At 41.5% G+C, this 57,671-nt stretch carries 64 protein-coding genes (1 of these 64 running past the window's edge); 12 read left to right on the top strand and 52 right to left on the bottom strand.

Annotated features, from left to right (window positions below; genetic code table 11):
* From EVJ32_RS10965 to EVJ32_RS10795, 36 genes are all read right to left on the bottom strand, one after another.
* Positions 1-244 carry the 5' end (the start) of a 3'-5' exonuclease gene (locus tag EVJ32_RS10965; RefSeq protein WP_161568802.1) on the bottom strand. 470 nt of this gene lie to the left of the window's left edge, so only the first 244 of its 714 coding nucleotides appear in the window; the start codon lies at positions 242-244; the stop codon falls past the left edge of the window.
* Between the two features lie 39 nt (positions 245-283).
* Positions 284-547: a hypothetical protein gene (locus EVJ32_RS10960; RefSeq protein WP_131458395.1), complete on the bottom strand. Its 264-nt coding sequence runs from the start codon at positions 545-547 to the stop codon at positions 284-286.
* A 21-nt stretch (positions 548-568) separates the two neighbouring features.
* Positions 569-736: a hypothetical protein gene (locus EVJ32_RS16220; RefSeq protein WP_161568801.1), complete on the bottom strand. Its 168-nt coding sequence runs from the start codon at positions 734-736 to the stop codon at positions 569-571.
* A 72-nt stretch (positions 737-808) separates the two neighbouring features.
* Positions 809-2,014: a hypothetical protein gene (locus EVJ32_RS10955; RefSeq protein ID WP_131458393.1), complete on the bottom strand. Its 1,206-nt coding sequence runs from the start codon at positions 2,012-2,014 to the stop codon at positions 809-811.
* A gap of 14 nt (positions 2,015-2,028) precedes the next feature.
* Entirely contained in the window at positions 2,029-2,286 is a 258-nt protein-coding gene (locus tag EVJ32_RS10950; protein WP_131458391.1) for a hypothetical protein, read from the bottom strand.
* Between the two features lie 154 nt (positions 2,287-2,440).
* Positions 2,441-2,860, bottom strand: coding sequence for a hypothetical protein (locus EVJ32_RS10945; RefSeq protein ID WP_131458390.1), 420 nt, complete (start codon positions 2,858-2,860; stop codon positions 2,441-2,443).
* 19 nt (positions 2,861-2,879) lie between these two features.
* Positions 2,880-3,182: a hypothetical protein gene (locus tag EVJ32_RS10940; protein WP_131458389.1), complete on the bottom strand. Its 303-nt coding sequence runs from the start codon at positions 3,180-3,182 to the stop codon at positions 2,880-2,882.
* A 248-nt stretch (positions 3,183-3,430) separates the two neighbouring features.
* Positions 3,431-3,901 (bottom strand): hypothetical protein, encoded by a 471-nt coding sequence (locus EVJ32_RS10935; protein ID WP_131458387.1) that lies wholly within the window; start codon positions 3,899-3,901, stop codon positions 3,431-3,433.
* Positions 3,902-3,980: 79 nt separating this feature from the next.
* Positions 3,981-4,217: a hypothetical protein gene (locus tag EVJ32_RS10930; protein WP_131458385.1), complete on the bottom strand. Its 237-nt coding sequence runs from the start codon at positions 4,215-4,217 to the stop codon at positions 3,981-3,983.
* A gap of 43 nt (positions 4,218-4,260) precedes the next feature.
* Complete coding sequence (locus tag EVJ32_RS10925) at positions 4,261-4,692, bottom strand: hypothetical protein (RefSeq protein WP_131458383.1); 432 nt, start codon at positions 4,690-4,692, stop codon at positions 4,261-4,263.
* 37 nt (positions 4,693-4,729) lie between these two features.
* Positions 4,730-5,113 (bottom strand): hypothetical protein, encoded by a 384-nt coding sequence (locus EVJ32_RS10920; protein ID WP_131458381.1) that lies wholly within the window; start codon positions 5,111-5,113, stop codon positions 4,730-4,732.
* A gap of 47 nt (positions 5,114-5,160) precedes the next feature.
* Entirely contained in the window at positions 5,161-5,787 is a 627-nt protein-coding gene (locus tag EVJ32_RS10915) for a hypothetical protein (protein ID WP_131458379.1), read from the bottom strand.
* Between the two features lie 84 nt (positions 5,788-5,871).
* Entirely contained in the window at positions 5,872-6,225 is a 354-nt protein-coding gene (locus EVJ32_RS10910; RefSeq protein ID WP_131458377.1) for a hypothetical protein, read from the bottom strand.
* A 28-nt stretch (positions 6,226-6,253) separates the two neighbouring features.
* Positions 6,254-6,520: a hypothetical protein gene (locus EVJ32_RS10905; protein ID WP_131458375.1), complete on the bottom strand. Its 267-nt coding sequence runs from the start codon at positions 6,518-6,520 to the stop codon at positions 6,254-6,256.
* A gap of 16 nt (positions 6,521-6,536) precedes the next feature.
* On the bottom strand, positions 6,537-7,109 hold the full coding sequence (locus EVJ32_RS10900) for a hypothetical protein (protein WP_131458373.1): 573 nt from the start codon (positions 7,107-7,109) through the stop codon (positions 6,537-6,539).
* A 37-nt stretch (positions 7,110-7,146) separates the two neighbouring features.
* Positions 7,147-7,644 carry a hypothetical protein gene (locus EVJ32_RS10895; protein WP_131458371.1) on the bottom strand — a complete coding sequence of 166 codons (498 nt, stop codon included), beginning with the start codon at positions 7,642-7,644 and terminating at the stop codon, positions 7,147-7,149.
* 750 nt (positions 7,645-8,394) lie between these two features.
* Positions 8,395-8,751: a DUF1140 family protein gene (locus EVJ32_RS10890; RefSeq protein WP_161568800.1), complete on the bottom strand. Its 357-nt coding sequence runs from the start codon at positions 8,749-8,751 to the stop codon at positions 8,395-8,397.
* A 462-nt stretch (positions 8,752-9,213) separates the two neighbouring features.
* The gene (locus EVJ32_RS10885; RefSeq protein ID WP_131458367.1) at positions 9,214-9,750 is read right to left on the bottom strand and encodes a hypothetical protein; all 537 of its coding nucleotides are present in this window, start codon (positions 9,748-9,750) and stop codon (positions 9,214-9,216) included.
* 887 nt (positions 9,751-10,637) lie between these two features.
* Positions 10,638-10,949 carry a hypothetical protein gene (locus EVJ32_RS10880; protein ID WP_131458365.1) on the bottom strand — a complete coding sequence of 104 codons (312 nt, stop codon included), beginning with the start codon at positions 10,947-10,949 and terminating at the stop codon, positions 10,638-10,640.
* Between the two features lie 280 nt (positions 10,950-11,229).
* Positions 11,230-11,625 (bottom strand): DUF4320 family protein, encoded by a 396-nt coding sequence (locus EVJ32_RS10875; RefSeq protein WP_131458363.1) that lies wholly within the window; start codon positions 11,623-11,625, stop codon positions 11,230-11,232.
* 60 nt (positions 11,626-11,685) lie between these two features.
* On the bottom strand, positions 11,686-11,943 hold the full coding sequence (locus EVJ32_RS10870) for a hypothetical protein (protein ID WP_131458361.1): 258 nt from the start codon (positions 11,941-11,943) through the stop codon (positions 11,686-11,688).
* 25 nt (positions 11,944-11,968) lie between these two features.
* The gene (locus EVJ32_RS10865; RefSeq protein WP_131458359.1) at positions 11,969-12,865 is read right to left on the bottom strand and encodes a hypothetical protein; all 897 of its coding nucleotides are present in this window, start codon (positions 12,863-12,865) and stop codon (positions 11,969-11,971) included.
* 6 nt (positions 12,866-12,871) lie between these two features.
* Positions 12,872-13,129 carry a hypothetical protein gene (locus EVJ32_RS10860; RefSeq protein ID WP_131458357.1) on the bottom strand — a complete coding sequence of 86 codons (258 nt, stop codon included), beginning with the start codon at positions 13,127-13,129 and terminating at the stop codon, positions 12,872-12,874.
* A 31-nt stretch (positions 13,130-13,160) separates the two neighbouring features.
* Positions 13,161-14,102 (bottom strand): hypothetical protein, encoded by a 942-nt coding sequence (locus EVJ32_RS10855; RefSeq protein ID WP_131458356.1) that lies wholly within the window; start codon positions 14,100-14,102, stop codon positions 13,161-13,163.
* On the bottom strand, positions 14,099-15,511 hold the full coding sequence (locus EVJ32_RS10850) for an ATPase, T2SS/T4P/T4SS family (RefSeq protein WP_131458355.1): 1,413 nt from the start codon (positions 15,509-15,511) through the stop codon (positions 14,099-14,101). The genes EVJ32_RS10855 and EVJ32_RS10850 overlap by 4 nt, the downstream gene beginning before the upstream one ends.
* Positions 15,512-15,517: 6 nt before the next feature.
* Positions 15,518-16,387, bottom strand: coding sequence for a P-loop NTPase family protein (locus tag EVJ32_RS10845; protein WP_131458353.1), 870 nt, complete (start codon positions 16,385-16,387; stop codon positions 15,518-15,520).
* The gene (gene cpaB, locus EVJ32_RS10840; RefSeq protein WP_131458351.1) at positions 16,384-17,193 is read right to left on the bottom strand and encodes a Flp pilus assembly protein CpaB; all 810 of its coding nucleotides are present in this window, start codon (positions 17,191-17,193) and stop codon (positions 16,384-16,386) included. The genes EVJ32_RS10845 and cpaB overlap by 4 nt, the downstream gene beginning before the upstream one ends.
* 11 nt (positions 17,194-17,204) lie before the next feature.
* Positions 17,205-17,618 (bottom strand): DUF5411 family protein, encoded by a 414-nt coding sequence (locus tag EVJ32_RS10835; RefSeq protein ID WP_131458349.1) that lies wholly within the window; start codon positions 17,616-17,618, stop codon positions 17,205-17,207.
* 6 nt (positions 17,619-17,624) lie between these two features.
* A complete protein-coding gene (locus EVJ32_RS10830) occupies positions 17,625-20,141 on the bottom strand; it encodes a hypothetical protein (protein WP_131458347.1) in 2,517 nt (838 codons plus the stop codon).
* Between the two features lie 3 nt (positions 20,142-20,144).
* Positions 20,145-21,131, bottom strand: a complete 987-nt coding sequence (locus EVJ32_RS16300; protein WP_201740693.1) for a hypothetical protein — start codon at positions 21,129-21,131, stop codon at positions 20,145-20,147.
* Between the two features lie 34 nt (positions 21,132-21,165).
* On the bottom strand, positions 21,166-21,561 hold the full coding sequence (locus EVJ32_RS10820; protein WP_161568799.1) for a hypothetical protein: 396 nt from the start codon (positions 21,559-21,561) through the stop codon (positions 21,166-21,168).
* Positions 21,562-21,670: 109 nt separating this feature from the next.
* Entirely contained in the window at positions 21,671-22,903 is a 1,233-nt protein-coding gene (locus EVJ32_RS10815; protein ID WP_131458343.1) for a hypothetical protein, read from the bottom strand.
* The gene (locus tag EVJ32_RS10810) at positions 22,875-23,264 is read right to left on the bottom strand and encodes a hypothetical protein (protein ID WP_131458341.1); all 390 of its coding nucleotides are present in this window, start codon (positions 23,262-23,264) and stop codon (positions 22,875-22,877) included. Before EVJ32_RS10810 ends, EVJ32_RS10815 begins: the two co-directional genes overlap by 29 nt.
* Positions 23,265-23,359: 95 nt before the next feature.
* The gene (locus EVJ32_RS10805) at positions 23,360-23,884 is read right to left on the bottom strand and encodes a hypothetical protein (protein WP_131458339.1); all 525 of its coding nucleotides are present in this window, start codon (positions 23,882-23,884) and stop codon (positions 23,360-23,362) included.
* Between the two features lie 57 nt (positions 23,885-23,941).
* Entirely contained in the window at positions 23,942-24,187 is a 246-nt protein-coding gene (locus EVJ32_RS10800) for a hypothetical protein (RefSeq protein ID WP_131458336.1), read from the bottom strand.
* Positions 24,188-25,073: 886 nt separating this feature from the next.
* Entirely contained in the window at positions 25,074-25,919 is an 846-nt protein-coding gene (locus EVJ32_RS10795) for a hypothetical protein (RefSeq protein WP_131458334.1), read from the bottom strand.
* 184 nt (positions 25,920-26,103) lie between these two features.
* Between EVJ32_RS10795 and EVJ32_RS10790 the strand changes: the two genes are divergently transcribed.
* Positions 26,104-26,373, top strand: coding sequence for a hypothetical protein (locus tag EVJ32_RS10790; protein ID WP_131458332.1), 270 nt, complete (start codon positions 26,104-26,106; stop codon positions 26,371-26,373).
* Positions 26,374-26,960: 587 nt separating this feature from the next.
* On the opposite strand, the gene EVJ32_RS16410 is transcribed toward EVJ32_RS10790, so the two are convergent.
* The 13 genes from EVJ32_RS16410 to EVJ32_RS10725 form a co-directional block, all read right to left on the bottom strand.
* The gene (locus EVJ32_RS16410) at positions 26,961-27,698 is read right to left on the bottom strand and encodes a JAB domain-containing protein (RefSeq protein WP_236639508.1); all 738 of its coding nucleotides are present in this window, start codon (positions 27,696-27,698) and stop codon (positions 26,961-26,963) included.
* A 988-nt stretch (positions 27,699-28,686) separates the two neighbouring features.
* The gene (locus EVJ32_RS10780; RefSeq protein WP_131458330.1) at positions 28,687-29,139 is read right to left on the bottom strand and encodes a hypothetical protein; all 453 of its coding nucleotides are present in this window, start codon (positions 29,137-29,139) and stop codon (positions 28,687-28,689) included.
* A 99-nt stretch (positions 29,140-29,238) separates the two neighbouring features.
* Positions 29,239-29,943 (bottom strand): hypothetical protein, encoded by a 705-nt coding sequence (locus tag EVJ32_RS10775; protein ID WP_131458328.1) that lies wholly within the window; start codon positions 29,941-29,943, stop codon positions 29,239-29,241.
* 926 nt (positions 29,944-30,869) lie between these two features.
* On the bottom strand, positions 30,870-31,118 hold the full coding sequence (locus EVJ32_RS10770; protein ID WP_131458327.1) for a hypothetical protein: 249 nt from the start codon (positions 31,116-31,118) through the stop codon (positions 30,870-30,872).
* On the bottom strand, positions 31,118-31,468 hold the full coding sequence (locus EVJ32_RS10765; RefSeq protein ID WP_131458325.1) for a hypothetical protein: 351 nt from the start codon (positions 31,466-31,468) through the stop codon (positions 31,118-31,120). The genes EVJ32_RS10770 and EVJ32_RS10765 overlap by 1 nt, the downstream gene beginning before the upstream one ends.
* A gap of 570 nt (positions 31,469-32,038) precedes the next feature.
* Positions 32,039-32,281: a hypothetical protein gene (locus EVJ32_RS10760; protein ID WP_131458323.1), complete on the bottom strand. Its 243-nt coding sequence runs from the start codon at positions 32,279-32,281 to the stop codon at positions 32,039-32,041.
* Positions 32,282-32,662: 381 nt separating this feature from the next.
* The gene (locus tag EVJ32_RS10755) at positions 32,663-33,718 is read right to left on the bottom strand and encodes a hypothetical protein (protein WP_131458321.1); all 1,056 of its coding nucleotides are present in this window, start codon (positions 33,716-33,718) and stop codon (positions 32,663-32,665) included.
* A gap of 53 nt (positions 33,719-33,771) precedes the next feature.
* Positions 33,772-34,917 (bottom strand): DUF262 domain-containing protein, encoded by a 1,146-nt coding sequence (locus EVJ32_RS10750; protein ID WP_131458319.1) that lies wholly within the window; start codon positions 34,915-34,917, stop codon positions 33,772-33,774.
* Positions 34,918-35,140: 223 nt separating this feature from the next.
* Complete coding sequence (locus tag EVJ32_RS10745) at positions 35,141-36,919, bottom strand: ArdC family protein (RefSeq protein WP_131458317.1); 1,779 nt, start codon at positions 36,917-36,919, stop codon at positions 35,141-35,143.
* A 14-nt stretch (positions 36,920-36,933) separates the two neighbouring features.
* On the bottom strand, positions 36,934-37,122 hold the full coding sequence (locus EVJ32_RS10740; protein WP_131458315.1) for a hypothetical protein: 189 nt from the start codon (positions 37,120-37,122) through the stop codon (positions 36,934-36,936).
* On the bottom strand, positions 37,119-39,284 hold the full coding sequence (locus EVJ32_RS10735) for a type IA DNA topoisomerase (protein ID WP_131458313.1): 2,166 nt from the start codon (positions 39,282-39,284) through the stop codon (positions 37,119-37,121). Before EVJ32_RS10735 ends, EVJ32_RS10740 begins: the two co-directional genes overlap by 4 nt.
* A 14-nt stretch (positions 39,285-39,298) precedes the next feature.
* On the bottom strand, positions 39,299-41,767 hold the full coding sequence (locus EVJ32_RS10730) for a VirD4-like conjugal transfer protein, CD1115 family (RefSeq protein ID WP_131458311.1): 2,469 nt from the start codon (positions 41,765-41,767) through the stop codon (positions 39,299-39,301).
* Between the two features lie 12 nt (positions 41,768-41,779).
* A complete protein-coding gene (locus EVJ32_RS10725) occupies positions 41,780-43,927 on the bottom strand; it encodes a MobA/MobL family protein (protein WP_131458309.1) in 2,148 nt (715 codons plus the stop codon).
* 481 nt (positions 43,928-44,408) lie between these two features.
* Between EVJ32_RS10725 and EVJ32_RS10720 the strand changes: the two genes are divergently transcribed.
* Together EVJ32_RS10720 and EVJ32_RS10715 are read left to right on the top strand one after the other, a co-directional pair.
* The gene (locus tag EVJ32_RS10720; RefSeq protein ID WP_131458308.1) at positions 44,409-44,681 is read left to right on the top strand and encodes a hypothetical protein; all 273 of its coding nucleotides are present in this window, start codon (positions 44,409-44,411) and stop codon (positions 44,679-44,681) included.
* A gap of 1 nt (position 44,682) precedes the next feature.
* Complete coding sequence (locus EVJ32_RS10715) at positions 44,683-44,973, top strand: hypothetical protein (RefSeq protein WP_236639507.1); 291 nt, start codon at positions 44,683-44,685, stop codon at positions 44,971-44,973.
* Between the two features lie 21 nt (positions 44,974-44,994).
* On the opposite strand, the gene EVJ32_RS10710 is transcribed toward EVJ32_RS10715, so the two are convergent.
* Positions 44,995-45,732: a hypothetical protein gene (locus EVJ32_RS10710; protein WP_131458307.1), complete on the bottom strand. Its 738-nt coding sequence runs from the start codon at positions 45,730-45,732 to the stop codon at positions 44,995-44,997.
* A 469-nt stretch (positions 45,733-46,201) separates the two neighbouring features.
* Here EVJ32_RS10710 and EVJ32_RS10705 point away from each other — a divergent pair, with 469 nt between their 5' ends.
* The 9 genes from EVJ32_RS10705 (at position 46,202) to EVJ32_RS10665 (ending at position 55,985) form a co-directional block, all read left to right on the top strand.
* On the top strand, positions 46,202-47,359 hold the full coding sequence (locus EVJ32_RS10705; protein ID WP_131458305.1) for a ParM/StbA family protein: 1,158 nt from the start codon (positions 46,202-46,204) through the stop codon (positions 47,357-47,359).
* 72 nt (positions 47,360-47,431) lie between these two features.
* Positions 47,432-48,238, top strand: a complete 807-nt coding sequence (locus EVJ32_RS10700; RefSeq protein ID WP_131458303.1) for a hypothetical protein — start codon at positions 47,432-47,434, stop codon at positions 48,236-48,238.
* A 181-nt stretch (positions 48,239-48,419) separates the two neighbouring features.
* Complete coding sequence (locus EVJ32_RS10695; RefSeq protein WP_131458301.1) at positions 48,420-48,653, top strand: TrbC/VirB2 family protein; 234 nt, start codon at positions 48,420-48,422, stop codon at positions 48,651-48,653.
* A gap of 382 nt (positions 48,654-49,035) precedes the next feature.
* Positions 49,036-49,716, top strand: a complete 681-nt coding sequence (locus EVJ32_RS10690) for a hypothetical protein (protein ID WP_131458299.1) — start codon at positions 49,036-49,038, stop codon at positions 49,714-49,716.
* An 18-nt stretch (positions 49,717-49,734) separates the two neighbouring features.
* Complete coding sequence (locus EVJ32_RS10685) at positions 49,735-51,654, top strand: VirB4 family type IV secretion system protein (RefSeq protein WP_131458297.1); 1,920 nt, start codon at positions 49,735-49,737, stop codon at positions 51,652-51,654.
* A gap of 14 nt (positions 51,655-51,668) precedes the next feature.
* The gene (locus EVJ32_RS10680; RefSeq protein ID WP_131458295.1) at positions 51,669-52,703 is read left to right on the top strand and encodes a peptidoglycan DD-metalloendopeptidase family protein; all 1,035 of its coding nucleotides are present in this window, start codon (positions 51,669-51,671) and stop codon (positions 52,701-52,703) included.
* 11 nt (positions 52,704-52,714) lie between these two features.
* The gene (locus tag EVJ32_RS10675) at positions 52,715-53,263 is read left to right on the top strand and encodes a hypothetical protein (protein WP_131458293.1); all 549 of its coding nucleotides are present in this window, start codon (positions 52,715-52,717) and stop codon (positions 53,261-53,263) included.
* A 235-nt stretch (positions 53,264-53,498) separates the two neighbouring features.
* Positions 53,499-54,527, top strand: a complete 1,029-nt coding sequence (locus EVJ32_RS10670) for a conjugal transfer protein TrbL family protein (protein WP_131458291.1) — start codon at positions 53,499-53,501, stop codon at positions 54,525-54,527.
* 15 nt (positions 54,528-54,542) lie between these two features.
* Positions 54,543-55,985: a hypothetical protein gene (locus tag EVJ32_RS10665; protein WP_131458289.1), complete on the top strand. Its 1,443-nt coding sequence runs from the start codon at positions 54,543-54,545 to the stop codon at positions 55,983-55,985.
* 309 nt (positions 55,986-56,294) lie between these two features.
* Here EVJ32_RS10665 and EVJ32_RS10660 read toward each other — a convergent pair whose 3' ends face one another.
* Together EVJ32_RS10660 and EVJ32_RS10655 are read right to left on the bottom strand one after the other, a co-directional pair.
* Entirely contained in the window at positions 56,295-56,639 is a 345-nt protein-coding gene (locus EVJ32_RS10660; protein ID WP_131458287.1) for a hypothetical protein, read from the bottom strand.
* A 24-nt stretch (positions 56,640-56,663) separates the two neighbouring features.
* Positions 56,664-57,098 carry a hypothetical protein gene (locus tag EVJ32_RS10655; protein ID WP_131458285.1) on the bottom strand — a complete coding sequence of 145 codons (435 nt, stop codon included), beginning with the start codon at positions 57,096-57,098 and terminating at the stop codon, positions 56,664-56,666.
* Between the last annotated feature and the right edge of the window lie 573 nt (positions 57,099-57,671).

Here is a 57,671-nt window from a genome sequence, read left to right as displayed (position 1 = left end):
TGAAGTTTACCAAAGTTTCTAACGCTGATTTCTCTTCAAAACCATGTTTGATTCTATGCTCTATGTGTGAGAACTTTTTAATTGTTTTTTCATCTAATTCTTGATTTACAAATAAATTTAATGAACCAATATGATCGATGTATCTAAATTTGATAACACCGATTTGAAGAATCTTATCTTTTTCTTTATTTAATCCACTGGTTTCTAAATCTAGAAAAACCCTATTGTTTAATAGATCATTCAATTTTAACACCCCAAATCTCAGTGGTAACAGAATCTTTTTTTACAGACTAATCATTTCTCTGTTTCTCTCGAATAAGGACTCAATACTGTCAGGGTCTTCGATTTCCATGATTTTTTTATTTAATAAATGTATTTTATTTTCTAATGCTTTTATTCTAAACAATAATTCCCAACTAACGATCTTATTAGCGTCAGAATCATCTTTCATTCTTTCTAAGTAACTTTCTAATTCTTTTTTGTGTTGTTCCATTCCGATTACTGCATATTTCATGGTTTCAACGTTTTCTTCTGAGGTAATCCTCATCTTCATATCTCTCCCTTATCTTTATTCCTTATGAAAAGACCTTTCGATTTCTCTGAGATGATTTAGAATTTGTTCTCGTTCTTCATGCGTCATGGCGAGAACCTTCACCTCATCATACTGGGATTCACGTCGAGAAATTTCACTCATACCTTGAAGTATTGATTCGATCTTATCAATCATTTCATGCATGTCAGTTTAACTCCTTGTTGGTTGATTAGTATAATTATCTAGTGACTTTTTGAAATAATCCACGTTCATTAGTTAAAGTTTCTCCACCGAAATAGGATTTCCCCAATCGCATTCAAGTTCATCTAAGTTCTCGACTGAATTAACGTCATTTAAAATCTCCCAACGTGCCACATGATAATTACCTTCCTCATCTACAACAATACCCATGAAATGATCGCCATAATTCGAGTTGTGGTTTAGCGTGGCATCTTCTTTGACCTGATACGTTTTTCCATCAAATGTAAAGCTACTCATGGAAAGACCTCCTGTTTCTTCTTTGATTAACAACCGTTTCAATTCCTCCCAATCCTTAAAGTACAGATCGGTCTTGCTTTCAACCCTTTGGTCTTTTGGTCGATGTCCAGATTCAAAATGTCTGTCTAAAGAAACAAGAGTTATCTCCAAATCTTTATTTTCCATTCGAGTCATTGTGTTGTTTTGAAGATAGAAATAGATCGGATATTCTTCCTTATCTTTTGTTTTGGGCATTTGAAAACTTACCGTCGACCAGAGTGAATATTCCCCTTTATCAACCACTTGATATTTCATATCACAAAAATGAGTTTGTTCATTACAGTTAATACTTCCCCGATCTATCGTGAGGGTTTCTTGGCTATGAAAATTTGATGTGAAGATGATAATGAAAATGAATACACTGTACATGACTAATGAGTAATACGTCCTTATCAGTACAAAGCCCACTCTTTCAGATGGCAATACTGAATAATCTTGATTTTCAAATTGGCATCCGAAAAATCTTAGATACATATAGATAGTTTTAATAATCATCATCACTGCCACTAATAAAAACATCCACTTATAGTATTTAAGAACGCTTATGTCAGCTAAAAAACTCATACAACACAAAATCACCATAAGGAAAATAGCAATAATGTTCAACCAATATTCACGCCTTAACCACTTATAGGAATACTGCGTTATCTTGCTTTTAACATCGGCTCTATCTTTTAACTGGTTGTGTTCAAGTGCTATTTTTACTACTGCAATTATAAAGAGAACTATCGGAATAACATAAATAAAAATTGGTTCAAGCGCTTTAGTCAAACCATAAAAATGATAATCAATATATCCTTTTGGGAATCCTACTGAATCGTAATATATTTCTGTTGATACAGTGACGAAATAGTATGATAGTCCAGTAAGGATTAACACTATCCCTGCATTATTTGAATACAACAAAAATTTCTGAGATAAAGTGTTTTTGTCACCTTCTGCCAACTTGTACCCTCCGTTTATTGAAACTTATAATATGTTCCATTTTCATATTTAATTAACATGCTGCCATCATCCATCGCCGTGACCTCAATCACTTTATCGAGTTCATAATTGGCACGTTCCTTCAAAGACAAATGAGAAATAGCGTGGTCAATATAGCCGTGAACAAATCTCTGATACTGTTCCTCGGTTAGATGGGTTGCAAATGCAGGTCTCTTCCCTTTTTGTTCAGGTATCGTAAACTCACCATTGCTCGTAATCACTTTCTTATCCATTTAATCTTCCTCCTCATTAATTTGAATTCTTAAATCATACATTAATTATAAACTAATATTGAATTAAAAGATATAAATATTACATTAAAAGATGAACGTAAAACAAATTTAAAAGTAGGTTTCCCTACTTAGATTTTAGATTATTGATTAGAATTCAGACTACCTTTTCATGATGGGACAGCCACTCAGAGAGGTGGTTTTGACTTAGGACTTTAATAACTGAATCTATATGTGTATTTAAATGTTCCTCGATCTCTTTCCGTAATTTAAAGCCTAGCTTACGGTAGGAAGAGGAAGGATTGATGTAGCAACGTTCTCCAATCTCCTTGGAATCATCTCCAAGAACAGTCACGAGACTGACCGTCACCTTGCTATTGACCGTTTTACTACTGTCACAATGAGAGACCATTTGAACGACAGTACGGAACGTCGCTCGGATTGAATTGTTAGATGTGCTGTCCCTCTCGATCTCCATCAATATTTTAGGTTCTTTGTTATACCCGACCATGCGTTCCATATAAAACAATTCTTCGGGGAAATTCATAATCTTCATATATTTATATTGCTTAATCATCTTCTCAATCCAATCTATTCTATAATTTCAACCATTGCGTGACTTGCGTAAAGAATGAGGTGGATGCTTGAGCATCCCCCACACTCTTTGAAGCGTTGTCCCTAACGTTATGAATCAGTTCCTCATTGCACGAGTAATCCATCGACATACACATGTCCTGATACTCATTGATGGCGTTCACCTCTGTCACATAATTGACGTTAGACTGAGCTATCGCCACGTTCTGTTCGCCATATATGTGTGGGAATAGTACCCATCCCACAAACGACAAAGGAAGGGCGATCATGACTAAAACAGTGATGTTGGTCATCGTTTTCTTCATGAGACACCCTTCCTTTCTTATTTATTTTCGTTGTCTATAAATTTCGACTTTCGATGCTCACTACCTTCTTTATCGGCTCATTTTTGTGTTTTTATCTGTTTTTTCATTGATGGATAATCTTATCAAAAAGACTATATTTACGATCACCATTGTAATGATAACCAAAGTTGCTTTTACCCCGAAATACTCAATCCCATAGAGGACAGCAAGCAATGTAATGCTTCCAATCATTATGGCGTCTGCAATTTTCACTTAGACTCATAATCTTTCATCTCCTTCATCCCTTTCATCAATCCAGCTTTTAATCCGCCATCTTTCCCTAATCGGATACTTGTCTTTTTAAGACTGCGTGCTGCTTCTTTATCATCATCACTAGACTCTGGATCATCAATAATCTTTTGAAAGAATTCAAGTTCTTCTTGATGATGGTCACGCATCGCTTCTTTTTTTAATTTTCGTTTGTACATTACGTTACCAAGGATCATAGATATTGTGGCTGAGAGCACAACCAGGTAACTGTCTTGAAAAATTCCGACAATGACCAATCCGAATCCACCAAAGGAACATATCTTTATATCTCGTATATATCTTTCGAGTTCGATATAACTGAAAATATGGATGTCTAATTTTTCTGTGTAATACATATATAAATTGCGTATGGATTCATACATGAAATACAAAGCCACGGTCATCATAAAAGCTATTGTAGGTATACTCATTATCATCTTCACTCCCTCTACTCGTTCCCGTCTACAATCTATTCTATCTCTGTGTTGATGAAGTGCGGTTCGAAATTATTCAAGATCTAGTTCCGAATGCGAATCTAAAACCAAAAACCATTACACCGATTCCACCAATAAAAAGGAACACATTTGCAATTTTAAAATCACCTTGACTAAGAGTAAGTACATCTATCTCACTCAATATAAGTATGAATCCCATGAGGATGCTCAATTTAAGAAAGAACATCATTCCTTTTAAATTCTTTTTATCGGATGATTCGGGCTGTGAAAGAGATGTATCTACTTTTCCCATTGTTTTTTTCTCCTTTTTTTCTCTCGGTCGAATTTACCGCAAATCACTTTTTCACTTTTTCGTCCGAGTAAATTTCGATTAAATTTTTAGCGAATTCTTTTTTTGAATCGCTTGTGTTCGGATCTTCTATCATCGCTTCCCAAACCTTAATCTGCGTCTCCATATGGTCATCGACAGAAAGCATGTCTTTTATAAAGGTGTGTGTAGTCCAATTTATAATTAAAGCTATGATTATCCCGAAAAATAGTGTGCAGTAAGTTTCAAAAGAAAAGCCACGTTCATTTCCAAACCATAAAGAAATACTCGCCATCACAAGACCGACTGTACTTATTTTGACAACCTCAAAACCACGTTCCTTGATTCTATGCCTTGCTAGAGTGTGAACAAGATTAACTTTCCCTACGAATGAATGATAGACAATCCATGTTGAATGAACAGCTAATAAAGCAATACTTGTTATGGCAAATACGTTCATAATTTACGTCCTCCGTTTTTTCTTTATACGAAGCTATTTATTCTTCATATTTGCGTTCATGTTTTTTCATCTCTTCTGCCAATTTCCGTACCTGTTTACGCAAGTGATTATCATATTGGAAGATAACCCAATCAGACAGAATTGGCATCCCTACAATGAGCAACATCGTGAGTATAAGTTCCGTCTCGGATTTTATAGGTTCCCATTCACCCATGAATAAATTCCACGCTTGAAAATAACCGAATGCCATTACGAGGATTGTAATTACATAGATGAAGGTGATTTGTTTAACCTTCCACGATCTTGTCCAGTAGTCCCAATAAAGTTTTTTGGTGAAGTCCATAAACATGAGCCATCCACCGATGGCTGTGATAACGAGAAAATATCCCTTAAAGGTCTCAAGAATACTTTGTAATTGCATTTGGTTTCTCCTTTTTTTCATCATAAATCTAAACCAAAGTCGTTTTTTCAATCAATAGTTATATTAGGTAAATCAATCACATAGACTTCATTTTCGAAAATGCTGTCTCGGCTTAAATCAAATTTTGTAGGTAAAGAGTAATATTGCTCTTTTACACCATTCATTTTTTTCGGTTCTTCTAAGAAGTTCAACGTCCACCCAAAACCATCAGCAAAACGTTTACTGACTTCTTGCGTGTCATTTTCATGTACGTAAAGAGTTCGAACCGCACGTTTCACTGGTATATTATCCATTGCATCTAACAACAGCCAATTCGGTTTGTTTCTGACTTCATCGAACACTTTAATTTCTAGTCGTGTGTCACCATCTGTTTTTACAAAATACTCAATTTCCCTTGCATGGATCGCTAACGTCTGTTCTTCCGTATCAAGAGAGATTGTATTGTCCCGACTAATGGATGTACCAAACCGAATGTCATTCACAACTATTGAAGAGGAATCAATTTCCTTCCAACCCGAATCCTTAAATGCCCCATCAGCATCCCTTACGATAATTCCGTAAATGGATGAAACAAGCATATACCCTAAGAAAAGCCCAGCAATGACTAATATCCCTCCGAAAACATAAGGGAAATATGATTTAGGATTTTCTTGTTTTTCAATTGAACGCTTCATCGAATCACTCCATTCTTATAAAGTCAGTGTGGCCTGAACGTCGAAAATGTTTGAGCCACACTGATTTAAGTTGAATCATCTTGTTCAGTTTTGATAAGCAACGATGATATATTCTCCATCATTGTTTTGAAGTTCATCAATTTTCCGATGTACCGTTTTTGTATAATCTTCGTATTCTCCAACCATGAGTAGCGTTGCTTCCTCTTTGCTCACGATCTGTTTAAAGTGATGTTTCAACACTCGATCAAATTCTGCATCATAATCACCTTGTTTGTGAGCATAGAGTTCTACCATGTCCGATCCGTCAAACGTTCTAAACTCAATCACTGTGTTCTCCACGTTAGAACGTTGATTCACCAAGAATAAAATCCCCTTAGCAAAATCTTCCGATTTTTCGTGCCCTTGAAGTTGATAGCTAAAAATTTTAGTCGTTTCCATTTTTTAAATCCCCTTTTGAGTTATTTGGTTATTTTGAATAGAGCGATAAATAAATTTTGCGAATCTCTTCTTTCTCGATCACAACCACATTTTGTTCGTCAATTATACAGACGGCAAAAGGACTGTACACCACCACTCTCCCATCATCCTTCACGTCCACACGGATCACATCCACAACACCGTCCAAGCCATCTATAACGGCTTGAACAGTCTCTATGACTAACGTTCTATTTATCAACTGACGAAAGGCTACAAACGTCTTTAAATCAGTTTCATGATATATGATATGTTCCAAATGTTGCCCACCCCAATCATTGTTTTGAAAACAACTCTTCTTTCCATGTCCTTTTCAACGTCTTGTACGATGGATTATAAAATGCATTGTTTCTTGGATTGACTTTCTCAAACAAAAGATTACCACCATAATTTTCTGCATAATGTTCACTAAGAGGAATGAAATCCTCTTCCTTCAAATACAATGATAAAGTTGCACGTCTTTCTGCTGCGGAATTATCAGAAGTTCGTTCATCTATTTTTTCTTCCGACACTCTGACTGTAAAATATGATTCGTTATCAGTGAAATACATATTATGAACATTGTCATAGGTAGTTCTGAAAATACCTTCGTCCGTTTCTATCAAGTAATCGGGTGTGTCTTTCATTCGATCTTCAAATCGTATTGATTGTATTAAAACCGACTCACTTTCTATTACTTGCCATCTGTTAACTGAATCTAATTTCTCTCCAATATTATTAACAGCCACTTCTTTAGTTGGTAGAATTTTTGCCAACAAAAAAGGGGACAGGAGAATTACAACCAACACTAATGTTAGTGACACATACTTAATTGTAATTCTCCATTTGCCAACCTTATTATTCTCCATTGAAATCCCCTTTCATAAGCATTAGATTACCAATCCCTTATTCAATGACTTGTGGCGAATCCCAACCTTTCGATAGGTCAATATAGTTATCAGGTAGTTTCGTAATAGTCGGTTCAACATTATCTAACGTAAGTGTCGAACTGAATGCTTCCGCATAATTTTTGCTCACCAATTTTAAGTCGTTTTCATTGACGTAGACAACTAACACAGCCCGTTCTCGTTCACCATCTTTCTCTTTAAAAATGGTCATGTTCATGCGTGATTCATCTTCTGTTTTTGCAAGGTAATGAACGTTTTCCATATCCAATACAATAGTACCTTCGTTTGTATCGAACATGATTTGTTTCCCTCTAAATTGTTTGGTCGAAAAATGAACGTTCTCGATAGCAACACTTTCTTGGTGTTCAACATCCCAATTCAACATCGCTTTCTCCAACATTTTTTCGCCTGATCTATCTACAAAAGTTAAGATTAAAAGTAGCACTCCTGTCATTACAACTGCGAACAATAATATAGATTTTCTTTCTTCACTCATGATTTAATCACCCTTTGAGTCCTTTTTATTGTTAAGCATCATACATACAATCCCGATAGCAGCCGATACAATCAGGACTGCAACAATTAAAATAAAAGCAAAAGAATTGAATATCCACCAAAGTTGAAAAGCTTTTATAAATAATGCCCCACTAAACGGGGCATTATTTATCATTAATTCATCTCGCCTTCGAATGATTCATGCAACCAATTCAATGCCATGAATCCAAGTATACTCAGCACGATCATTGTGAATCCAAACACCCAAACACCTGACATATGCTCCACATTTTTAACAAGGATTGAACTTACAAGTGAGATGACAAGCAGTAACACTTGAACCAACATGATAGTGGCTGATTTTCTGAACATTTTAAATTTCTCCCGTCTTTGCTGACAGAACAACCGATGATACGCTATACTTATAGTGTCGAGTTATAAGAGCGTGTGGCTATCCGCCATGCGTTTTTTTGTTGCCATTTTTAATCCATTGACCGTTTATATCCAATCACTAACACTTGCCCGATAATGATATAAAGCAAAAGCGAGGGAAGCAATATCCTATCGCCTGCTCCCCAAGCGATCGAAAAGATAATCGTTGAAAATAGGAGTCCTTTATACAGGCTCACCTTATTACCTTTAGCCTGTTTCTCCTTGTTAAATCTCCGAACCATATATTCGATTAACAAGACGTTCACAACGAATATCAAACCCATATAACTACTAGCCATTTCTTTCCCCTTCCTCGGACTTACACCCGATTCATCAGTTCAGTTAAGGCAAACGGATATTTCTCGACGAATTTATAGCGATCTTGATGCAGGTTCGTCGTGAAATTCGTGAGGGAATTGATGTGTAGCAACTCTTCGAACAACCTCTCGTTCTCTTCGTAAAAAGTCTCGATGCTCGACGTCGCTTTCCAATGTTTCATGCTTCGAACTCCATTAGCCGTGAGTGCAGCATCCATTTTCGTCTGCGTCGCCTTCTCTCGTTTCTTCTCGTTCGATTCAATTTGCGACATGATTTTTTTCACGATTCCAGTCGCATATCGTCTAACCAATTCCTCCGTCGCACTCTCGGTCACTTGATGGTTCAATGTAGTGGTCATCATGCATGTTCCTTTCCCTGACAGGAAAGCCGTGAATTCTGTAATGTCGAGTTACAAAAGCGTGTGGCATCCCGTCATCCGTTTATTTAAACAAATAAGAAGTAGTACATGGTGGCGACAAACAAGGTTGGTACTAGAATCTTCACCACACTCATCACGAGCCTGAGAACCGTTTTAAAGACGAGACCGACAAGAACCAATAGAATGACAAGCGAGATGCTCGAACTCCACATACCAAGGATAATCGTTGATAAATCCATACCTTCACCTCCATCTGATTTTATGTAATGCCCTTGAACTCCTTTCCTAACTTACTCTTTTATTATAGCATGACTTTATACTAAAAACAATAAATAATACATCAAATAATGCAATAGTTACAACGGAAAACGCTTTGATTTCAGTACCGTTCTTTCAATGAACAGTCAGGATGACTTGAGTCATCCCGTCTGTTCGTTTTATTTAGGCTCTTGCTTCTTTTAGAGTGTCAAAGTTTTTCATACTGAGGACGTGTTGGGCATAAGCGTATTCGAACGCTTTCTTATTGATATAGGCATGGACTTCGAGCAAGTCTGTGATGTACCAACGTTGCTCCCCACGGACGTTCTCAATACGATTCAGGATGGTCGTATATGTCGGTTTGTTTCCCTCAGTCAATGTCTCGAACAAGCTATTGGCGTCCTTGATCTTCATCTCCGTCACGTTCGTCGGCGTGAACGAAAGACGGTAATGAATGTTTTCAGCTTCATGATAAGCCATGTAGACACCCGATTTGATTTGTTCTAATTCTTCGACCGTATTAAACACGGCTTCAATCTTTCCATAATGCTCATTCTCGAAATGAAAGACCATATGTTCATTCCGTTCTTCAACGACCACTTTTCCATATACGCCCGTTCGAACGGTCGCTTGGTCTGCCATCCCTTGAATCAACTCCAGTTGTTTTTTTCGAGTGGAATAACGTTTTCCTGTGATGTTTTGAAGTTCTGTGATTTTCATATTGGTCTGTCTCCTTTGATTTTCCCTCGGGCGAAATCGCCCCCTGAGGGTGAATTTTTGCCGTTTTGACACGTTCGACGAACAGCCATCGCAAGGGAAACGTCAAGGGTCTCAGCCAGTCTACTTTTTTTCGTTCAGGAGGGTTTTATGGACGAAAAAAATCGACTGCCCCTTGATGTTGACCGCCGTGACGTGTGCGAGTGACAGGGGAAGAAGCGAAGCCGATCCTTGCCCTGTCAGAGTCCGTCACGTTCGATAGGATGTATCGTCCGAGGGGAAAAACGGTAAACATTCGTGGTCTTCCGTTCCGACTTGGCGGAACGTTCCCTGCTTGCCTGAGCAAGCCCACGGTCTTGACCTTGACCTGACGCTCCGAGCGTCCCGTCAAATCGTGCAGGAACGTACAGCCCGACACGTCCCTCGGACGTGCAGCCAATGGCCGGTTCATCTCCGATGATCTCGCTATTGGCGACGGAGTGTCGTTATCGCGCGATTTAGGGGCGTTGCGGTGGGTTGTGGGGGCTTGGGTGGTCGATGCCCTTCCGAACACCTTACCCCCCGCCCCATGAGCCATAAAACGCTTTTAACATAAAAAAAGAGCAGGGATGCCCCTACTCTCGTTCGATACTATTCGTTTTGTCATACCACTTTTCAAATCGGTCGATACATCGGCGGAGTCCTACCCCACTTAATATCACGATCCCGATACAGAACGTGAAGAAAAATATCGTGACTCGGTTGTGAGCATTCGTGCCGACCATATAATTGTTCTGTAAATGATACATGATAATAAACACGGTAATACTTCCTGCCACATACAAATTGACAATATTACCTTTAAACCACTTCAAATTCATTCCCCCGAAACGAGACAGCAACATCCCTTTTCAATTCTTTGGTTCAATCGCCTTTAAAAACGTTTGCTTCACTAGCGTGTACACATCGTCATCCAACTCACTTAAATAGTTGATGAATGCGATCTGGACGACTTCTTTGAGCAAGTAACCATTTTTGATTTGACTGACCCGTTGCACTTCTTCATTGGAAATTCGGACGGTGAAGATGGTCAACGTCGTGGGAAGATACGGGTTGTCCCGATATGCTCCCATCAATTCGATGAATCTTCCTTTGGTCTTTAATTCGAACGATAAATCTTCTAACGTGACTTCCCTTAGTCGTGTCTCCAATCTGCGAATCATGTCGATGAATAACTCGTTGTAACTGTACTGTGACAATGATTCTTTAGCGTCTGTACCTAAATGCCTATCCATGATCCATTCGAGAAAGGGTGACTTTTGGTTGCTCAGAACGTCGAAGACACTATCGAACAACACTTTGTAAAATGGGTGTACCTTATAGGTTTTTGTAGGATAAGACATACATGGAAACTCCAATCTGTGGGGTACGTTCACCATATCTCCGTACGCCCTTTAATCAGATTGAGTGTATCATATCCATGTATTGAAGTAGTGACGTTTTTTATCGTTTCCATACCTGTGAAGTTCCTGTCTCTCTCTTTTGAACGGATAAAGTCATGGCTCCTGTGTTGAGAAAATTAAATGCTTTGAAGCGATATTCGCCGTTGACCGTCACTTGTATCTGACCTAAATGGTCAGCAAGTCCGTCGGGTCTTCCTTGGACGTCATAAGCGACACTATATCCATTCTGTTTTAATCCCGTCTCGTCTAACCGTGTCTCTGCATATTGTTTTAGTGAAGGGGTGACGCCCCCTCGCATCTCGGCTTCCCGAGTAATATCGGCTGCCACTACCGACGCTTGGTGCGATTGGACTCCATAAATCGCTAGATCGGGAATGAAAATGATAAATGGTATGAGCATGAGTAGAGCAAAAGCCGTTCCTACAATTCCCTTCATCTTAAATCCTCCTTTGATTTGATAAAAGGGCAGTCAGTTGAATGACTGCCCTTTTAAATCTTACTCCCATCCTGTCGGTACTTTAGAAGTTCCTGTCTTGAATTGGTTCATGACGTCCGTGAAGACGTCCTTACCGAACAAGATGACGATTGCTCCGACGAGGATTCCAAGGGCGACACCGATATAGACAAGCACGCCTTCTTCCGACGTTCCTTTAGCCGACGTTTCTTCTGAGTTAAAGTTACGGACACGTTCGATGACGTTCCCTTTGAGGATTTCTGCTTTAGCGTATAGTTTCTGCGAGTAGGTTGTTAACATGGTTAGTTGCTCCTTTGAATGTGTATTAGAATGTTGTGAAGTTTGAGAACTGCGTATACATGAGCACACCGACAAACGTGAGTATAACGACGATGTATGGAAGGATAATCGAGATGATGTAGTTATCAAGTACGTTTTCACGGTTCTCGATCTCTTCGTTATACGTCCCTTCCTTCAACTCACTCATGATTTCTAACTGATAGTTCAAGATGCTTGCTGAGTTTTTCGTATCAACTTTCATCATCTGTTCGAGTGCAATCATAAACTCTTTGGCTTCTCGGATTTGAACCCGATTCGCAAAGTTTATGAACGGTCGTGAATCAGCAGGATATAGTTCAATCTCCGTTATCAGGTTCTCGACATATGGGTGTAAGTGTTCTCCTGCATACGTGATACTTTCTTTGATTGCCGTTAATGGTGAGCGACTTTCTAACAGGATGGAGAGTGAAGAGAAATAGTCAGGTAGTTCCATCCGTAGTTGATTGAGATAGTTTTCTTTTCGCTTCTGCAATCGTTTCATCGGGATATTGAAGATCAGTACGGCGACGGGCAATGAGATGTATGTGATGACCGGTACATCAAATGCACTTCCGATACCATAAGCGTAAATGACAGCCATGAATGCCAATCCAAATCGAATGAGCATGAAGCGATTGAATGATTGCGGTGACTTGGCATCTTCTAGTTGGTATTCGATATAGGCTCGATACCGATTCCAAGATGTAAACCGTTCTAAGAACGGTAAGTCCCTGGCATTCTCTCGTTCCTCCTGTTCTTGTTTCAATACCGACTTCAAGACATATTTCTTACGCACCTGAATATCAGAGAGCGTAAGAATTGTCTTGTAAGCGAGGACACCGATAAGGACTAGAAGGACGACCGATATGACTTGAGTTAGTGTCACGTTCTCAATCATATCCATACTGCCTTACTCCCATCCTGTCGGTACTTTAGAAGTTCCTGTCTTGAATTGGTTCATGACGTCCGTGAAGACGTCCTTACCGAACAAGATGACGATTGCTCCGACGAGGATTCCAAGGGCGACACCGATATAGACAAGCACGCCTTCTTCCGACGTTCCTTTAGCCGACGTTTCTTCTGAGTTAAAGTTACGGACACGTTCGATGACGTTCCCTTTGAGGATTTCTGCTTTAGCGTATAGTTTCTGCGAGTAGGTTGCTAACATGGTTAGTTGCTCCTTTGAATGTGTTTGGTTTTTAAGAGTCGGTCGGGTCATAAATTTCAATCTTTGCCAACCGTGTGTAGATGAATAATACATAGATCAAGGCGATGAACATGATGATGTTTGATACGGCGTTGTTTTGTATGGCTAAGAAATTGTCATACGAAATCAGGATGAACATGAACGGGATTGAGAACATTAGTAGACATAACGTCCGCCATATTTTGAACTGAGAACGATACACCATTGCGAGACGCTGTTTGAAGACCTCCTTTTTCTTCATTTGGTTGGCGACCTCTCGAAGTCTGCTTGTATCAGAACTCCCACTGTCCTCAATGACTTGGATTTGGTCATGGAACAGTAGGACGATCTTTTGGGGATAAGCTTTGTTGAAATCGTGAAACGCTTGTTTCGGCGTCTTGCCCTCACTCAAAATGAGGTATGCCTTTTCTAACCTTGACTTCAACGGTTCTTCTAGGCTCGGCAAGATGGAGGAAATCGCCCCTTTCAAATTGCCGAACGTGCCGTATGCCGTCGTGAGAGACGACATATACACACTGAGATGATGGTCAGTCTCTTGGATATAATCACGCTTGATGGTGTGAAGTTTGATGATAGTTGCAACGACACCACCTAGCAACGATAACGGAATCAATGTGAGAAACGCTTTGAAGTAGACAAAGAATGCGATAATGCCGATCACCGTTCCAGTGATGAAATAAGTGACATACATTTGTTTGGTGTATGGTTTATGGTATTGCTCGGCTTGTTCCATAACATAGGATGGAACAAGATAGTTCAGGAACGGGTATCGGCTTCGGATTGTTTTTCGTTCGTCTTCGGAGTCATTCAAGACCTTAGAAAGACGTTTTCGTTTCGACGATGGTTCGAAGTCGATCACTTTCAGAATCAACACGTAGGCGACGATGCCGATGACGAACAACATGAGCACGTTCAGCACATCTTGAAGGGTCATACGTTCACCGCCTTGAGAGGGGCGAAAGCTTCGATGGCTGCCAAGTCCCTGTGATAACTCATTAGTTCCTGCCAAAGTTCGGGCGACATAGCCGATTGGATCTCGTGACGTTCTGTCATCTCGTTAAATCTGACGAGTGTATTTCCGTTCGCTTTACCGTTTTCGAATCCTCTATACTCGACGACTTCATGAATGCGTCGGACGTTCCCGAATCTTTTCAGATGAATCCCGATTCTGAAACCGTCTTCTGAGACGATTCGATTGCCATAGATATGGGCTTCTTGCATCTCACCTTCTTGACACAAATCAACGAATCGTGAGACCGAACCGAATGCCGATTTTGAGTGCAGCGTCGTATTGACGATATGACCTGTCCCGACGGCTTTCAGGATGAATAACGCTTCTCCACCACGAGATTCTTGAATCATGATGTAGTCAGGGTTTTGACGCATGGCGTTTTTCAAATGGTATTGATAACCGTACTCCGTCCCACTGTCTCCCTTCGCCCCACGGTTCTTCCACATCTTGATGGAGAATTTATCTTTAGGATAAATTTCATCAAGGTAAGATTCAGGGGTATCTTCAATCATGATGATGGTTGCGTTCGGTTTCGTGTAGCGTGTGAAGTATCGGAGCAATTCTGTTTTCCCTGTACCTGTTTCTCCACCAATCAAGTGTGATTGGGTGGCGAATGTCAGGCTCAACAGGTTATAAATGTTCTCGTCCATATATCCCGATTGAATCATGTAGTCTTTACTCAAACGTAGGTTCTTAGAGATTGTCCGCATCTGTAAATTCGGACTCGGACTTAAATCGAAACCGACGACGTTGATACGGATTTGAGGGAAAATCGCATCGAATGACGGGCTACCATATGAGAAGTTTTGGTCACTGGCGAATGCGAAACGGCTCAATAATTCGACATACGATTGTTCGTTGTCGAATTTCAAATCGACGTGATACTTTCCTTTTGTAACGTGATCAACCCAAATGTTGTCGTACCCGTTACATGAGATGTCGGTAATGTCAGGGTCGTTTCGGAGTTCTTCGAGCACGTCCAGTCCAACGATACGTTCGACGATGATATTTGTTACTTCGTCCAAAGTCAGGTCGTCTAAATATTCTTTGTGACGCTGTGTGAAGTCTGTCTTGGAAATGATCTTGGTGATTTGTTGTCGAAGTTTAGCACGTTTTGATTCGTTCCCGAACGCATCTCGAATCAATTCCTTGTATTCATCTGTCTTGAGGGTTGTTTTGACGTCCTCGATTACTCGGGTGTCTAACCCTTCACTTCGTCGGTTCGATGTTCTCGTCCCTGATTGAACGTTCAGGTACACGAGATTGTCGAGGTTGAGTCGGTTTTTGTTTCTCAGGTTCGGTTGCCGATATTTCGGTAATGTGTTCTTCACGAGTCATTACCCCCGTCCACTAAATACTTTTTGTAAGAGCGATGAATTCTGATTTTCTACCGTCACTTGGATTTGAATACCTAAATCTAATACGAGTCGTTCAAGTGATCGACGGATCAATTCTGAATCAGGCTGTAAAGCCAATTCTTCTTTTTGACGCTCTGGATCGAACGGGATGATGCAGTTTGTGTCGAGGAGACTCTTATACTCACTACCAGGCACTTCCTCACTCGCCATGTTTAGAACGTCATGCCATTTATCCCGTAACTCTTTGTTTTGTTCGAACAGGAATCGTTTCGCATCTTTTTGTTTCATCAGTTTCGTGATAGAAGGGGTCGTGACAGAAATGATGTGGTCACTATGTTTCATCATTTCAAATGTGAACATGTGATCGACGTCGTTAGCGAGTTTACATACGATGAAGTCGTACTCTTGTTCTAGCAGCGTCGAGGTGAACCGTTCCACATAATCAAGTACAAACTCTTCAACGTTCTCTCCCGAATAATCAATCAGGTCAGGAACATCGACGTCTTTAATATCCATCGGGAAGACGAGGAACGAGACTTCTTTTTCGATTCCTTGATAGATTGCCTTTTGCTTGCGATCACCATTCGCCACAATGTCTTCATGCGAGAGGATATAGTTTTTGACGGACGCGAATTCGCCTTGTGTGGTGCGTTCAAAGTAACTGTTAATGTCCTTGCCCTCCGTATGGATTTGAAGGGCTTTTGAAATGAGTGGATTGTTTGTATCGAGTTCGACGTACAAGACGCTGTAATTTTGCTGTGCAAGCAAGTTCGAGAAAGCCAACGATACCGTTCTCAAACCTTGTGATTCAGCATTGGCATAGAAAGAAATGATTTTTTTCTTTTTCATTGGGTCTCTTCTCCCCCCTCTTCTGTTTCTTCATACTCACCGTTGATGTAACGCATGATTTCTTCGTCTGACAATTCCTCGCCCTCAGCCGACGGGTTATACGAGTGGCTTGTGGCGACAGGAACTACATCCCCGACCAATTTTGCTTTGTTCAATGCCCCGTTCAGTTCACTTGGGACTGCAAAGATATAGATGGATGCGAGTGACGGTTCTGTGCTTGCCGTGTTTTGCTCATCGTTCTGTTCTTGCTTTCCTTCGTTTTGGAAGACGTTCGATGCTTGAGCATCCTTAACAGCCACGACACGCACATTCGCTCCTAAGCGACCGTACATGACTTTTCCTTCGTTGTTGTCCTTCTTAGAACGGAAGTAGAGGTCAACATTGGCATTCGGGATGATGCTGTTTCCTAGTGATGTTTCGAGGTCAACGAGTAATGGGAACGCCACCTCATTTTCTTTAAGGTTCAAAATCGCACTATCAGGAAGCTGTTCTTTGGCTAAGATTTTTTCATCGTAAAGCATCGAGTTTTTCGGAATTCCGAATCCACTGACCGTCCATTTCCCAATGACCTTGTTTGGGTCGGTGATGGCGTTTGGTGGGACGGCTCGACTCGGGACTTCTTTCATGATAATCATGTCTTCCGTGATTTCTGTTCTCGGCGGAATTTCAGCCTTGGTGTAAACAACGTTCACGGCGTCGATTTCTGCACTGATTTGAAATCTTGTATAGAAGACGATTCCACATACAAGCGAGATGACGAGAAAGGCAGCCACCAGTTGTTTTTGAATCCTTTTCTTCTTCTTCATGGTGTTTCTCCTTATCGGTTTAGTTTTTTAGCTTCGATGATGTACACGTTCCGACTACGGGAAATGGTTTCTTCTTTTTTCGTGAAGTTCGTACTTCCTTCAAGGCTTGTGTACGCATCGGTTGCAATGATTGGTTGGTCAGTCAGATAGTAAATGTTCAGGAAACGATCTCCGTCTCGGTAGTTCACTGATTGAGCATAGTTTCGGACAAGTGCTTCTTTGGCGATCTCGGGGTCAATGGTCACTTCCTCACTGACCCTGAGATGCCCCATGTTCACAGATTGATTCAGAGCGTTTCGTGTGCCGTTATCGAGTGCATTTTGATTGTCTGTGGCAACGAAAGCCGTCTCATTGTAGGCGACGTAAAAAACAATCACGAACATTGCGAAGAATGTTACTAAGCCACCCCATATCACTTTACTCATGTAGCATCACTTCTTTCTCGGAATACTGATTTGATTGAACATTGACTTTCCTTTTTGCAATGGGTTCATTTCAGCATATTTTTGAATTTCAGCAATCTTATCTCTCGTGAGGTAATAAGTTGAGTTATAGCTTGAATTTGGGTTGAATGGGTCATTCGTCCAATTGCTGTACCAAGTTTTCAATGAGTTGATTGTCGTCACGTTGTTTTTCATGTTCCAACCGATCCCTGTTGGGAATGGTTCGTCAGGAGACAAAGGACGTTGATAGAAGTCATCGTTACCGTTCAAATCATTGATTGGAGAACCCTCGACATTGACGCCACCCGACACGCAAGTTGTCATGTTGTTTATTCCTGCACCCGTCGCTACTGTATCGAATTCTATTGTTCCGTTCGGATAGTCGAACGGGATATAGAACTTCGTCCCCCCGTTGATTAGCACGTCAGAGAGATTTCGTCTCGGGTGTGTTGAGGTGTTTGAATCGAAGACGTTCCCACTGAATTTCTCAAGGTAGACGTTCGGTAGTTTGAATGTCGTCGTGTTCATTCGGTTGAGACTTGCTTCATATCCACCGACCGTAAAATCACCGAAGCCGATTCCAGTTCGATAAGGATATGGAAGGTGGTTCGATAACGTCGGGAAGTAGGATTTCACTTGCTTCGTTCCAGTTCCATTTGATAGAGGGTCATCGTTCTGATAGATAGAAGAAACCGTGTAATCGAATCCGTACCCTGCCTTTCGGGTCATATGATTGCTCGGGATAGACAGTGACGTGATGACACGTTCACCGTACATCGTTTCTCCTTCTTCACTGTTGTTAACAGTGCGAACAACCCCCGACATTTCTGATGCTTCACCTAGAGGTGAGCACATTAGAACAGATTCGTTTGAAGCGACATAAATCGGAGTTTCGATTACGTTATTATCAAATGTTTTTTCATCGACTCCACTATACGAATAGCGATTCGAGTTAATATCTGCGATCACTTCACCGTCACTTGGTAAAGTCCAGTCAATTGTTACTTTGCTAAATGAGTTTTCCGTTAGAGTCGTTGTTTTAAATGCAACGGTCTGTGTTCCAAATTTCAGTGTATAGCTTGTACCAATTGTGGAAAGTGCTGTTTCTTTAGCTACAAGATCGTTATATTCTTTTTGATAATGACCAATTTCGACCGTCAATGAGTTGATGCTACATTCAAGGTTAGCAATCCGTTGTAATACCGGTTCCATCTGATTGACGATCTGCTGTGCTTTTGCATTATCTTCATCTTTAACAGCTTGATTGTATTGCGTGTTCAAGCTACTGTAAGTCGATTTCTCTTGACTTAATTTAGTTTGTTGTGAAGATTTTAGAGACGTACGATATGAAATATCATCTTGAATGTCAGCTTTCGCTTCATTTCGATTCGACGCATACGATTTCCGATAGAATGTAACGTTTGTTTGAGTGACTTGATTTGCCTGTACTGTTTTCCCATCAATTTCTCTTGCTTCAAGATCGAATTCATATTCATATCTAGGTACAGGAGTTACAGGTGCTTTACACATTCCGTCAGGCTTACCAGGCTTGCTCGGAGGTGGAGGTGGTGCTTGTGTCGGTGTATATTTCAACCTTGCTTGTGTACCTGCTGTTCCAAAATAAACACTGTTCGCCCATCTTTTGGCGTTTCCGTCTTCGGGCGTCCTCATTCCTAGCCATATTGTTGTTTGAGTTTCTTCTTGGTCAATCATTTGGTAGAGACGGTCAACCGAGAAATACTTTTGACCAACTTGACTAGGCAATTGACGTGGGTAAGTTCTTCGAGTAACAGGATAGTCTAATGTTTTGACCATACTGGCTTGTCCGCCTGATCTCATACTCAGATTTCCTTTGCCCCATGCTCGATTACCAAATTCAAATGGTGTCTTCAATTGGGTGTAGACAATCCAGTTATCAACCTTTTTGACGATGAACAATGCCCACTCTGCGTTTTCGTAATCGTCGGGGAACAGTTCTTTTAACGGGAGATAGGCTGAGAATCCAACGTTGTCATATCGCATATTACAGGTCAGGTTGTTTCGGTTTACTGCGGAAGCAGCACATTCGTTCCACACGCCTGCCCCTTGGTTGTTGTACTCAAGGTCTTCCGTTGCAGACAAATTTCCGAATTGATCGGCACTAAAGACTTTTGTCGAGCCGATGTTGTTTTTACCTGCCACTTTACGAGCGACGATATACGTTCTGTTATTGGTTGAAGTATGGCGTTTGTGACCGAATAAGACCGCATATCCCGTGAAGTTGAAATACTGTAAGTTCCCTTTTCCAAAGTCCCTTGAAGTGATGCGATAACCGTCGTTGATATACTTTTCGTTGTAGACGTCATAGGAGAGCCGTAACCCTTTTTCCATGTCGTGATCGTTCGAACCGTAGTTTTTGTTCCATCCACTTCTTACTGATGAAGGAACGTCATATGGATTGGCATTGACGGAGTTACTACTTATCAAAACGAGAAGCAACATCGTTGTTGCGACAAGTTTTTTCATGTCTTAAAACTTCTTTCTGAACACAAAGTAGAGGACGCCTGCAATGACAGCACTACCGACGGCCAGTCCGCCGAATAAGAACCCGTTATTACTTTTCGTTTCTCCTGCCGTTAGATTCGGTGTCTTGATTTCAGACACGACGTTTTCTTTGGCGTCATCCGTTTTCTCGTCTGATTCTGATTTCTCAACGTCCTCTTTCTTGTCGTCTTTCTTTTCAGCAGTTTCATTCTCTTCTTTTTTGTCTGCTTCTTTTTTGTCATCCGACGCTTTTTCTTTCGTCTCGGCAGTTACTTTTTCGTCTGATTTTGAATCGTCTTTTTGGCTGTCGTTTTTGGTTGCGACACTACTTGTTTGCTTTTCTTCACTTTTTTGACCCGTTTGACTGGTTTGTGTACTCGGTTTTGTTTCTGAGGAAACTTTTTCGTCACTTTTGGGAGAGTCACTAGGCTTGCTTGGTTGAGTTGGTGCAGGCTTCGTTGGTGCAGGTGCAGGCTTCGTTGGTGCAGGTGCAGGCTTCGTTGGTGCAGGTGCAGGCTTCGTTGGTGCAGGTGCAGGCTTCGTTGGTGCAGGTGCAGGCTTCGTTGGTGCAGGTGCAGGCTTCGTCGGTGCAGGTGCAGGCTTCGTCGGTGCAGGTGCAGGCTTCGTCGGTGCAGGTGCAGGTTCTTGATAATCATTCACTGTATAGAATGTGAGATCCGCAAAAAGGTATTTTCCACTTGCGAGTACCAATTCAACCGTTTGTCCGTTAACAACTTTTCCTGTATACATTCCTTCTGCCACGAAATATTTGTCTGTCTTGTTGTAACCGCCTGTGACAAGTCCTTTGCATTCACCAGTTGCTTGAGCACGAGTCCCGCCCTGATGTTTGCTTGCGTAAATTGTCATCGTACACGTTGTACGGTCGCCGTCTGCTTTTGCAGTTAGTGGCGATGTAAGCAAACCGACCGAGAGAGCCAAGACCCCAAGGCTCGTTGTAATTTTTTTAATCATGTTTTAAAACCCCTTTTTCGTTTTTTTGTTCTTACTAGATTAAGGATTGGAGAATGAGAAGTGCCGTAAAGATGAACGGTGCTTCCGCATGGACTTGTTTGCCTTTCCAATTTCGTTTGACTGTTCTTATCCCGATCTCACCGATCAAGCTGACAAAGATGTACACGACGATTGCCGTGAGGAATAAAAACATGGTGTCCCAATATGAAATGATGTTCAAGAACATGAATACGTTCACGAGCATCTTCACATCCCCTGCCCCAAAGGAGAGTATCGGCAACTTACTAAACAGGATGAAGAATGCGAGCGTATAGATACCAATAAGTAATGTGTTGATGAACTGCCCTGTTCCGAACGCAATCGACAAGAGAAGAATCGCCATCGGGTAATGAAGGAAGTTTTTGGTGATGCGATATTTCAGGTCGTACACGACGTTCACCATCATATATAGAAGAAAAACAAAAGAGAATATATGTTCGGTAGTCATGACTACTCCTTTCGCTAAAAATTAACTTACCGTATTTGGTAAGTTGAATGCCCTATTTCATAATCCTACCAAGAAATGTTTTTCGCTTACTCGGTAATTCTACTAAATCCTTTGGTAAAAATCTACTGATTATTGATAGTAAATTAGTCTCAAATTGAGTTTTTAGCACACTGTTTATATCATATAGCAGTTTTGTCTCCTGTAACGCCTGAATTACCATCGGATATTCGATGTATGGCAGCGTAGCGATCGGACGCTTTAACTGTTCGTAAATCTGATTGAGTGTGCGAACATCTTTTTCTTTGAAGTCCTTCATTAGCACCAGTTCGTAATTGTTTCCAACTTGCTCTTTCAAATGTTTCATTGCCGTGTACTCAGGTGTCGGGACTTCAACGCCATACTCTTCATAATTCAGATTAGCATAGTCGAATTTGATTGGGTCAGGTTCGACCGCAACCAAGACAAGGCTTGCGAGTCGCATAAGTTTCTGAACTTCGGGGTCTCTCCATCTATCAGAAATATCTAAGATAACGATGTTACTTTCAGTAGCATGGGTCAACATAAGAAGTTGATGATATTCGAATTCACTCAGACTTGGTTTAAGTGAATCAATGACATGCCAATGTACACCGAACTTGGTGAACGGACGTTCCTTGAGATTGCCCATCTGTTCTTCTCGAACGAATCGACTCAAGTCGAAGTAAGAATCGGTTTCTTCATGGATTTGGAGATAGTCGTACATATACGGCTTAATCAAAGGATGCTCTACATATGAGACGGAAAGCCCTCGCTCTCCAACCATTCTAGCAAGGTTTGTCGCTAAGATCGTCGAGCCTGCCGATCGATTCAATGAACCGACGACGATGATCTTAAATGGAATGCTCTCATAGATACGCTCGATTTTTTCTCGCTCGATGATTTTCTCTTGATAGACGATACGTTCTTTCTTCATGCTTTCGTCCAGTTCATCTTGCAACTCGTCTTCGATGATTTCTTCTTCGACTCCGAAATGCTCGACTAGATAGGACTCTAATGCCTGCAAGTTCTGTTCGAACAAGAAGTAACGGACGCCCTTCTCACGGAGCATTTGAATATAGGTTTCGCTTCCCTCCATCGTCTCGTGCAAGATGTAAAGATCGGGGGTCGTGAATTCAAGGCTATCTTCCAACGTTTTCATTGAAGAACAGAGTGTCATTTCGAATTCAGGAAGATTTTTTATGGTTGTAAGTTTCCGATTCAAGAGACTGAATAACGCATCACTCTTGACTACTGCTGTGATTTTCACCTTTACCCTCTCCCTTCGGTTTCTGAGATTCTTCTTCAAGGAAAAGGTTAAAGACTTCCATGAACAATTCATCTTTCTTTTCTTTCGGAATCGAGTTCATGAACATTTCCAAATCAGAAAAGTGGTTTGGTACATCGCCATCGTTTTGAACGACCTGTTCTCTTGTGTTCAAAAATGAATCAACTAGAATCTTTTGCATTTCTCCAACATCACCACCCGTCAATTCCGCATTCGCTTTAGCGACATTCACGAGATGATGCTGCACGACTTTCATTTCATCTTGGATTCGTCGAAAGACCAATTTTTCAAAGACCCTCTCGGTCTTCCCCGAAACCAATTCTTGATAATTGATCGTTGCCATATCTGCACTCCTTACTCAAAATGAATACTGTTTTTCCCTTATATTCATTATACTACATATTTTAAAATTAAAACACTTTTTTGTTAATAATCACATCAGTGATTTACAGTAGCCTTTGATGAACCAAACAGCATAGGAGTCGATTTCCGTGATTGGACTTTCTCGAAGAAGCGTTCAAGGTAAGAGTCAGTGATTCGTGCAGGAACAGTGTCCATCCGTTCAGCCAAGATGTTTTCAATGACCCACATCTTACGAGTCACGAACGCATAGTCTTCGATGACACTTTCAAGCGTTTCTTCGATTGATTTCACCATAACCTCATTATTCTCGTCCTTTGCTTTTTGGCGGAGGGTCTTCACTTGGATCATGTTGTCGTATGCCATTGATCGATCCTTTCTCACCAGTTGTAACAATGCGAGTAGTTCATAAGTGCTCATCAACATCAATTCTTTTGTCGATTTCATGATATTGCTCAAATCAACGATTGGTTTGACAACGTTCTTTTTACGTTCGCTATTCTTCATGACTTCCGACGCTGCCAAATCCATTTGACAAAATTCACAATGTGCGACTGTCTCTTTTACCGTTACTTCCGTTCCACAATACATGCAAGTTTTCATAGTATGTACCTCCTGAATTTTTATATTGTGAGAGTGGTTTCCCACCCTCACCGCCGATTAGTTTGATTGAAATTGACCAAGTGCCTTAACTGCGTTATCAACGAGCCATTGATGGCTCGGTTGCTTCCCGTCAAACGGGAGAATCTTAATGACTGTTCGGTTTGCAGGGACAAACGCTCGGTACTTATCGTCTTTTACTGCGAAGTGTACAACTCCTGAACGTGTACTCACCATCGCATAAACGTCACCATCCAATAACTTAGTGATATGAGCGAATTTTGTTTGTTCATTTGTGTGTTTCATCTTGGTTTGTCTCCTTTTGTTTTCCCTCGGGCGAAATCGCCCCCTGAGGGTGAATTTTTGCCGTTTTGACACGTTCGACGAACAGCCATCGCAAGGGAAACGTCAAGGGTCTCAGCCAGTCTACTTTTTTTCGTAACGGTGTATCTGCGAAAAAAATCGACTGCCCCTTGATGTTGACCGCCGTGACGTGTGCGAGTGACAGGGGAAGAAGCGAAGCCGTTCCTTGCCCTGTCAGAGTCCGTCACGTTCGATAGGATGTATCGTCCGAGGGGAAAAACGGTAAACATTCGTGGTCTTCCGTTCCGACTTGACGGAACGTTCCCTGCTTGCTTTATGCAAGCCCACGGTCTTGACCTTGACCTGACGCTCCGTGAGGACTGTCAAAACGGACAGGAACGTACAGCCCGACACGTCCCTCGGACGTGCAGCCAATGGCCGGTTCATCTCCGATGATCGAGCCAGTGGCGACGGGGTGTCGTTATCGACCGTTTTAAGGACGAGGCGGTAGGGTCTCCAGTCGCTTGGCAGCCGTCCATCGGCTGCCTTAGCGAATGTCCCTATGAGCCAAAACCCGTTCTTATTATGCCTTATTCTTGAAAGTGGGGTGGGGATAAAAATGTGCAAGGTACTATCGTTAACCTTATCGGTCGAGATGTACTGACTTAAACAACGCACGTCTGCGTTTGTTTGAACGGATGTGTGTTCAATGCTTTTATCTTTCGAACGACTCAAGGCGGACGAAAGATTTCCTCTTTCAACCGATTCTCGATGAATCGGTCATTCACTCATTAGGTGAGGGTTCTGTTCAGAAACCTCACCATCCTTGCGTGTTCGGTTTGATAAATCAGGGATGACCGTTTGTTTGGTCATCCCTGCTTCGGTTCTATTAAAAAATATTTTCTGCCGTGATTTCGGTCACTGTCGGCTTCCCTTTGATTCTTTCGATTTCTTTCCGAACGTGTTTGCCGAACGTGAAGCAATGGATTTCGTGAAACTGTTCTGCCCGACACGTCGTGACTCGCGTTTTTTCAAGGAACGGTGACAAGAACTTGATGCTGTCTCCGAAGTCCTTATGTTCACTGACCACCAATACGTTCCCGTACAGCACACGGTCACCATAACTGACACGAACATCGCTATCCTGTGATTTAAAGAGCATTGTCGGCAATTCTTCAAAGTCGTTGTGCGAAACCTTTTCGCTTCTTTCGCTGAAGACACGGATCTGATTCGGTACATAATCAACCGATGATTCGAGACCTTTTCCGTATGGGATGATGACGTAATCTTCTATCTGAACTTCTTCACACGCCTTTTCATTTGCTTTGAAAATCAACTGCATTCCCTGTTCGGCTTTTTCAAGCGTCACGATCTCGGGATGCTCCTTCGAAGAGTGGAACAGCAGGGACAGTTTGTACTTCTTGTAACGTTCTACTCTCTCGACGAACCAATCGAACATGAATGTGTCGTTCGGGTCGTCTGCTTTCGGGTTATCCTTCTTGATTTCAAGTGCATAAGCTTCGGCTACATAATGCGGAATCCCTTCTAAATAGGCGACACAAGCCGTCCATTCCTCGAACGTTCGAACTTCTCCTTTACCGAACTGATTTTCGACGGCGACGAATTTATCATTCGACTCGTCATAGCTTAGGAATTTCCCAAATGGCAAGCCCGTCTTTTCGATTTCTCTCACTTCTTTCATTGAGACAACTTGTAAATCTGTGAATAGCAACATATGTAGTTCCTCCTGTTTTCCCTCGGGCGAAATCGCCCCCTGAGGGTGAATTTTTGCCGTTTTGACACGTCTGACGAGACACCCGTTGCAAGTGCAGCGTCAAGGGTCTCAGCCAGTCTACTTTTTTCGTTCAGGGTCTTCGGACGAAAAAATCGACTGCCCCTTGACGGGAACGCCGTGTCGAGTGCGAGTGACAGGGGAAGAAGCGAAGCCGATCCTTGCCCTGTCAGAGTCCGTCACGGTCAATGAGGTGTATCGTCCGAGGGGAAAAACGGTAAACATTCGTGGTCTTCCGTTCCGACTGGGCGGAACGTTCCCTGCTTGCTTTATGCAAGCCCACGGTCTTGCCATTGGTCTTGGTCTTACGCTCCGTGAGGACTGTCAAAACGGACAGGAACGTACAGCCCGACACGTCCCTCGGACGTGCAGCCAATGGCCTGTTCATCTCGGATGATCGAGCCAGTGGCGACGGGGTGTCGTTATCGACCGTTTTAAGGACGAGGCGGTAGGGTCTCCAGTCGCTTGGCAGCCGATTTATCGGATGCCTTAGCGAATGACCCTATGAGCCAAAAAAGGTTTTTTAGAACGATTTCCTGGTATCACAACCTCAAAATTGCTCGAACGTGCTCGAACCAAATTCAATTAACTTATCCAGACCTAGTTTGTATGATAGAGACAGAAACGTTTCGAATACAGATTTGAAAGGAGTTGTTGTTTTTTGGAAAAATGGATGCTTGGTATCGTATTGGCAGACTTGATGGTGAACATCATCGGTCTCTTCGTCTAATTAATTGAGCACAGAGAACAGACAGTCGTCGGTTCGTTTTCTTCTCTTTCAATCGGTATCGCAGAGCGATACCGGTTCTCTTTTTTTTCGTTTCCTCATAGGATAACGAAAAAAATCCTCTTTAACCCGATTCTCGATGAATCGGGGGTCAATCAGGGCGAGTGTTCATCACTCGCCTTCCATTCGTGAGCGATTCGACTTTTTCAGGAGGATCGAGGACAAAAGAAAAAGAGTGGTTACCCACTCTCCTTTGCTTAACAATATCCTTGCTGTTTCAAACTGATGTAATTCCCTTTCTCGTATCCCACGATTACATGGTCGAGTAACGGGATGCCGATTATCTCCCCGACCTCTTTCATTCGGGCGGTCACCGCAATATCATCGGGAGAAGGCTCGCATATGTTAGACGGGTGTTGATGGACTAAAGCAAATGAAGCACAGTTGTTTATGATAAGTCCCTTCATGACCTCTCTAGGATGAACGAGGCTTGATGAAAGCGTACCGACACTGACTTTTTCAATGCCGATGATTCGGCTTTTGGTGTTCAAGAGGACGGCGAGTAGCACTTCTCTATCAAGGTCACCGATTAAAGGTTGTGCAAATTTTGCTATATCATATGGCGAACGGATGTATTCAACCTCACTCTCGTTTTCAGTTTGGACGATAACTTGTCTGATGGTTTGAATCTCACGAATCATCTTCCGTCCTCTCACTGGAGTTTTCTTCTGTTCTTTCAATTCGTCAAATCCTAACGGGTCACTTTCTTTATAACCTATTCCCGTATGCTCGATGACCTCAATCCATGCCATTCCTTCAAACTCGTCAAACGTGACACCACCTAGATATGAGTCGTAATCGTCATATGCTTCAAGTAAGATGGATTTTTTCCCTCGTTGTGTACGGTTTTCATCATAAACCGTACAATACCACGAATCCGTTCTCACCCGATATTCTTGTCTTTCGATTTTTGTAGGCGTTTTTGCTTTTGTCATATGTAGTTCCTCCTGTTTTTCCCCTCGGGCGAAATCGCCCCCTGAGGGTGAATTTTTGCCGTTTTGACACGTTCGACGAACAGCCATCGCAAGGGAAACGTCAAGGGTCTCAGCCAGTCTACTTTTTTTCGTTCAAAAGGGTTTTATGGACGAAAAAATCGACTGCCCCTTGATGTTGACCGCCGTGACGTGTGCGAGTGACAGGGGAAGAAGCGAAGCCGATCCTTGCCCTGTCAGAGTCCGTCACGGTCGATAGGGTGTATCGTCCGAGGGGAAAAACGGAAAAATGGAACTTCGTTCCGACTCGGCGGAACGTTCCCTGCTTGCCTTGGCAAGCCTACGGTCTTGACCTTGACCTGACGCTCCGAGCGTCCCGTCAAATCGTGCAGGAACGTACAGCCCGACACGTCCCTCGGACGTGCAGCCAATGGCCGGTTCATCTCCGATGATCTCGCTATTGGCGACGGGGTGTCGTTATCGCTCGATTTAGGGGCGTTGCGGTGGGTTGTGGGGGCTTGGGTGGTCGATGCCCTTCCGAACACCTTAGCCCCCGCCCCATGAGCCATAAACAGGTTTATTTAATCAGTTTTGGAAGACCTGACAACAAATACTCGCATTGTAACAAAAAAAGACGCCCTCTTAGAGAGAGGACGTCGGTGGCTTACATGAAAAAAATCGGTTTGGATGAATTGATTGGTGGTAAATTCACCCTTCTGATTAAGCAATTTGTCAAAACGGCAATAATCAGAGGAATCCTAAGAAGGAAATCTTGTATTTAATTATAGCATTGACGTTTGTGTACTACAATGTTCCTTCCGTTTTTTTATTGCTTCTAAGCAAGAAAAAAACTTCCTTCTTTCAACCGATTCTCGATGAATCGGTCAAATTAAATCATCAAAATGTGGTCATGAAATGAACACATTCCTCCATGCGTAGGGTCGAGGTCACGATCCACACGAGAAAAGGCACACGTTGGTGTGCCTTTCTCTCAATTCGCTTCGCTTTTTCTATGCCCCTCTTCGATGCTCTCATAGATTTCTAACGCCCGTGATGCTCGGATGCTCCCGACGATTTCACCGTCAATCACTTCATAGAGTCGAACGAAATTTGCCGTCTTCATGTAATACTCGAAATGGGATTTCTCGTCGTCTGTTCCTAAACAATAAAACTGGACTCCCGATTTCCTCGTCATGAGGATACCGTCGAATCGCTCGTTCATCAACATCTTCGGAACGTCATAGAGATAAAAATCGACACGATGCTTTATAACGTCCTCAATGATGATTGGATAAATGGATGGGAACATGCGATTCACGGTGTTCGTTATTTCTCGTTCGAGCCGTTCCCGTTTCCGTTCCATTTTTTCGACTTCCTCTTCGGTCTCGATTTGAAGGACACTCTCTTTAAAGAGTATTTCACGGTACGTTTTAATTTTTCGCAAAAGGCGTAACTTTCTTTTTTCGTCTAGGTTCATGATTATCTCGTCTCCTTAGTTATCCGTTCCCGTCCGTTGAGGGACGGGTCGGATAAGATTTGATTGTTAGTTAGATGGGGTGATAAGGAACACGTTGCGCGACTCTCTCGTGTTTTCGTTTGTTAGAATCGGGCTGTTCAGACGGTCAATCAATTCACGCATGGCTTGGTCATGTAATCCTAGCGTTTCCCCTTCCCCGTCGTGTGATACGATGACGAGTACACCGTATAGAATCACGTCTTGCCGATAGTCAATACGTGAACGACGCTCCCTCATGTCAATCAAACTAGGTAGCATTTCAGCAAGCTTGGGACGGAAAAGAAACTCGTCATCATGGTAAATGTCGATGTACTTCATGTCTTTCGGGCAGTAGCACGAGAAGGCATTTTTAATGTTTCCCGTGATTATTTCATACGACTCGTCCGATTCGTATGAGACGATTTGGGCTTTTCCATCTTCGGAAATGACAACGGCATACGATGCTTGACGATACGCTTTCAAGTTGTCCTCCGTGTCCTGTCCGTTTTGGGGGTCAAACTCATTGAGGTAGTTCGGACTCAAGCCCCCGTGTAGATATGCGACGCAACATGGGAACGTCTCGAATCGTTCATAAGACACTAACCCGTTATCATGTTTCTTGAATGCGACGAAACTGTTGTCGTCAGCCGTGACGAAATGTTTCGTTCCGTCGTCAATCAGGGTCACGTTTACCATAGCGTGTTGCCCTGCAATGAGTTGGATGTTGAGTGGTGTTTGAATGGTCTTGTTCATTATGTAGTTCCTCCTGTTTTTCCCTCGGGCGAAATCGCCCCCTGAGGGTGAATTTTTGCCGTTTTGACACGTTCGACGAACAGCCATCGCAAGGGAAACGTCAAGGGTCTCAGCCAGTCTACTTTTTTTCGTTCAGGAGGGTTTTATGGACGAAAAAAATCGACTGCCCCTTGATGTTGACCGCCGTGACGTGTGCGAGTGACAGGGGAAGAAGCGAAGCCGATCCTTGCCCTGTCAGAGTCCGTCACGTTCGATAGGATGTATCGTCCGAGGGGAAAAACGGTAAACATTCGTGGTCTTCCGTTCCGACTTGGCGGAACGTTCCCTGCTTGCCTGAGCAAGCCTACGGTCTTGACCTTGACCTGACGCTCCGAGCGTCCCGTCAAATCGTGCAGGAACGTACAGCCCGACACGTCCCTCGGACGTGCAGCCAATGGCCGGTTCATCTCCGATGATCTCGCTATTGGCGACGGGGTGTCGTTATCGCTCGATTTAGGGGCGTTGCGGTGGGTTGTGGGGGCTTGGGTGGTCGATGCCCTTCCGAACACCTTAGCCCCCGCCCCATGAGCCATAAACAGGGTTTCAATGCTCGAATATGACAACACAACACTATAAAAAAGACGGACTCATTTTCGCTCATTTTTACGTTTTCAACACTAATAAAATTCATTATTTTTTAATGAAACTTTTTGGTTAATCCATTTCCGATTCAAATACACCACCGAAAACTATTGGATCAACTATGCCTTTGAATCCCTGTCTTTCATCGGTATCGCAAAGCGATGGCGTTTTCTTTTTTCGTTTCCTCATAGGACAACGAAAAAATTCCTCTTTAACCCGATTCTCGATGAATCGGGGGTCAATCAGGGCGAGTGTCGATCACTCGCCCACCATTCGAAAAAAATACAGAGTGGACGTCCACTCTGTTACGCTTCTCTTTCCAATGTGAAATAGTCAATTTCACTCTCAATCGCCTTTCGACTATGGGTGATGATAGAGACTGTGACTTTATCTTCAAACTCCTGTAACGCACAGAAATCTTGAGCCAATCCTTGAAAGGCTTCAAACGCTTCCCCTACAATCTCAATCCATGACAGTTGGGCAGAGAACGAGCGATATACATCGACTCGAAACTCTTCCCACTGTACCTGATAGTGCTGTTCAAAGATTTTCATTATATTTCCGTCCCTTTCGGTGTCGTGGTGACTTTGACTTTGAATTCCTCCTGAAACTTCTCCCAAAAAGTTCCGTCGCAATGAAGGTCATACCCTCTCTCCTGCCATGATTCAATACCTTCTTCGCTATACATGTCGTCCTCATATGTCTCGGAATGGACGTACATGATGAACTCGTCGTCATGTACGTTTTCTTGCAAAACGGGCGTCCATTTATGCTTGTCCCATGACATTTGTTCAAGGACTTCTCTGACGTCGCACTCGTGCTCACATACCTCGGTTTCGTTGGTATCGAGAAAATGGACGATAAATGTGTACTCTTCGATTTCGAATGGCAATTGATGACTCATAGTGAATCACTCCTATGTAGATGATTTTCGGAACGCCCTTCATCGACCGTCCCGATTGACTCAACCAAAACGAGCGTCATGACGGACGACAAGAGTGAACGAAGTGAAAACGTAAAAAAAGCGACAGAGTGACGAGGGAAGGTGTCGGTTGAGAGGGAATGGCACAACGCCGTGTGCCACCCAACCAACCGACACCAATCGAGGAACGTCTTTTTTTACTGGCTCTTGTCGGAAGGAATAGCGAGTTACAGTTGAGGAAATCGGGACGGTCTTTCACGTTTTGAGAGGATCAATTGATTGATCCGTCCAAAACAAAAAGGTGATCCCATAAAGGATCACCTTTTGATTGGTGTTTAATCGTCACATTCCATGCAGTATGCACCATTCGTTTGACCGAACTTGTAGTGATGCCCGCAACGAGTACACACCTCATAGCTACTCACACATGACTTACATAAGTAGTTCCCATTTATGGTTTGAGGGTTGTGGTTGAACGTCGATACTCGGTTTGTGCAGTTCTCGCATTTTTCGAAATGGTCTGTATTTCTAGCCAATCTCTTCACCCCCTTTCTAGGTGGCTGCTGTCAATTCGTCGATTTTTTTGACGACGATTGGATTAAACTCTTTCGCCCATTCATATAACTCTTCGAGAACCACATGGGAGGGCTTCACACCGTTATAAACAGAAGTGACGGTCGTCACCTCGGGATGTTGTTTATAACCACTACTGATGACGTGAGCCGTCTCAGCGTTCATTTTGATTGTGGTCTCGACCAATCCATCAAGTTCATTTCGAATCTTGTTTTCCGGCATTTTCTTTTGGTCTCCTGTTCTGCGAGTAGAGGATGTTGAAGATTTCTTTTTGTTTCGAGTCGTTGATGAAACGATTGTCTTTTTTTGCGATTTCATGCAGAATGCTCTTGCCCTTATAACCTTGCTCCATTACAAGAGTCTCCTCCTATCTTCATAGTGAGGTGGATTGTTTTTTTATGAGAGAGTGCTGCCACTCTCACCACCCTCCATTCACCTTTCATTTCTTCGGCTTCCATGAAAGAAGCAGGGACGACGACGTTCTCGGCTCGCAACTCTCCATCTATGATGGTGAAGTTCGTCCCACTCACGCAAGACTGGACTCGTTCCCCATGTCTCATATATCGAATTGCCGTCTTGAAATCCACCATCATCCCTACTTTCTTATCGTTCTATGCTTAGTAAAGACCGATTTGATTTAGGTTGCTTTTCGGTCGTAGAAGTTTTTTCATTTATGTCTTGATTTACTGTCAAACCAGTTCGACTTGCATCTTTGTAAAACTGTGAACGAAACTCTTGTTCATCTTTTGAATAGCTTCCTGAAAGTAACTTAGACTTCATTTCTTTGTAAGAGTTTGATTTCAAATCATGACCGAGAGCCTTAAGATTGAATTCAATTTCATCTACATGACGCTCACGATACTCTGAAATTCCATCTCTTAACTCTTCGTGATAATCACCGAGAGCAAACTCTAAATTCTCTACTGGATTCTCAGGTGTAGTTACACCTTCCATTTCTTTTTGTAGTTTCGTTCGATTATCTAATTGCTTTAGGTCAATGCTTTCAGTATTGCGACCGTTTTTTTCATCGTATTCTCGTTGTTGTCGTGCAATCTCATTTCGTTTTCGTATCTCGATTTGTTTTCGCTTTTGTTCTTCAAGTGCCTGACGATCTCGTTCAATGTCTTCCTGACTCTTTTCAAACGGCTCATGCCGAAGCAATCCCGTCAATTCTTGTCGAACTTGAGCAGAAAATTTATCGGATTCCTCAAAAACATTGTACATGTCGTTTTCGGCTCTATGAATCATCATTTGAACTCCATGTTGTTCAATCGGGAAACGATGTTTTTCAAATGTCTCTTCGAGTGTTATAAGGTCTTGATTGATTTCAGTTCGTAGTTTGAATGCAGATAAAGCTTGAGATTGAAACTCCTTATTCTTCATGTACTCATTTACTACATCCATATTTCCGGCACTGTATATCGTCAAGTCGTGTTTAATTTCAGAAGCAAGTGTATTTGTTTTTTCTTTAATACCGTATTCAAGTGTATTTAAGAAGTTTGTTCGCATCGACATATACTCATAGGCAATTCTAGGGTCATCTTCTAAAGTTTTGTGAACTTTTTCAAGATGATGATCTGCATAAGATGCCTTTAATGAAATTTGATGGAGATGTTCTGTAATCTCTTGGATTGCTTTCTCTTCAATTGGGCTTTTCATATAATTTCACATCCATTCTTTTTTTAAAAGTCTGACAGTAGGTAAACCTACTGTCAGAACGGTACATCTTTTTTGTTATGGAACGTGTTCTCGTATTCATCTTGAGCCAACGCATCGGCTTGCTCGTTGAATGTGATGGTACGGCAGTATGCTTTGAGATGACGAGCCATCTCATTCATACGACCATCTGCCTTGAATCGGTCTGTGCTTCCTTTCCCTGTGTAGATGAAGTAGTTTGTCGAGAGCGACATTTCAGAAGGCGTCTCTTCGTCTTTCTTCTTCAACTCTTCTTTGAAAATCGGCAACCAGTTTTTGAAGTCAGGGACTGAAATTTGATTCTCGACTGCCACGCGAGCCGTTGTGAGCATCATCGGGAAGTGAACTTTCTTCATTAAGACCTTTTCCTTCTCGTCGAACACACGGTCAAGGTATTGGATGGCTTCCTCGATTTTTAGGAATAGTTCGAATTTGTTCTCTTCGTCTTCTTTGAAAGTGAGTGAGTAATCAGCGATGACTCGTTCACTGACATTTTTATAGTCATAATCGTCAAGCATCATCATCGCTTGCAGAATGGCACTGATATGTTTTTCACCGTTGACTTGTGCTTTGGAGAATGCGGCGAACTCTGTGATGACACGATGTTCACTCATTTCTTGCAATCGTTTAGCCCATTCGACGCCCATCTTGGCTTTAGCTTGTTGTTGCTTGGTAAGTTGTGTGCCGTTGTTCATTCGGAAGAACAAGTCCTCAATTTCTTCATCAGTAACAAACTCACCTTTGATTGTGTAGAGCGTTAATGTTTTTGAAACGATTGCATCTTGGACTTCTTCATCCAAGTCTCCAAAGAATTTACCTGCGATTTCAAACTTAGTACCTTCGATGTAAATTTCGTCGAGCGATTCGATAGTCGCATAATCACCATTGATATAGTCAAGTAAAGTGGTAAGACGTTGCTTCCCATCGAGCACATAACGCACAGGGATAATCTCGTCAGTTTCTTCGTGACGTTCGTTATAGACGACCGTGTAAATCGGAGGGATCGGGAAATTCGAAGCTACCGAATGCACCAAGTAGGATTGTTGTTCTCGATTCCATTGACCCCCTGCCCGTTGAATCGGATAGTCATAACGAAGTTTTCCGTTTTCTGTCATCTTTCCGAGTTGCTTTACTGCCCAACCATTGTTTGAAATTTCAATCATGTGAATCTCTCCTTTGAATTTGAAGTGGGTATGTACAAATCATTTCCGTCACAACGAGTAAGTTCGACACCGTTCCCCGAACTACCTTACAATGTAATTGTACCATAAAAGAAATAAAATGTACACAAATAAATGATATAAATACATTAAAAAATGTAATAAATTCATTTATTTAAGTCTTTTAGACTTCCCCACCCGACTTAAATTCCTAAAATAAAGAGATTTAACGGACAATCTCACGTTCGATTTCGGTGTTTGTTTTGACTCTTGATTTTTGATTAGCCTTTTCTTGTTCCATCATTTTGGATTCTTGCAAGGCTTTTCGAATTTGGCGACCTGACACGAGACCCGATTTCTCTTTTGCGAAGTTCTCCAGATCGTCGATACTCTTCACGTTCGGATTTCGAAGGACTGCCCAACCGACTTTCGTACTTCCCTCCGTCGAGAATGAAACGGCACGATTCGAATGATGACCGACATAAGCCGACACCTGACTCGCCACGTTCTTTCGAATCTCGACTAGCGTGAACTCTAGTTCACGTTGACGAGAATTATCTTTCATTCCTTTAGTGGTGACCATTTCCTCTTGCAGGGCTTGTGCCATGCTTGCCTTCATCTGAAATTCTTTCGCATCCTGCTTTGTCGTGAAGTCTTTAGAGATGATAGGTGAATCACTTCGTTTCGGTTGGAGCGTTTTCTTTTCCACCTCGGTACTGGCTTTATAGAGGTCTTGTCCTGCGTTCAATTGAACGACATAGACGCCTTCTCTTACCTGCTGTACAGAATAATGCGTGTCGATCCGAGCATAGTTGGTGTAATTCTTGACTTCATCAATCTCTTTCTCGACATTGAGGACAGAAAACTTCCCTTCCTTTCCGATCTCGGTCAACGGTTCGTTCATGTTTCGGTTCGTTCGAACATACCAACTATCGTTCTTTTCGCTGTACTGCAACGTTCCACTGGCGATGATACCGTGTTCCTTATGAATCAGTTGCAAGGTCGTCTTCCCTGCGTTTTCTTGTTCGAACACTTCTTTCTTAAGCCCGACTTCCTCTACGAGATACGTTTTCGTATTTTCGTATGTTTTGTCTTGATCGACAGCAAACTCTTGAATCTTGTCTTGTTGAAGGGCATTGATTTCTTCGATAATTTCATTCGATACATCCTGAATTTCTTTAATGGCAGCACGAATCTTGTCGGGCTGCCCCCCGAACTGAGCAATATATCCGTTCGAAGCATCACCTGTATCGAGTCCATAGTAGTGACTGACCACGAAAGCTACTGACTCCGCCTGAACCTCTTTATGTCCTTTATCAACATCTTTGAATTCAGATTCGAGGTTATGGAGTCTTGCATGGGCATATTCATGAATCAACGTCGTGAACTTATGAGTGTTCGTTACTTCTCCACTCAAGCTATTGATGACGATTTTATGTTCGGACGGAACATAGTACCCGTATGCGTTCCGATCTGACTGTTCTTCGGTGACGGGCAACTTGTTCTCGTTCAAGAACTCTTTGTAGTCCTCATATAACTTCGCCATGTATTCGTCTTCTTGCATGGCGTTCGAGACGATGAATTGTGGTGATACGATCTCCTTGCCGTCGGTTTGACTAATATCAAACACATTGACTGTTCGGAAGCCCGCAATGCCTTTTTTCTCTTCCTTAACAGGCTGGCCGTCCTTGAGGACAGGCTTGCCTGTGGTGTCTTTCTTTTCTTCTTCGAACTTTTTCACAATCGGGGCAAGGATTTTAATTGCCGTCTCCCCTTTACGAACATTCCGTCCTAGCTTCTGCCATTCGTTATAACCCATGACGATGGTGGCGTCGGGGCGTTGCATCCCGATCAACACCATGTTGTTGGCTGAATAGTTTCGGACACGGCTCATGACTTTCAAGATTTCTTTATATTTTTCTGAATCCATCAATTCTTCGATGTTTTCGTTCAAGATTTTAGATGCGTCCTCAACTGTGATTTTCGTTGATAAATTGGTAGCCATTATAACTCCCCCTTTTATTTGGCTTTATAGAGCCGTTCAATTTTTTGGTCTTTGTTTAGATAGAAGCCGATGTATTCATAGTCATCGAGATTTGCGTAATGGTAGACGATTTCTTCATAAGTCAATGTGTTCGTTGGTTTTTCTGTGAACACTTCACCGTCTCCGAAGTATTCTAATAGTGGTTCAAGTACGGGCTGTTTCATGTCGTTTTCTCCTTTTTCTTATCAAATTTGAATGCCATTCGTTTGGTCTTGCCGTTGGCATGTGGTTCTAGGCTCAATCGAGCATCGAACGTTTTCGTTTTGTCTTTGTTGCTAAAACCTTTAATCAGATCAGTCTGTCCTTTTGCGAGAAGCTTCTCGATTTGTTTCTTGCTGATTTTTTTACCGTTTAATTCTTTGTTAATGGATTGCTTACACTGATTAGAGTAATTGGTACATCCATAGAAAGAGCCTTTATCAACGATTAACCCATCTTCGCATGATGGGCATTTTCCAACGGACTCGTTTTCCGCCTGTTTTAGAGCAAATGCTTTCACGTTGCTTCGGGCAATGATTTCAGGTGCTTCTTCTAGCATTTTGAGCACAAACTTGTGAATGTTTCGAATGAAGTTCTCCTGTGTCCCTTCGCCCTTACCGATCTTGCGGAGAAATTCTTCCCATTTGGCGGTCATGGATGGACTGGATAAGAGCGTCCCTTCGACAACCCTGCAAAGAACCTCGCCTTTCGGAGTACAGTACACAAGGTTTTTCTCGACGTTGATATACTCCTTGTTTTTAAGCGTCTCAATGATGTTGGATCGAGTCGCTTCCGTACCGATACCTTCTGTTTCTTTCAAGATGTTTTGGTCATCTTCTTCGAGTTGATTTCCTGCGTTTTTCATCAAGGGGATAAGGTCACCCTCGGTCAAACGCTTCGGAGGGGTCGTTTTCCCGTCTTTAATCACTCCTTTCAACGATAGTTCGTCACCACGTTTCAGACGTGGCAGCCTTTCTTCCTTCTCCGATTTCTTCTCGTCATCTCGGAACAGGACTTTCCACCCTTCCTCAAGTTCGACTTTTCCGTTTGCTGTAAACAGAATGTCTTTCTGTCGGACACTGACCGTCGTTTTTGCATAGACGGCAGTCTCACAAAACATCGCCAAGGTAGTCTTGACTACCTCTATATAAATGTTTCGCTCGTCCTGTGAAAGCGATTCGAGCGTTTGAGAGGATGCTATTTGCTTTGTCGGGATGATTGCATAGTGTTCTTGCACTTTGCTTGAGTCCACATATCGTTTTCTCGGCTCGATGTGCCGTATCGGGGCTTCTACCCTTAGAACACGTTGCATGTCATCGAGTCGGTCTTTCAGATAAGCGAACTCATTTTCCGTGATGAACGGTGTGTCGGTTCGTGGATAGGTCAGCAACTTTTTCTCATAGAGTGACTGGACTAGATCGAGCGTCTTTTGAGGGCTATACTTCCACTTCTTGTTGGCTTTCGTTTGAATGCCTGACATGGTGTACAGTCGGGGCGATTCTTCCTTCGCTTCTTTCGTCGTGATGTTGTCGATTACGACAAGGGTAGGGTTGAGCATCATGTTCCGTTGCAACGTCTCAGACGCTTCGTTTGACGTGTCATATCGGAGTCCTGATTTCATGACGAATGATGTTCCGTTGTGTTCTGCTTCCCCTGCGATTTCATAGAATGGCTGCTGCACAAACTCTTTCATCGCCTTTTCTCGTTCATAAATCATGAACAGGGTTGGGGTTTGTACTCTCCCGACTGAGAAGGTTTCTTGAAATCCGTTCTCTCGGAGTCGGATCGTGTAGAGTTTCGAAAGGTTCATACCAATCAGCCAATCGGAAATTTGTCGTGTCTGTGCTTCCTTATAACTGTTGTAATAATCCCTTCCGTTTTTCAGGTTTTTAAACGCTTCAACAAGAGCGTCCTTTTCCATTGACTTAAACCGTAACCGTTTTAAATTTTTATTCTCTGCGTTCGCCTGTTTCAAGATTGACCAAGCGATATTATCACCTTCTCGGTCAATATCAGTGGCAATAATAACATCTTCGACTTTCTCTAATAGGGACTTGATGACTTCGAACTGTTCTCGTTTCGACTCACTCACCACAAATTTGTAACTGGACGGGGCAATAGGGAGACTCTTTAAAGTCTCCTCACCCCATCCCCCCCACTCGGTTTTGTATTCGCTCGGCTCGGCAAGTGTCACTAGGTGACCGATTCCCCAAGATAGCAACGCACCGTTTGGGAAAATGGGTGACTTCCCGATCTCCATATATCCTTTCTTCCGTTCGAAATTTCCTAATGCTTCTGCATATGCCTGTGCCTGTTTTGGCTTTTCGGCAATGATTAACGGCTTCATAGTTTCACTCCTTCTCACATTGGATAGTCTTCTTCCTCAATACTTCGGTTTGGTCGTTGTTCATTTGAATGAACTTCCTCAGGTTGCATGACGCTGCCGAACCCATCTAACATTCCTGTCATTTCGTCAAGTTCATCAGATTCGTTAGCCATTTCAAAGGCTTCGTGAGATTGCCGAACCGTTTTCACGCTTCGTTTCAAACTCTGCATCATTTCAAAGGCTGTTTTGCTTGATTCATCTTCGTCGATTTCATCGACCGTCTCCAAAACGCTAAATGCGAGGGCTTGTTGAAGGATAACGCTCTTTTCATCGTTTAAAACGTCCTTTACGTCCATTGAGACAGCCGACGACTCATCGACCACCCCTTCACCCTCCGACTCAACCACGCCCTGTTCAGGCTCGCTAGAACCGTTATTTGAATCAACCTTCTCTTCTTGAGAAGAGTAAGTTGATTGACTGTCTTGACGTTGCTTTAAAAGTGCTTTGGCATAACTAGACATTCCACCATTCGAGGTCGAACTGTTAACGATAACATCGGTAGTCGTGACAACCGAAACGTCGTCTGTTGTTTCTTCATCTTCGCTTTCGCCCCCATCGTCCTTAATTACGACTGGTTCAATCAATCGAGGTGCTTCGGTTACGGGTTTAGTCGTATTAGGTTCAAGCCCTAATATCTCAATATACTCGTCACGATGGTTCGGATATACATATGGGTACTTACCATCAACCGGTTCACTCGCCGTAATGAAATCTTTGTAGATGGTACTTTGGAACGCTTTATTAAGTTCTAGCACTCTTCCTGCCATGAAGACGTAACAAGTATCACCTTGCATATTCAGTAGAGTCGATTTTGAGACTAACGGTTTCTTCTGATAATTTTCACTTCGGGAAGCAGAGCCTTGTTTCGGCTGATTATCCATTCCAAGGTAGTACAGGAGGTTCGATCCACCTTGTTTTGATTTGGTCTCGTATTTAACTGTTGTGTCACCTGCCGACGCTTCATAGTATTCGGCTGTTTTTTGGTCTTTTGTTCTAAGGAACAGTGAAGTGTCATGGTTATTGACGATGGTACGTGCAAGCTTCTCAGAATATTTTTCTTCCAACTGCGCGAAATCCTGAACAATCGTCATCAGGCTCAAGCGATACCCTCGGCAAGTTGAAAGAATATTGTCGTAATCATTGAGTTTTCCTAAGTTAGCAAATTCATCAAGGAGACAAATTGTCGGGATAGGTAAGATTGAATCATTTTCGTCGCCAATTTTATAAAGTACAGAGAATAGTTGGTCAAAGAACGTCGCCGTTAGAGATGAAACTGGATTGTCTTTAACAGGTATCTTTACGAAAATGATTGTCTTTTCTTCTTGCATATCTTCAAAATGAAAATCACTACTCTTCGTGAATTCCGAAACGGCTTGCATTGAGAACACGCCCGTTTGTTGAGCGAAGGATGACATGACCGAAGCCCTCGTATTTCCCCCAAGTGAACTTGCATCTGCTAGGAACTGATAAGCGACGTGGTTCTCACCAATGCGCTCAATGATTTTGAATAAGCGATCTGGGCCCTCGTCAGCATCTGAGATGTGATTGAAGATTCTTTTGACGTCTTGCATACTCGCCTTTTCATTAATCGCTTTTGCATACAAAATTAATCCCACCAATAAATCTCGTGCTGTATTAAAGAAGAAATCCTCTTTTCCATCCTTGCTAGAGTTACGAGAGATACTGTCTGCCACTTTCTTAGCATCCATATCAGTTTTGACATAATCGAGAGGGTTATACTTACTCCCTACTAAATTGAAGAAGTCCACCTGATGAACGACGTAACCCTGATCCCTTTTAATTTCGCCTAGTAATTTGTACAACTCACCTTTCGGGTCAGTGACGATCATCGAACTCGTATAGTTGTTAATTAGGTTAGGTATGACGAATGCCTGTCCTTTCGATGATCCTGATGACCCGACCACTAACACGTTTCGGTTATCAAGTTTTGACTGTGGATGCAAGACAACAAGTTCATCATCTTCACGTCCTAAAATGATTCCTTCGGGGATCTTCAATGTTTCCCAGAAGTTTTCAGACCACCGTGTTACGGATTTTTCTTTTTTTAACAAGTTAGCTTTACGATCGACGGGTACAAATTTGTTCTCTTTCAATTCTTCCAAATCTGAAAAGACTGCATCTCCAAACACGCCATGATTCGAAGCGTCCGAGTATGTTTCATTCGTTTTACGATTGAAAGCTTTAAAGAGCATTGCAAAAATTAACGGGGAAGCATAAATCCCATATTGAATCGTAGTCTCTTGCGAGAGCAACCAATCATATTTCAATTGATAGTCGATTAGAGAATCAAGTAATTCAATACCGTTGGTGAATGTATGGAATACCGATACTCCCAAGTAGCCAATTGAGCCTGCCATAACCGTCCCTACGAAAAGAGACTTGATGAATGAAGGTTGGCTACTGTCTTTCTTCTTTTTCGCCATGTGAACACTCCTTTAATACATATCCATATCCAATTTATCTTCGATAGTGAGTTTCTTTCTACCACGTTTCTTACGATCTCCACCTGAGCCATCTTCTGTTTTTCTCGCTTGTTCGATAAGCGATTCAATCAGATCACCAGTTGGATTAGCATTCGTGTCTTCGAAGTCATTCGATTCGTGTCGGTCACTGTCTCGTTCCATATCCTCGATTTTTTGTTCTGAAATCAACTCTTGTTTAGTTTCATAATCTTGTTCGATCTCTTCTAAAGAGAATTGATTATTAACAGCGAACATGGATACTCGTTCAGAAACGTATTGCAACTTGTCGTCCGTGTATTCTGCAAAGTAAGCCGAAATATTTTCGAGTGAACTTCCGTTAGAGAACTTGTCATCTTTCGAGAAAATATGCGTTAAGTCTGCTTCAAGATTTGTACGAACTTTTCGCTTTTCGGAAGTCATGAATTCAATCTCGTTTTTATTATTACTCAGACGATAGAATACATTTGATTTCTCATCGACAGACACGAGAGAATCATTCGCAATTCTGCGATGTTTACGATCCAAGTGATAAGTTGCCATCGTCAATTTATTTAGGTTTTCCGAATAGAATTTAAACTCGTTAATCGAGTCAGAAATATGAATTCGAGAAACAGCTTTATCCATGCTTTCAGCATCCATAAATTGTCGAGTTAATTGATTGATTTCGAAAATAGAACTGTCGTTCACTTCACCTAACTTGATTCGATTCAAGTCATGCATCAATTGATAGACGGCAGGATCGTCAGTAGATTTGGCAGCCATTGCGATTCGTTCAAATTCAGGATTTAGATATTCGAACTCTTCATGTACGATACCCTTCTCAAACTCATACGCTTGCTGAGTGAAGTTTCGTGCTTCATGGTACTTGCCGACTTCTTCCGTAAGTTTTTCATGTTTATCGAGGAAGGCTTGAGCCTTTTCACGATAAACAGTGACGAATGTAGAAGGGTCAAATCCTGATTTCTTCAATGTTTCGAAGTCTTTTTCTTTATAAGATTTCAAAGCATTTTCAAGTATTGTTTTCTCGTTTTGAAGTTTTCTATCACGGATGTTCAATGACTTCTTCCAGTATTCAATTGACTCACGGGCTTTACTGATCTCAGGTAATTTCACATAACCACATTTGATACGTTCACGAATAAACTTGTAAGAATCATAGATTTCTTTCGAAACTTTTATGTTTTCACGAATTTCCTTAAACGATTCCAAATCAACGACTTCTTCGTTCTTTTCTTGTTCAAGTTCAGCTTTGAGACTAGCCAATTCTTCCTCAAGTTCTTTAAGTTCCAAATCAACGAGATTCTTCTCGTCGTTTAGAGTATCAATCGTTTGATTAACTTGAGCATAGAAAGTCACTGGTGCATATTCAACACCCTTTTGCATAGCTGATTCCTTGGCATTCATTTCGATTACATATTCACTTCTTGAAAGTCTTTCGTGAGCAACTTTACCATTACCTTGATCTTCGTAAGAAAGATGCGAAACCTCTGCATCAATTCCTGATTCCTTGTAAAATTCATTGATTTTTTCTGCTAATGCTTTTCTCCATTCAATGATTTTATGTTTGCCATTCCATCCAGTTAAATCAACGTTACGAGTCTTTTTATTCCCTTTCTCGTTAAGAACAAATTCTCCATTCTTGTCCTTCAAATATTCTTTCTTAGAACGAGACTTAGCCCATTCACCGTTGCTTTCAAAATGACGAATTGTAAGCAAGATGTGGGCATGTGGGTTTTGATCTTTGTCATGGTGAATGTTGACGTCAGCCACCATTCCTGCTTCAACAAAGTTCTCTTGGACGTACTCAGTAATCAAATCTTTTTGTTTTTCTTTGGAAAGTTCGATGGGCAAAGCAACCACAACTTCACGCATCAACCTTGCATTCACAGGCTTTTCAATCGTTTCAACTTCGTTCCACAATTTTTCACGATCATATACCCATTCAGGCGCATGTTTTGGAGCAAGGATAAATGAATCAGGTTTAACTTCACGAGTTCTATACGCTTTTGTTTCCTGATCTCTTTCACTGAACAACTTCTCTCCTGAAACGTAAGAAGCTTTTGCAACTGCGGATTGTTTAGCTTTTTGAACATTACGAACAGCCATATAGAACAACGCCATCTGATTCACCACCTTTCAAAATAGCCCCTGCGGGTTAATACGAAGTATTTTCTGTCGGAGACAGCCCATTGGCACATTGATGAAATCAAGGTGCGTAAATGGGCACTCGCTTCTCTCCTGACCTCATTTTACCACTTGACGTCTCACTATTCAATCGCATAGACTAGGAATAACCACAATTCTTTCACGATCTAAGTTTCTTCTCTTTTTTGCATATAACCACAAATAAATAAACCGTTTTGAATTAGTTTGATCTAATTCTTCACGAGTTATACTAAAGTTAGACTGCTAATCATCCAGTCATCTTTTTTAGGTTTTATGCTTATTTTGTTTACTCTTAATTTTTTATCTATGTATCAAAAATCTATTATCATTAGTCGAGCAGTAAATGTTTTGGCCTGTTCATCTACGATGATCGAGCCAAAATAATTTACGCAATTTTATATAACATTCAAATATCAAAAGAGAGGTCGTGTAACCTATGGCACGTTCAGCAATTAAAAAGACTGATTTAAAGAAACACGATAAACTAAAAAAAGAAATTGAAAGACAACAGAAGGAATTACGAGAGATTGAATCAGGAATCGAATCATCAATCGGTAGCTTCGTTTGCGAGAAATTCGGTACTCATGACTTGGAATGGTTAGAAGAAAAGATTAATTATTACTACGATCTTGAACAGATCGAGAATGCCGCTAAAGGTGATGTAGCCAAAAACGAAGTAGTACCTGAATACGATATTAACCGTAGTTAAAATGAGCAAAAAAAAAGACGGTGATCGTCAACGAGAATTATTGACGTCATATGAAAAAAAGATGGCTGAGTTTGCTAAGAAGCAAAAGCGATTTGAAGAACTGGATAAGAAACTTAACTTTCTTTCCAAAGATGAAGCCCGTCGAAAAAGAGCAAATCGTTTAATTCAAACTGGCGCATTAGCTGAGAAATATTTCGAAACTACCCATCTAACTCCCGAACAAATTGAAGAATTATTTAAAATGTTTTCAGACTATGTTAATCATAAAAAGCCTGATAAATTCAAAAAATAAAGCCCTGCATATGCAGGGCTTTTATCGTTCCATATCAACTTCTCGGTTTCGTTGCTTTTTAATTTCTTTTTGGTTTTTACCTTCTTTTGTTTCTTGCTTGTCTTGACCTTTATCACTTTCATTATCTTTTTCTTTTGATTCTTTTTCTGATTCTTTTTTAGCTTTTAAAGTTACAACCATCGAACCATAAAGCTTATCAAGTTTATCTTTGATTTTCGGGTTTTCCAACTTCTTATCAAAGTTGTTTGCTAGTTCAACGAACGATTTAAGACGGTCATCCTTAATCTCACTTAATGTTGAATAATCTTTTGATTCTAGTTCTTTAATTTTCGTATTTACTGTGAGCATCTTCGCATCTTCTATATTCTTCATCTTGTCGATTTCTTCTTGTAGTTTTTGGTTTGGGACGTCTGCATTCTGATTACTCTCAGTGACTTTTTCGAGTGCTGCCACTAGTTCATTACTTTTCTCTTTAGCGTCTTGGTAACCCATTAGTTTCGCTTTGTCATTCATCAGATTAAAAATTTTGAGACCTTGTTTTGGTTCTTCTTTTAGAGCAGTTGCAATTTCAATTACCTTCTCGTCATCAGAATTATCAATAACGTAATTCATCATTTTGACGAACTGATCTTCTTTACTCAACGGACTCTCAACATCATTTTCTGTCGTAAGTTTTTTACGATAGAACTCATAAACCTTCAAAAGAATATCGAGTCCAGTTTCAATCACATCATCCTTAGTTTGGTCAGTATTATGCACTTTAAATTACCTCCTAATTTTGATTATTTCATCCTTGATTTCCTACTCTAATTATACCATTTTTGGCTTATATAGACTTCATTTTTCAGCGCCACTATGCGTTTTTTTCCTCTTTTTTAGTGATGTTTTTTCAAGTTTTCCTTCATAAAACCGTTTGAATTTGTTTACAACTCTTAAGTTCCTTAGAATCCTTTAAAAGAAGCTTTGTCTGCATTATATAATGCATAAAAAACTATTTAACGAAATAATTCGGTCGTAAATTAATATCATAATTACATCTTTAAATGAAATTTAGGTAAAATATTATATAAATTACATTATAAGATGTTCATCTAGATGTTTATTAAAGACTTCATGAATTCAAAAGAAATTATTTATACATCAAAAAATGAAAATAATGTTGCTTTTAAATGACGTTCAGGTTATACTTTTCTTAGGTGGTAAACAAAACTAAAATGAGGTGCAAAACATGAAAAAAATTATTGGTACTGACATCGGAAACTCTAAAACCGAAATCGTTATTGGGTCGAAAGATTCCGAAATTTCATTCCGTCAACCTTCTGTTATTTCTGAAGTAATCGGTTCTCAAATTTCTACCGATCAAACAATTGAACAAGTAATGAGCGATTTGTACAACAATATTACAGTACATATCTCTTCTAAAGCTTTGAATCGTTCTGCTTTATATCACATCGGTTCCAAAGCTTTAAATGCACAAAACAAATCAAACATGAACTTGTCACTTGGAAAGAAATCAGAAAACGATATTCCAGTCGTTATGACACTCGGGATGATCGCTGCATCTGCGGTAAAAGAAAAGTATGAGGAAGAGAATGAATTGCCTGAATCTATTTCTTTATCAGTTGATATGGCAACAGCAATACCTTCATCTGAATACACCAAACCAATTGCAGAAGGACTTGAGAAACGTTTCGTCGATAACCGTCACATTATCGTGGTACACGTCGCTGACGAAATAGTTCAAGTTACAATCAAATTCACAAATTGCAAAGTAACAGAAGAGGGTAAGACAGCCATGCTCGCTTTCAGTACGAGTGATGACAATATCTTGGCTGAATTCAATCGTATGTATAACAGTAACAAGTCAGTTCAAGAATTATTAAGTGCAACTTCTTTACATGTCGATATTGGTGATGGAACTACTGAGTTCACTACTATTGAAGGATTACAACCAATCCCGAACTTAAGCCGTGGTAAACGTTTAGGAGTAGGCTACGTGTCTGACGATGCTATTCGATTGATGCAAAGCAAGTTAAGTCTCAACTCACGGTTCACTCGACAAGAACTTCAAGAGTGGATGAAAAAAGAAACGCCTAGAGGTGAGTTTGCTCGTCAATGTTTCGAAGAAGCAAAGCACCTTCAAGCAGACGAAATTCTTAATGAAACGTTTGTCAGTTTTCAAGAGATGTCTTCTTCCCAAGCTGAATTGATCTTCGTTCACGGTGGAGGTAGTATCACATTCAAAGAAAACATGCTCGAAAAACTGTATCAATTTGCAGAACAAAACTACTCACAAGTTGTATGGATTGATAAAGAATATGCCACTAGCATGAACAGCCGTGGCACGTATGTACTTGCCAAAGCACTTTATTCAAATAAAAAATAAATTTCAAACTAAGTAACCAACCCTTGAGGGTTGGTTACTTAGTGACTTTTGATAGGAAAGGATGACGGTTCTATGAGTAATCGTTCACTTGTTACAGCATCATTATATTTAGAACTACCAAAGACCTCTTCGAAAGAACGGATCGAGTCGCATGAGTCGATTCAGAAATGGGCGAACGTCCAAGCAAAAGTGAGCACTAGCGTTGTTACCTTAATCGAGTTGGCTATCATGAGGTTTGGACATAAGGACGTAATGAATATTGACGTTCAGACCGAAATGTTCAAAGCGACGTCTCCTTTTAAGTCCGTTTTTCAAGATACGTTTTCTGAGTTGATGGTCTTAGACGGCTCAGATATATATCTCCCTGAAAAACCAATTAAACGTTGTTCTCTTTTAAATCAGAACCTTACAGATTTAGAAAAGGTTCAATATTACGACTGGATCGACGCCCAATCAAATCTGTCCGCAAGCGTCCGTTCCCTGATCTTAGAATCAATAGAAGTCTCGGGATATTCCAAGGTGACGTCATTCCCCCTAAAACAAGCGCTAACAGTCTTCTACGCTCTTACGGCTATGTATAGAGACAGTGATGTTCCCTTAGAAGTCATCATGCCTTTGGCGACGAGCACACTACAAAGCACATCATTGAAACATGTACCAGTTAGTCAAAACACATTATCCTCATTTGATGTACGTGAACTAAATCGGGGAAACAAAAAAAAGATGGCTGCCACTCAACCTTCTGAAGAAGTTGAACAAGTCACAATGAAGCCTAAGCCCGAACGACAAGAATCGAAAAAGGTCGAAAAAGAAAAAACATTCGTCGAAAAAACCTCGGAAACAAAGCCCGATCTTCCATTTGACCCAAATACTTTTTGAGAATCCCGTCCTAAGACGAGGTTCTTTTTTTATGAATTACATTCCAGACCAACTTTTCAAAATCAAGTCAATATTTACCTTAAAATTTATTTTTTATCATTACATAATGGTTACTTCAAAGTACATATCATGTATAATTAAAATTGTTATAAATCAATGTTTGAAGGGAGGTCATGAAAATATGAATCCATTTACAAAAATAAATACATTCGTCGTCAACACGACTGGTTCAGTTACAACATTAGTAATTTCAATCTTTATTTTGGCAATTATCGTAACTGGTGCAATGGTAGCGTGGGGAAGCGAAGAAAATGTACCACGCTTTAAGAAGGCTCTCATGTGGTCGATTGTAGGTCTTATGGTAACGGTTCTTGCACGTACTATCGTTACTTGGGTACGAAACGGAGTAGCTTAAACCAATGTCAAAGGAGAAAATCACATTGAGACATAATTCGAATGATTCGAATGAGTCAAGACGTGACAATCTTACGGTGACGCTTCCCGTACCGATCGACTCAAGGAAGTATCTAATTGGGCGGATAGCATTTGTCGATGTATTGATCGCATCGCCATTCGTGCTAGTTACCGCCCTTTTCTTATACATTCTGTTTCGTCTAGGGTTATGGAACACATATGTAGCTATGTTCCTTTGCTTACCTACGATTGCCGTCATTTTGGCTCAATTAACCAAACATCCAGTTAGAAGAGAAATCTCATATATCGAACACGGCGTCCTTTGGCGAATCTTTTTCAAAAGACGTCAAAAGGAATTCTTTAAAAGAAAAGGAGAAATTGATATGTCTGACATTTATGACTCTCGAAAGATATTAGGGTTGAAATCGGTTTATCTCGACTGCTACCAGACGTCCAAGAACCTTGTTCGGGTCTTCGAAGTATCGAGCGTCAACTTGTCCCTCGCAAACCGTTCTGAGAAAAAAGCAACACTCGATGCTTTCAAAGTATTCCTAACATCGAGTGACTTCTATAAACAACTTCAATTCTGCAAAATCGCACAACCAATCAACCTTGATCGTCACCTTGAGAACTTCCGTAAAATCGAACGGTTCGGTGAAGGGAACGACGTTAAGGCGATGCTGAATCGAAGCTATGAGAAGTATATGATGGACGTCGGACGTAACCGAAACTTGGTAGCACGTAAGAACTACATCATTTTGACTCAACCAATTAAGAACAAAGATTTAGATAAAGCTTTGCTTGAAATCGACAACAAGAGTGCGATTCTATCACAAAAATTAAGTAACCTCGTACTCGATCAACAGAGCCTTACCGTGAAGCAGCTAAACAGCGAAGAACTAACTTTGTTACTACACACCACACTAGATTACGACAGTGCCGTTTCGGTCGGTCGTCACATTATCCGACGTGCAAGTAGTTACTCAGATGTTTCGATGGGTGAAGATTCTGCCAAGAAACTAATCGAGTCGTTGCAACGTGATCTTGAATACAACATTCAATAATAGAAAGAAGGTTCACTCATGGGATTTTTCGATTTTTTCAAAGGGAAGTCGGTAGCGAAGGAAGCCGATGAAGAATTTGCTTCATCGCTTCATGAATATGACAATACGCTTTTGTCCGTTCTGTCTCCTGATTACATCCAAGAACATGAAAATTATGTTCAACTAGGTTCTAACTTCACTCGTACACTCATGTTGGTGGATTATAACACAATGATTTCTCAAGAAGACATTCAAGAATGGTCAGAGATTTCGGATAACGTTTCAATCAGTTATCACGTCAATAAAGTATCATCGGCTGAGATTCGCGCGAATATGTCAAAAGCGATCAAACAGGCTCGTCTCAAGCAAGCCGACGAACGATTAGACGATGCTACAAAAGTCGAAGCTGAGGTGCAGGAAAAGGATGCAACACGAGTCATCCGTGAACTGGCGACAGGCTCGGAAATGATGTTTGAACTGAATGTGTTGTTCCATTTGAACGCCCCGAACTTGGTAGAGTTGGATCGCTTGACTCAACGAGTGAAGTCTCTCGTCGGTGCGACTGCAACTGCGTATTCTCCTAATTTACGTGCGATGGATGCTTACCACTCGTTCTTGCCCCTTGGCGAATTAAAAGTTGCCGAGATGACACGACGCTTGGTGAACTCGGAAGCATTGTCATTTTTCTTCCCATTTCACGAAAATGAGATGTTCCAAGAAAGTGGAATGTTTTTTGGAATTAATGAGAAAACGAAGAACGTTATCTTGGTTGACCAAAACAAGCTTTTGAACAAACACAAAGTCTACATCGGAGTTTCAGGTGTCGGTAAATCGACCGCCCTTTTTGCCGACATTATGAAAGAATATATGGTCGGTACAAAGATACAGGTCAATGATCCAAAAGGTGAATTCGGTTCAAAATTTAAGAACCTCGGCGGGGAATGGATCAAGTTTAGCCTTGAATCATACACAAGCCGTATCAACCCTTTCGACCTTCCTAAACAATCGTTCGAAGCAGACGAGGATGGCGAAACAATAAGAGCAACAAACCCGATTTATAATAAAATCCCGCAACTAATCGTCATGTTCAAATTGATGTTCCCCGATATGACCGTTATGCAAGAGAATATCGTTTCGAACATCATTCTTGAAGTGTACAAGAAAGCAGGCATCTACTCCGAATCTGATAGAGAGGGGAAAGAAGCGACTGACTTTTCTAAGTTGCAACCTTCCGATTTCCCAACCTTAACCGACTTTGACGAAGCTTTAACTTCGTTGCAGTCGGATGACCCTGACATGTATTCAGATCTTCGCAACTTCCATACAGGAATCAAAGTCTACATTAACGGTATCTATAAACACGTTTTCAATGGTCATACGAACGTTGACGTCAATAGTGACTTGGTTGCTTATGATTCTCTTTCGTTTGCCGACAATGAGAAGGTTCAACGGATTCTTTATTACAACATCATGAGTCATATGACGTATGAAGCAATTAATGGGGATGGTTCCCCTATGCGATTTGTCTTTGACGAAGCCCACGTTATTGCTGACCCAAATATTCCACTTGCCATGAAGCAATTGTTTTACATGTTGAAGGTATTACGTTCGTTTAACGTCGGCGTTTCAACGGCTACACAGTCTATCAAGGACTTCTTGAGTGCGAAAGACCGTACATCAGGAAAGAACTATGGAGAAGCCGTCATCAACCAATCAGTACAAAAAATGTATCTCCCGATGTTGGAAAATGAAATCGACTTCCTAGAATCTGAAATGTCCCATAAGTTCAGTGAGAAGGAACGAAGCATCTTGATTGTTCGAGATGGAGATAAAGCGAAACAGGCAGGTAAAGGCATTCTATTCATTGGTAGCAAGAAGATTTATACGGCGGTGAAACTGACGCCGATGGAAGCTGATCTTTGGTTCAAGAATAAGAAGCTTCATGAAATTGTTGTTTAAGAGGGGGGATTCGCTTGAGTGAGAAACAACGTTCCTTGCCTGCCATCCCTCTGTTCATCGGTGGCTCGATCACTGCCCTTATAATAATTTCGATTCTAGTTTTCATCTCTCTAATGTCTATTTTCGGCGGAATATTTGATGAAAAAAAGAAACAAGAAGAAGGGGTCGGTGGTGGTTTCGCCATGTGTCAACCAAACGGAGAAATCAACCGTTCGGTGTTCGATGCTCGATTCAAGGGGGCAGGGGTGTTCGATGGAAAGGCACAACTTTTCATCGACGCTGCCACTCGAAATAACATTGACCCCGTGGTGTTGAGTGCCATAGCCTTTCATGAGACAGGTAACGGGACTTCGAACATGGTTCGTGAGCGAAACAACCCAGGGGGTCTCTACAATTCATCAGCAGGGTCATTCTTCGTCTTCTCGTCATTGGAAGAAGGGCTTGATGTGATGGCTCGTAACCTTTATAAGAACTACTATGCAATGGGTCTTGTCACGATTGAACAGATTGGGAATAAATATGCTCCTCTCGGCGTTGCGAACGATCCAAACAATTTGAATGCCCATTGGATTCCCAATATCACGAAAAGGGTGTCGGAGTTCGGAGGGCTTTCCATGAATTGTGAAGTAGCAGGATTCGACTCGGGACTCGGTTCTCCTGTTCGTGGAAAAATCATCATCACCTCAAGATGGGGGCCGAGGAGTTTTATGACACCAAACGGCTTGTACAGCGATTTCCATACGGGGATTGATTTCAATTGCAATACGAATGACCCGTTACTATCTGTTCTTGATGGGAAGGTCGTCTTATCACAATGGCATAATTTGTACGGGTGGTATATCAAGGTTGCACACGGCGATAAAACGACCCTATATGCCCATATGAACGCAAAGGGGTTACCTGTTGGCGCTACCGTCAAAAAGGGCGAGCAAATCGGTCTGTGTGGCAATACGGGTAATAGCTTCGGTTCACATTTACATTTCGAAATTTTCATTAACGGTGGCACAACTCGAATCGACCCCGAACCATATTTCAAGAATCAAAAGTAAGAGGTGAAAATATGAAGCAGATCCTTCGATATATCCTGACTTTCCTTCTCGTTCTTGGTCTCTTGATGGCTTTCTTAAACGAGAGGGATAAAGTCAAAACGGAGAGAATCTTGAGTGAAGAATGGCAAAGTAAAGCAGAACAATTTCAACAACTTCCTCGTTACGACCAAAGAGCCGAAGATTTTGTGGCTGCCATGAACGGCGGAGAAGGTGACCTTGATACGCTATTAACAGGTGTAGCATTGGCTGAATATGAAGAAGCCCTTGCGAACAATGGTGAAAGTGTTCAGGACGCTTATATCGACCCTTCACTGGTGAATACAAATATTTTAATGACGAATAGCGAGATAGACGAGCAAGGCAAGTATCATTCTAAAGTCATGTACGAGTTAGATATGAGTACCGTTGCAGACAACCCTGAAACAGGGGTTGTTGATAAACGGATCGTGACATTAATTATCGAAATGGATTGGGAAGACGAAAAAGTGAGCCGATACGAAATCACATTTTTCAATGACACGTTAGGTTTGGAGCCACCAAAGGAGAACGTCGATGAATAGGGTCATATTGGCATTCGGTAAAGTCCACAAGGTCTTACATGATACTTTGAACACTTTTCTCTTAAAGAAAACAAATCAGTTCGAACATCTGTATGAAGAAAAATTCGACAAACCTCCTTCACTTCTCAGAGTACGAAAGTTTAGAAGAGATTATGTCCTTCGTCAAAGTCTAATCGTATTTATTTTTGTCAGTATCTTATTCTTTGGATTAACAAATTAGAGAGGAGGGGTTTTATTGAAGCGTTTTAGAAAAATCGCAAGTCTCGTACTTTGTATACTTCTTCTATCTTCAATTTCAGTTTCAGCAAAAGAAGGAGAGTTTTACAAACGAAACAAGGCTACATTCGATCAATATAAGGGTGTTCTTAGTGAAGACTATATTGATGACTTCGTAAAGAAATATGATTCCAACACGAATACATTCAACTGCGGGACATTGGACTTCACTTGTTATGCTAACTCTCACCTTTACAGCGGGGCGTTAGGAATGGCGACAGGTGTAACTGAGCAAATGAAGATTATCGTAAGAGACCCTGCCCTTATCGTGAAAGACCCTGCAATTAACAGATACAAGGGATACTTGACCACTTTGGCAAACTCTTTGTTACCGTTGTTTGTGATTTGGCATATGATGGTGATGGCACTCCGTAGGCTCGGTGATCCAGACGATTACCAACAAGCCATGAATCAAAAGATGCTCGGATTCATCACGGGTGCGATTATGCTTGGTCTTTATAACCCAATCTTTAATATCATTCTCGACATGCAAAATCAGATGCTTCAAGGAATAGTCAACGGAACTATGAATAAGGACGCCCTGATGGTCATGATTTTCACGTGGTCACCGAGTTATTCACTAGTGTTAGTTATCTTCGTAGTTTTGGCAATGCTGATTTTTGGACTGGCTGTCTTGTATCGTTTCGTGGCTCTCTCGTTCATGTTCATGGTCGGACCGTTGGCAATTTCGACAATTTTGAATGATGAATTCAATTACTTCAACGTATGGTGGAAGTACATTTGGAACAACATCGTTACTTTTGCCTTACAAGCAATCGCTTATGCTTTTTGCATTCAAGTATTGACCAATCAAAATTCATACGTCAGATCGTTCCCATATATGTCCCAAGGCATTGTCGCCATTTCAATGGTGTTGGTCATCAGTTTCTTCTCGTTGACGATTCCGTTTATCTTAGGGAACTTGGGAAGCAGTTCAGGAACTGGACGTTCGATCGGTCGAGTAGCACGAGTATTAATCAAACGATAAGAGAGGTGTAATACATTGGCTCAAACGGTTCAGTTTAATAAACACGGGAACATGATGTTCAGTGGGAATGATGCGATTTATCGCATTCCCACTGAACACTTAAAGTCAGATAATGACCTTGAAATTGAACGAAGCTTCAAACGTTTTGCTGTCAGTCATCCATTAGAACATCAACTAATGACGCCTGACGAAGTGACCAGTGAAGGACGGTATACGCTATTAAAGTATGACTTAAACCAACTACATGCATTCGATCGGTTATTCGAAATCTCATTGAGAGAAAAGTTGGATTACTACCGTTCGCTAGTTGCGTTTGCAATCGAAGAGAAGCGAAAAACACTTCAAATTTCTTGGGAACGTTCCAACTTCATTGTCGATACACATGAAAAGAACATTAAGGTGATGCTCTATCAGACAGACACCATTCCGATCTTCCGTGACAATGATATTAATATTGTGCAACGAGTAAAAGAATTGATGCTGATTTCACTCACTCGACTTCAAAAAATCGTCTCACTTCCGAAATTCGTCGATTTACTTGAGCAGGATCAAATCAACCGAGAATTCTGTCAGTCCCTTTATCAATACGATAATTTGGACGATATTTTATACCTAATTGAAGAGACGGAACTTAAGTTCCTCGAAGCAGAAAAAAAGGATGAAGATGACGAAAACGAGATTGAAGAATCTCCGAAACGTGGTTTCTTCGCTCGCAAAAAGAAGGTAGAGAAGAAAAAGAAGAAGTCTCCAAAAAAACAAGAACCTATGTATACTAATCCAAATCGAAACAAGAAAAAGGTAAGTCGATTTGATAAGAAAACAATGTATCTATTAGTTGGTGGTGTCATAACGTTACTCTTATTCTTAGGTACAGAATTGATGACCGGTTCGAGTAATGAACCAACGAATAAATTCAAAGAAGTTGCCGTGTCGAATCAAGCATCTTCGACTTACTTTAAATCTAGTAATAATACAGCCATTACTAACTCTCTAATTCGCGCCTATCGTGCTTCCTATTCAGGAAGACAGACCGACGCCTACACGATCTTAGAAACGATCAATAAGCGTGATTTAGATGTGTCAGATTTGTCTATGGTTATCTCTGTTTACGATGCGGAAAATCAGTTGGCTGCTCTTATCGACGACAACCCGATTCCCGAAATGGCGAATGAGGTCGTGACATATTTAATCAAAAAGGATCAGTTAAATAAATTAGTCGATATTTCGTCTCAGATGAAGACGGCTAACCCATATATCGAATTTGAGACAGCATATCTGAACAATGATTATAATAAAGTGATTGAATTAAAAGACATGGTAGAGTTAAATGGTCGTAAGGAAGGACAGATCGTTGACGCATACCTTCAAATAGGAAAAATTCAAGAAGCAACAGAGTTCGCACAATCTGTCGGAAATCCCGATCTGTTCAAACAAATTGATGGTCATAGTACGTTTTAAGGAGTTTTAGATAGATGACGAAAAGAAGTGAATTGCGAATCCTTTCCGAAGAAGGGAGAGTCAAAATCCCCCCTGAGTATCTAAGACTTCACAATCTCCAAAAGGGCGATACCGTCGAAGTTTCATGTAATTCTTCGAGTATCAATATTCGAAAATATCGTGAAGAATTCATATGTGCTGTGACAGGGAAATTTTCAAGGAATGGTAGAATGTACGGGAATAGTTACATCTCAAAAGAAGGTTTAGAAATCATCAATTCTCAGAACAAGAAAAAGAGTGATTAGTCTCCATGACTAACCACTCTTTTATTTATGTGATGCTATATTTTTTTCCGTTGATTGTCTCTCGAATGATCTTCAAAAGACCGTCAAAGTTTGTTTGTATCAAATCCAATTTTCCCGTTTCGTCCACGGGTTGAAAGAAGGAATGGTTAGGAATTACTTGGTAACTGTTCTCCTTCACCCGAACGACAAAGCCTTCGTCTTGTCCGTTCAAAATCACCTTCACGCAATCAGCGAAATACACTCGTTTCTTTTCTTGTTCCTCATGCATTATACATTTGGCTTTATAACCCTTGTGATACAAACACTTCACAAGGGTTCTCGCACGTTTCTGTTGGATAAAACGGCGATGGTCGTCGATAGATAGTTTCATAGGGTTATCATCCTTTCGGTCGGTTTAATTGTTCTCATATATTGGTTTCCAGTAATCAGGAATCTCAAAGTCGTTTGTGATTATGTGTTGATATACAATGTCCGCCACTGTACCGAAATAATCTTTTTGTAACTGTGCATCGTTGTCCATGTCTTCAAACAGGTCGTACATGTGACCGCCATTATGTTGGTTCATATAGTCTCTCCATTGATTCGGTTCGGTGTATAAGTTGGTCTCTTCTGCCACGGTGTCAGCATAGACCCAAGACATTAGAATCTCCTCGATCTGTTCCACGAAACCGAATTTGACGGCGGTTAGAGCCTTGATAGAATCTTGGCTATGTGGGTGTCCTTCATCTTTCAATTTGAGCAACAAGTCGTGGTTATACGTGATTGTATTCACTTTCGTCACCCCGATATTCGCAACCGCCTGTTGAACTACCTTTGTTAAATCTTTCATGTTTGTTCCTCCTGTTTTTCCCTCGGGCGAAATCGCCCCCTGAGGGTGAATTTTTGCCGTTTTGACACGTTCGACGAACAGCCATCGCAAGGGAAACGTCAAGGGTCTCAGCCAGTCTACTTTTTTTCGTTCAGGAGGGTTTTATGGACGAAAAAAATCGACTGCCCCTTGATGTTGACCGCCGTGACGTGTGCGAGTGACAGGGGAAGAAGCGAAGCCGATCCTTGCCCTGTCAGAGTCCGTCACGTTCGATAGGATGTATCGTCCGAGGGGAAAAACGGTAAACATTCGTGGTCTTCCGTTCCGACTTGGCGGAACGTTCCCTGCTTGCCTGAGCAAGCCTACGGTCTTGACCTTGACCTGACGCTCCGAGCGTCCCGTCAAATCGTGCAGGAACGTACAGCCCGACACGTCCCTCGGACGTGCAGCCAATGGCCGGTTCATCTCCGATGATCTCGCTATTGGCGACGGGGTGTCGTTATCGCTCGATTTAGGGGCGTTGCGGTGGGTTGTGGGGGCTTGGGTGGTCGATGCCCTTCCGAACACCTTAGCCCCCGCCCCATGAGCCATAAA

This window comes from Exiguobacterium sp. SH5S4 (assembly GCF_004337045.1).
Classification (GTDB): Bacteria; Bacillota; Bacilli; order Exiguobacteriales; family Exiguobacteriaceae; genus Exiguobacterium; species Exiguobacterium aurantiacum_A.
This window is presented reverse-complemented; position numbering and strand designations above follow the sequence as displayed.

Coding starts and splice junctions, on each gene's coding strand:
- EVJ32_RS16300 (WP_201740693.1), bottom strand. CDS start 21,131: ATGATTAAAAAAATTACAACGAGCCTTGGGGTCTTGGCTCTCTCGGTC.
- EVJ32_RS16410 (WP_236639508.1), bottom strand. CDS start 27,698: ATGACAAAAGCAAAAACGCCTACAAAAATCGAAAGACAAGAATATCGG.
- EVJ32_RS10700 (WP_131458303.1), top strand. CDS start 47,432: ATGAGTAATCGTTCACTTGTTACAGCATCATTATATTTAGAACTACCA.
- cpaB (WP_131458351.1), bottom strand. CDS start 17,193: ATGAAGAAGAAGAAAAGGATTCAAAAACAACTGGTGGCTGCCTTTCTC.
- EVJ32_RS10740 (WP_131458315.1), bottom strand. CDS start 37,122: ATGAAACAGCCCGTACTTGAACCACTATTAGAATACTTCGGAGACGGT.
- EVJ32_RS10935 (WP_131458387.1), bottom strand. CDS start 3,901: ATGAGTATACCTACAATAGCTTTTATGATGACCGTGGCTTTGTATTTC.
- EVJ32_RS10895 (WP_131458371.1), bottom strand. CDS start 7,644: ATGAGTGAAGAAAGAAAATCTATATTATTGTTCGCAGTTGTAATGACA.
- EVJ32_RS10750 (WP_131458319.1), bottom strand. CDS start 34,917: ATGATTGAAATTTCAAACAATGGTTGGGCAGTAAAGCAACTCGGAAAG.
- EVJ32_RS10810 (WP_131458341.1), bottom strand. CDS start 23,264: ATGGCAACGATCAATTATCAAGAATTGGTTTCGGGGAAGACCGAGAGG.
- EVJ32_RS10880 (WP_131458365.1), bottom strand. CDS start 10,949: ATGATTCGCAGATTGGAGACACGACTAAGGGAAGTCACGTTAGAAGAT.
- EVJ32_RS10890 (WP_161568800.1), bottom strand. CDS start 8,751: ATGACCACTACATTGAACCATCAAGTGACCGAGAGTGCGACGGAGGAA.
- EVJ32_RS10705 (WP_131458305.1), top strand. CDS start 46,202: ATGAAAAAAATTATTGGTACTGACATCGGAAACTCTAAAACCGAAATC.
- EVJ32_RS10855 (WP_131458356.1), bottom strand. CDS start 14,102: ATGACCCTTCAAGATGTGCTGAACGTGCTCATGTTGTTCGTCATCGGC.
- EVJ32_RS10830 (WP_131458347.1), bottom strand. CDS start 20,141: ATGAAAAAACTTGTCGCAACAACGATGTTGCTTCTCGTTTTGATAAGT.
- EVJ32_RS10950 (WP_131458391.1), bottom strand. CDS start 2,286: ATGGATAAGAAAGTGATTACGAGCAATGGTGAGTTTACGATACCTGAA.
- EVJ32_RS10900 (WP_131458373.1), bottom strand. CDS start 7,109: ATGGAGAATAATAAGGTTGGCAAATGGAGAATTACAATTAAGTATGTG.
- EVJ32_RS10745 (WP_131458317.1), bottom strand. CDS start 36,919: ATGGCTACCAATTTATCAACGAAAATCACAGTTGAGGACGCATCTAAA.
- EVJ32_RS10720 (WP_131458308.1), top strand. CDS start 44,409: ATGGCACGTTCAGCAATTAAAAAGACTGATTTAAAGAAACACGATAAA.
- EVJ32_RS10870 (WP_131458361.1), bottom strand. CDS start 11,943: ATGTTAACAACCTACTCGCAGAAACTATACGCTAAAGCAGAAATCCTC.
- EVJ32_RS10725 (WP_131458309.1), bottom strand. CDS start 43,927: ATGGCGTTGTTCTATATGGCTGTTCGTAATGTTCAAAAAGCTAAACAA.
- EVJ32_RS10805 (WP_131458339.1), bottom strand. CDS start 23,884: ATGAAAACTTGCATGTATTGTGGAACGGAAGTAACGGTAAAAGAGACA.
- EVJ32_RS10915 (WP_131458379.1), bottom strand. CDS start 5,787: ATGAAGCGTTCAATTGAAAAACAAGAAAATCCTAAATCATATTTCCCT.
- EVJ32_RS10800 (WP_131458336.1), bottom strand. CDS start 24,187: ATGAAACACACAAATGAACAAACAAAATTCGCTCATATCACTAAGTTA.
- EVJ32_RS10945 (WP_131458390.1), bottom strand. CDS start 2,860: ATGATTAAGCAATATAAATATATGAAGATTATGAATTTCCCCGAAGAA.
- EVJ32_RS10875 (WP_131458363.1), bottom strand. CDS start 11,625: ATGAAGGGAATTGTAGGAACGGCTTTTGCTCTACTCATGCTCATACCA.
- EVJ32_RS10660 (WP_131458287.1), bottom strand. CDS start 56,639: ATGAAACTATCTATCGACGACCATCGCCGTTTTATCCAACAGAAACGT.
- EVJ32_RS10960 (WP_131458395.1), bottom strand. CDS start 547: ATGAGGATTACCTCAGAAGAAAACGTTGAAACCATGAAATATGCAGTA.
- EVJ32_RS10940 (WP_131458389.1), bottom strand. CDS start 3,182: ATGAAGAAAACGATGACCAACATCACTGTTTTAGTCATGATCGCCCTT.
- EVJ32_RS10930 (WP_131458385.1), bottom strand. CDS start 4,217: ATGGGAAAAGTAGATACATCTCTTTCACAGCCCGAATCATCCGATAAA.
- EVJ32_RS10920 (WP_131458381.1), bottom strand. CDS start 5,113: ATGCAATTACAAAGTATTCTTGAGACCTTTAAGGGATATTTTCTCGTT.
- EVJ32_RS10675 (WP_131458293.1), top strand. CDS start 52,715: ATGAAGCAGATCCTTCGATATATCCTGACTTTCCTTCTCGTTCTTGGT.
- EVJ32_RS10865 (WP_131458359.1), bottom strand. CDS start 12,865: ATGGATATGATTGAGAACGTGACACTAACTCAAGTCATATCGGTCGTC.
- EVJ32_RS10755 (WP_131458321.1), bottom strand. CDS start 33,718: ATGAAAAGCCCAATTGAAGAGAAAGCAATCCAAGAGATTACAGAACAT.
- EVJ32_RS10795 (WP_131458334.1), bottom strand. CDS start 25,919: ATGTTGCTATTCACAGATTTACAAGTTGTCTCAATGAAAGAAGTGAGA.
- EVJ32_RS10770 (WP_131458327.1), bottom strand. CDS start 31,118: ATGAAAATCTTTGAACAGCACTATCAGGTACAGTGGGAAGAGTTTCGA.
- EVJ32_RS10845 (WP_131458353.1), bottom strand. CDS start 16,387: ATGAAAAAGAAAAAAATCATTTCTTTCTATGCCAATGCTGAATCACAA.
- EVJ32_RS10760 (WP_131458323.1), bottom strand. CDS start 32,281: ATGCCGGAAAACAAGATTCGAAATGAACTTGATGGATTGGTCGAGACC.
- EVJ32_RS10775 (WP_131458328.1), bottom strand. CDS start 29,943: ATGAACAAGACCATTCAAACACCACTCAACATCCAACTCATTGCAGGG.
- EVJ32_RS10925 (WP_131458383.1), bottom strand. CDS start 4,692: ATGAACGTATTTGCCATAACAAGTATTGCTTTATTAGCTGTTCATTCA.
- EVJ32_RS10655 (WP_131458285.1), bottom strand. CDS start 57,098: ATGAAAGATTTAACAAAGGTAGTTCAACAGGCGGTTGCGAATATCGGG.
- EVJ32_RS10715 (WP_236639507.1), top strand. CDS start 44,683: ATGAGCAAAAAAAAAGACGGTGATCGTCAACGAGAATTATTGACGTCA.
- EVJ32_RS10885 (WP_131458367.1), bottom strand. CDS start 9,750: ATGAAAATCACAGAACTTCAAAACATCACAGGAAAACGTTATTCCACT.
- EVJ32_RS10735 (WP_131458313.1), bottom strand. CDS start 39,284: ATGAAGCCGTTAATCATTGCCGAAAAGCCAAAACAGGCACAGGCATAT.
- EVJ32_RS10860 (WP_131458357.1), bottom strand. CDS start 13,129: ATGTTAGCAACCTACTCGCAGAAACTATACGCTAAAGCAGAAATCCTC.
- EVJ32_RS10910 (WP_131458377.1), bottom strand. CDS start 6,225: ATGGAAACGACTAAAATTTTTAGCTATCAACTTCAAGGGCACGAAAAA.
- EVJ32_RS10695 (WP_131458301.1), top strand. CDS start 48,420: ATGAATCCATTTACAAAAATAAATACATTCGTCGTCAACACGACTGGT.
- EVJ32_RS10730 (WP_131458311.1), bottom strand. CDS start 41,767: ATGGCGAAAAAGAAGAAAGACAGTAGCCAACCTTCATTCATCAAGTCT.
- EVJ32_RS10685 (WP_131458297.1), top strand. CDS start 49,735: ATGGGATTTTTCGATTTTTTCAAAGGGAAGTCGGTAGCGAAGGAAGCC.
- EVJ32_RS10690 (WP_131458299.1), top strand. CDS start 49,036: ATGTCTGACATTTATGACTCTCGAAAGATATTAGGGTTGAAATCGGTT.
- EVJ32_RS10835 (WP_131458349.1), bottom strand. CDS start 17,618: ATGAGTAAAGTGATATGGGGTGGCTTAGTAACATTCTTCGCAATGTTC.
- EVJ32_RS16220 (WP_161568801.1), bottom strand. CDS start 736: ATGCATGAAATGATTGATAAGATCGAATCAATACTTCAAGGTATGAGT.
- EVJ32_RS10765 (WP_131458325.1), bottom strand. CDS start 31,468: ATGAGTCATCAATTGCCATTCGAAATCGAAGAGTACACATTTATCGTC.